Source organism: Pseudonocardia sp. D17 (assembly GCF_036984265.1).
In the GTDB taxonomy this organism is placed as follows: Bacteria; Actinomycetota; Actinomycetes; order Mycobacteriales; family Pseudonocardiaceae; genus Pseudonocardia; species Pseudonocardia benzenivorans.
The window spans coordinates 112825-167698 of record NZ_BPRG01000198.1 but is presented as its reverse complement, the minus strand read 5'-3'; the positions used below and the strand labels follow the sequence as shown (position 1 = coordinate 167698).

At 73.4% G+C, this 54874-nt stretch carries 60 protein-coding genes (2 of these 60 running past the window's edge); 25 read left to right on the top strand and 35 right to left on the bottom strand.

Features of this window, described 5'->3' with window-relative positions; genetic code table 11:
• Positions 1-17, top strand: partial view of a potassium transporter Kup gene (locus PSD17_RS27000; RefSeq protein WP_339125087.1) — the 3' end only. The gene continues 1972 nt to the left of window position 1, outside the view; the window shows 17 of its 1989 coding nt (coding positions 1973-1989); the start codon falls outside the window, past its left edge; its stop codon occupies positions 15-17.
• A 64-nt stretch (positions 18-81) separates the two neighbouring features.
• Here the strand turns inward: PSD17_RS27000 and PSD17_RS26995 are convergent, their stop codons facing one another.
• Complete coding sequence (locus PSD17_RS26995) at positions 82-822, bottom strand: DUF5995 family protein (protein WP_013677884.1); 741 nt, start codon at positions 820-822, stop codon at positions 82-84.
• Positions 823-925: 103 nt separating this feature from the next.
• Entirely contained in the window at positions 926-1522 is a 597-nt protein-coding gene (locus tag PSD17_RS26990) for a carboxymuconolactone decarboxylase family protein (protein ID WP_013677885.1), read from the bottom strand.
• Positions 1523-1716: 194 nt separating this feature from the next.
• On the opposite strand from PSD17_RS26990, the gene PSD17_RS26985 reads away from it, so the two are divergent.
• From PSD17_RS26985 to PSD17_RS26975, 3 genes are all read left to right on the top strand, one after another.
• Positions 1717-2583, top strand: a complete 867-nt coding sequence (locus PSD17_RS26985; RefSeq protein ID WP_339125086.1) for a hypothetical protein — start codon at positions 1717-1719, stop codon at positions 2581-2583.
• A 206-nt stretch (positions 2584-2789) separates the two neighbouring features.
• Positions 2790-4529, top strand: coding sequence for an MFS transporter (locus PSD17_RS26980; RefSeq protein WP_339125085.1), 1740 nt, complete (start codon positions 2790-2792; stop codon positions 4527-4529).
• A 134-nt stretch (positions 4530-4663) separates the two neighbouring features.
• Entirely contained in the window at positions 4664-5758 is a 1095-nt protein-coding gene (locus PSD17_RS26975; RefSeq protein ID WP_013677888.1) for a zinc-dependent alcohol dehydrogenase, read from the top strand.
• Here the strand turns inward: PSD17_RS26975 and PSD17_RS26970 are convergent.
• The 4 genes from PSD17_RS26970 to PSD17_RS26955 all read right to left on the bottom strand — a co-directional run bounded on the left by PSD17_RS26970 (position 5727) and on the right by PSD17_RS26955 (position 8961).
• Positions 5727-6620: a hypothetical protein gene (locus tag PSD17_RS26970; protein ID WP_013677889.1), complete on the bottom strand. Its 894-nt coding sequence runs from the start codon at positions 6618-6620 to the stop codon at positions 5727-5729. The genes PSD17_RS26975 and PSD17_RS26970 overlap by 32 nt on opposite strands.
• Positions 6617-6793, bottom strand: coding sequence for a hypothetical protein (locus tag PSD17_RS26965; RefSeq protein ID WP_013677890.1), 177 nt, complete (start codon positions 6791-6793; stop codon positions 6617-6619). Before PSD17_RS26965 ends, PSD17_RS26970 begins: the two co-directional genes overlap by 4 nt.
• Before the next feature lie 32 nt (positions 6794-6825).
• On the bottom strand, positions 6826-8523 hold the full coding sequence (gene ctaD, locus PSD17_RS26960; protein ID WP_339125084.1) for an aa3-type cytochrome oxidase subunit I: 1698 nt from the start codon (positions 8521-8523) through the stop codon (positions 6826-6828).
• A gap of 156 nt (positions 8524-8679) precedes the next feature.
• Entirely contained in the window at positions 8680-8961 is a 282-nt protein-coding gene (locus tag PSD17_RS26955; protein ID WP_339125083.1) for a DUF3040 domain-containing protein, read from the bottom strand.
• 440 nt (positions 8962-9401) lie between these two features.
• Here PSD17_RS26955 and PSD17_RS26950 point away from each other — a divergent pair, with 440 nt between their 5' ends.
• Positions 9402-9755, top strand: a complete 354-nt coding sequence (locus tag PSD17_RS26950) for a hypothetical protein (protein ID WP_013677893.1) — start codon at positions 9402-9404, stop codon at positions 9753-9755.
• 54 nt (positions 9756-9809) lie between these two features.
• A complete protein-coding gene (locus PSD17_RS26945) occupies positions 9810-10259 on the top strand; it encodes a TraR/DksA family transcriptional regulator (protein ID WP_339125082.1) in 450 nt (149 codons plus the stop codon).
• On the opposite strand, the gene PSD17_RS26940 is transcribed toward PSD17_RS26945, so the two are convergent.
• The gene (locus PSD17_RS26940; RefSeq protein WP_013677895.1) at positions 10215-11444 is read right to left on the bottom strand and encodes a PucR family transcriptional regulator; all 1230 of its coding nucleotides are present in this window, start codon (positions 11442-11444) and stop codon (positions 10215-10217) included. The genes PSD17_RS26945 and PSD17_RS26940 overlap by 45 nt on opposite strands.
• A 132-nt stretch (positions 11445-11576) precedes the next feature.
• A complete protein-coding gene (locus PSD17_RS26935; RefSeq protein WP_339125081.1) occupies positions 11577-12728 on the bottom strand; it encodes a L,D-transpeptidase in 1152 nt (383 codons plus the stop codon).
• 275 nt (positions 12729-13003) lie between these two features.
• On the opposite strand from PSD17_RS26935, the gene PSD17_RS26930 reads away from it, so the two are divergent.
• The gene (locus tag PSD17_RS26930; protein ID WP_013677897.1) at positions 13004-14053 is read left to right on the top strand and encodes an NAD(P)H-dependent flavin oxidoreductase; all 1050 of its coding nucleotides are present in this window, start codon (positions 13004-13006) and stop codon (positions 14051-14053) included.
• 4 nt (positions 14054-14057) lie between these two features.
• Here PSD17_RS26930 and PSD17_RS26925 read toward each other — a convergent pair whose 3' ends face one another.
• Together PSD17_RS26925 and PSD17_RS26920 are read right to left on the bottom strand one after the other, a co-directional pair.
• Positions 14058-14525 carry an SRPBCC family protein gene (locus tag PSD17_RS26925; RefSeq protein WP_013677898.1) on the bottom strand — a complete coding sequence of 156 codons (468 nt, stop codon included), beginning with the start codon at positions 14523-14525 and terminating at the stop codon, positions 14058-14060.
• The gene (locus PSD17_RS26920) at positions 14522-14857 is read right to left on the bottom strand and encodes an ArsR/SmtB family transcription factor (protein ID WP_013677899.1); all 336 of its coding nucleotides are present in this window, start codon (positions 14855-14857) and stop codon (positions 14522-14524) included. The genes PSD17_RS26925 and PSD17_RS26920 overlap by 4 nt, the downstream gene beginning before the upstream one ends.
• Before the next feature lie 18 nt (positions 14858-14875).
• On the opposite strand from PSD17_RS26920, the gene PSD17_RS26915 reads away from it, so the two are divergent.
• Positions 14876-15454 carry a dihydrofolate reductase family protein gene (locus PSD17_RS26915; protein WP_339125080.1) on the top strand — a complete coding sequence of 193 codons (579 nt, stop codon included), beginning with the start codon at positions 14876-14878 and terminating at the stop codon, positions 15452-15454.
• 67 nt (positions 15455-15521) lie between these two features.
• The gene (locus PSD17_RS26910; RefSeq protein ID WP_013677901.1) at positions 15522-15938 is read left to right on the top strand and encodes a hypothetical protein; all 417 of its coding nucleotides are present in this window, start codon (positions 15522-15524) and stop codon (positions 15936-15938) included.
• A 9-nt stretch (positions 15939-15947) separates the two neighbouring features.
• On the opposite strand, the gene PSD17_RS26905 is transcribed toward PSD17_RS26910, so the two are convergent.
• A complete protein-coding gene (locus tag PSD17_RS26905; RefSeq protein ID WP_013677902.1) occupies positions 15948-16178 on the bottom strand; it encodes a hypothetical protein in 231 nt (76 codons plus the stop codon).
• A gap of 112 nt (positions 16179-16290) precedes the next feature.
• Between PSD17_RS26905 and PSD17_RS26900 the strand changes: the two genes are divergently transcribed.
• Positions 16291-16965, top strand: a complete 675-nt coding sequence (locus PSD17_RS26900) for a biliverdin-producing heme oxygenase (RefSeq protein ID WP_013677903.1) — start codon at positions 16291-16293, stop codon at positions 16963-16965.
• Between the two features lie 13 nt (positions 16966-16978).
• Here PSD17_RS26900 and PSD17_RS26895 read toward each other — a convergent pair whose 3' ends face one another.
• Both PSD17_RS26895 and PSD17_RS26890 read right to left on the bottom strand, forming a co-directional pair.
• On the bottom strand, positions 16979-17881 hold the full coding sequence (locus PSD17_RS26895) for an NAD(P)-dependent oxidoreductase (protein WP_013677904.1): 903 nt from the start codon (positions 17879-17881) through the stop codon (positions 16979-16981).
• Between the two features lies 1 nt (position 17882).
• Positions 17883-18365, bottom strand: a complete 483-nt coding sequence (locus tag PSD17_RS26890; RefSeq protein ID WP_339125079.1) for a GNAT family N-acetyltransferase — start codon at positions 18363-18365, stop codon at positions 17883-17885.
• Positions 18366-18448: 83 nt separating this feature from the next.
• Here PSD17_RS26890 and PSD17_RS26885 point away from each other — a divergent pair, with 83 nt between their 5' ends.
• Positions 18449-19312: an SCO6745 family protein gene (locus tag PSD17_RS26885; RefSeq protein WP_013677906.1), complete on the top strand. Its 864-nt coding sequence runs from the start codon at positions 18449-18451 to the stop codon at positions 19310-19312.
• Here the strand turns inward: PSD17_RS26885 and PSD17_RS26880 are convergent.
• Together PSD17_RS26880 and PSD17_RS26875 are read right to left on the bottom strand one after the other, a co-directional pair.
• Complete coding sequence (locus PSD17_RS26880) at positions 19296-19880, bottom strand: TetR/AcrR family transcriptional regulator (RefSeq protein ID WP_041762807.1); 585 nt, start codon at positions 19878-19880, stop codon at positions 19296-19298. The genes PSD17_RS26885 and PSD17_RS26880 overlap by 17 nt on opposite strands.
• 38 nt (positions 19881-19918) lie before the next feature.
• Complete coding sequence (locus tag PSD17_RS26875) at positions 19919-20326, bottom strand: VOC family protein (RefSeq protein WP_013677908.1); 408 nt, start codon at positions 20324-20326, stop codon at positions 19919-19921.
• Positions 20327-20389: 63 nt separating this feature from the next.
• Between PSD17_RS26875 and PSD17_RS26870 the strand changes: the two genes are divergently transcribed.
• Both PSD17_RS26870 and PSD17_RS26865 read left to right on the top strand, forming a co-directional pair.
• Positions 20390-21394: a helix-turn-helix transcriptional regulator gene (locus PSD17_RS26870; protein ID WP_339125078.1), complete on the top strand. Its 1005-nt coding sequence runs from the start codon at positions 20390-20392 to the stop codon at positions 21392-21394.
• A 47-nt stretch (positions 21395-21441) separates the two neighbouring features.
• Positions 21442-21984, top strand: a complete 543-nt coding sequence (locus PSD17_RS26865) for a hypothetical protein (protein ID WP_339125077.1) — start codon at positions 21442-21444, stop codon at positions 21982-21984.
• 6 nt (positions 21985-21990) lie between these two features.
• Here the strand turns inward: PSD17_RS26865 and PSD17_RS26860 are convergent, their stop codons facing one another.
• Complete coding sequence (locus PSD17_RS26860) at positions 21991-23223, bottom strand: metal-dependent hydrolase family protein (RefSeq protein ID WP_013677910.1); 1233 nt, start codon at positions 23221-23223, stop codon at positions 21991-21993.
• Between the two features lie 137 nt (positions 23224-23360).
• Between PSD17_RS26860 and PSD17_RS26855 the strand changes: the two genes are divergently transcribed.
• The 4 genes from PSD17_RS26855 to PSD17_RS26840 all read left to right on the top strand — a co-directional run bounded on the left by PSD17_RS26855 (position 23361) and on the right by PSD17_RS26840 (position 30322).
• Positions 23361-26060 carry an ATP-binding protein gene (locus PSD17_RS26855; RefSeq protein WP_339125076.1) on the top strand — a complete coding sequence of 900 codons (2700 nt, stop codon included), beginning with the start codon at positions 23361-23363 and terminating at the stop codon, positions 26058-26060.
• Positions 26061-26179: 119 nt separating this feature from the next.
• Entirely contained in the window at positions 26180-26371 is a 192-nt protein-coding gene (locus PSD17_RS26850; protein WP_013677912.1) for a hypothetical protein, read from the top strand.
• Entirely contained in the window at positions 26364-27083 is a 720-nt protein-coding gene (locus tag PSD17_RS26845) for a hypothetical protein (protein WP_339125075.1), read from the top strand. Before PSD17_RS26850 ends, PSD17_RS26845 begins: the two co-directional genes overlap by 8 nt.
• Entirely contained in the window at positions 27080-30322 is a 3243-nt protein-coding gene (locus PSD17_RS26840; RefSeq protein ID WP_339125074.1) for a bifunctional cytochrome P450/NADPH--P450 reductase, read from the top strand. The genes PSD17_RS26845 and PSD17_RS26840 overlap by 4 nt, the downstream gene beginning before the upstream one ends.
• Before the next feature lie 101 nt (positions 30323-30423).
• On the opposite strand, the gene PSD17_RS26835 is transcribed toward PSD17_RS26840, so the two are convergent.
• From PSD17_RS26835 to PSD17_RS26810, 6 genes are all read right to left on the bottom strand, one after another.
• Positions 30424-30915, bottom strand: coding sequence for a hypothetical protein (locus PSD17_RS26835; protein WP_339125073.1), 492 nt, complete (start codon positions 30913-30915; stop codon positions 30424-30426).
• A 3-nt stretch (positions 30916-30918) separates the two neighbouring features.
• Complete coding sequence (locus PSD17_RS26830) at positions 30919-32076, bottom strand: aromatic ring-hydroxylating oxygenase subunit alpha (protein WP_339125072.1); 1158 nt, start codon at positions 32074-32076, stop codon at positions 30919-30921.
• A gap of 122 nt (positions 32077-32198) precedes the next feature.
• A complete protein-coding gene (locus PSD17_RS26825) occupies positions 32199-32552 on the bottom strand; it encodes a cupin domain-containing protein (protein WP_103381789.1) in 354 nt (117 codons plus the stop codon).
• A complete protein-coding gene (locus tag PSD17_RS26820; RefSeq protein WP_103381790.1) occupies positions 32549-33232 on the bottom strand; it encodes a DUF2848 family protein in 684 nt (227 codons plus the stop codon). Before PSD17_RS26820 ends, PSD17_RS26825 begins: the two co-directional genes overlap by 4 nt.
• Positions 33229-34167 (bottom strand): ABC transporter substrate-binding protein, encoded by a 939-nt coding sequence (locus PSD17_RS26815; protein ID WP_339125071.1) that lies wholly within the window; start codon positions 34165-34167, stop codon positions 33229-33231. Before PSD17_RS26815 ends, PSD17_RS26820 begins: the two co-directional genes overlap by 4 nt.
• Positions 34167-35651 carry a 4-hydroxyphenylacetate 3-hydroxylase family protein gene (locus PSD17_RS26810; RefSeq protein ID WP_103381791.1) on the bottom strand — a complete coding sequence of 495 codons (1485 nt, stop codon included), beginning with the start codon at positions 35649-35651 and terminating at the stop codon, positions 34167-34169. Before PSD17_RS26810 ends, PSD17_RS26815 begins: the two co-directional genes overlap by 1 nt.
• Positions 35652-35792: 141 nt before the next feature.
• Here PSD17_RS26810 and PSD17_RS26805 point away from each other — a divergent pair, with 141 nt between their 5' ends.
• The gene (locus PSD17_RS26805) at positions 35793-36605 is read left to right on the top strand and encodes a carbon-nitrogen hydrolase family protein (protein WP_339125070.1); all 813 of its coding nucleotides are present in this window, start codon (positions 35793-35795) and stop codon (positions 36603-36605) included.
• 49 nt (positions 36606-36654) lie between these two features.
• On the opposite strand, the gene PSD17_RS26800 is transcribed toward PSD17_RS26805, so the two are convergent.
• The 10 genes from PSD17_RS26800 to PSD17_RS26755 all read right to left on the bottom strand — a co-directional run bounded on the left by PSD17_RS26800 (position 36655) and on the right by PSD17_RS26755 (position 45117).
• A complete protein-coding gene (locus PSD17_RS26800) occupies positions 36655-38223 on the bottom strand; it encodes a UbiD family decarboxylase (protein ID WP_339125069.1) in 1569 nt (522 codons plus the stop codon).
• 12 nt (positions 38224-38235) lie between these two features.
• Positions 38236-39012 (bottom strand): ABC transporter permease, encoded by a 777-nt coding sequence (locus tag PSD17_RS26795; RefSeq protein ID WP_339125068.1) that lies wholly within the window; start codon positions 39010-39012, stop codon positions 38236-38238.
• Positions 39009-39824, bottom strand: coding sequence for an ABC transporter permease (locus PSD17_RS26790; RefSeq protein WP_339125067.1), 816 nt, complete (start codon positions 39822-39824; stop codon positions 39009-39011). The genes PSD17_RS26795 and PSD17_RS26790 overlap by 4 nt, the downstream gene beginning before the upstream one ends.
• Positions 39821-40672 carry an ABC transporter ATP-binding protein gene (locus tag PSD17_RS26785; protein WP_234028041.1) on the bottom strand — a complete coding sequence of 284 codons (852 nt, stop codon included), beginning with the start codon at positions 40670-40672 and terminating at the stop codon, positions 39821-39823. The genes PSD17_RS26790 and PSD17_RS26785 overlap by 4 nt, the downstream gene beginning before the upstream one ends.
• Positions 40669-41376: an isochorismatase family protein gene (locus tag PSD17_RS26780; protein WP_103381796.1), complete on the bottom strand. Its 708-nt coding sequence runs from the start codon at positions 41374-41376 to the stop codon at positions 40669-40671. Before PSD17_RS26780 ends, PSD17_RS26785 begins: the two co-directional genes overlap by 4 nt.
• Positions 41377-41394: 18 nt before the next feature.
• The gene (locus tag PSD17_RS26775; RefSeq protein ID WP_339125066.1) at positions 41395-42132 is read right to left on the bottom strand and encodes an isochorismatase family protein; all 738 of its coding nucleotides are present in this window, start codon (positions 42130-42132) and stop codon (positions 41395-41397) included.
• On the bottom strand, positions 42129-43166 hold the full coding sequence (locus tag PSD17_RS26770) for an ABC transporter substrate-binding protein (protein WP_103381798.1): 1038 nt from the start codon (positions 43164-43166) through the stop codon (positions 42129-42131). The genes PSD17_RS26775 and PSD17_RS26770 overlap by 4 nt, the downstream gene beginning before the upstream one ends.
• 138 nt (positions 43167-43304) lie before the next feature.
• The gene (locus PSD17_RS26765) at positions 43305-43853 is read right to left on the bottom strand and encodes a MarR family winged helix-turn-helix transcriptional regulator (protein WP_103381799.1); all 549 of its coding nucleotides are present in this window, start codon (positions 43851-43853) and stop codon (positions 43305-43307) included.
• 70 nt (positions 43854-43923) lie between these two features.
• Positions 43924-44508, bottom strand: coding sequence for a UbiX family flavin prenyltransferase (locus PSD17_RS26760; protein WP_103381808.1), 585 nt, complete (start codon positions 44506-44508; stop codon positions 43924-43926).
• 42 nt (positions 44509-44550) lie between these two features.
• A complete protein-coding gene (locus PSD17_RS26755; RefSeq protein WP_103381800.1) occupies positions 44551-45117 on the bottom strand; it encodes a flavin reductase family protein in 567 nt (188 codons plus the stop codon).
• Positions 45118-45235: 118 nt separating this feature from the next.
• Here PSD17_RS26755 and PSD17_RS26750 point away from each other — a divergent pair, with 118 nt between their 5' ends.
• The 3 genes from PSD17_RS26750 to PSD17_RS26740 are packed head-to-tail and all read left to right on the top strand — an operon-like array spanning position 45236 to position 48652.
• On the top strand, positions 45236-46447 hold the full coding sequence (locus PSD17_RS26750; RefSeq protein ID WP_339125065.1) for a YbfB/YjiJ family MFS transporter: 1212 nt from the start codon (positions 45236-45238) through the stop codon (positions 46445-46447).
• Between the two features lie 22 nt (positions 46448-46469).
• Positions 46470-47171, top strand: coding sequence for a TetR/AcrR family transcriptional regulator (locus PSD17_RS26745; RefSeq protein WP_339125064.1), 702 nt, complete (start codon positions 46470-46472; stop codon positions 47169-47171).
• Positions 47172-47206: 35 nt separating this feature from the next.
• Entirely contained in the window at positions 47207-48652 is a 1446-nt protein-coding gene (locus PSD17_RS26740; RefSeq protein ID WP_339125063.1) for a glycosyltransferase family 39 protein, read from the top strand.
• Positions 48653-48669: 17 nt separating this feature from the next.
• On the opposite strand, the gene PSD17_RS26735 is transcribed toward PSD17_RS26740, so the two are convergent.
• Positions 48670-49563 (bottom strand): LLM class flavin-dependent oxidoreductase, encoded by an 894-nt coding sequence (locus PSD17_RS26735; RefSeq protein ID WP_013677920.1) that lies wholly within the window; start codon positions 49561-49563, stop codon positions 48670-48672.
• An 83-nt stretch (positions 49564-49646) separates the two neighbouring features.
• The gene (locus PSD17_RS26730; RefSeq protein WP_339125062.1) at positions 49647-51047 is read right to left on the bottom strand and encodes a right-handed parallel beta-helix repeat-containing protein; all 1401 of its coding nucleotides are present in this window, start codon (positions 51045-51047) and stop codon (positions 49647-49649) included.
• Positions 51048-51236: 189 nt separating this feature from the next.
• On the opposite strand from PSD17_RS26730, the gene PSD17_RS26725 reads away from it, so the two are divergent.
• Complete coding sequence (locus PSD17_RS26725) at positions 51237-51761, top strand: hypothetical protein (RefSeq protein ID WP_339125061.1); 525 nt, start codon at positions 51237-51239, stop codon at positions 51759-51761.
• 1 nt (position 51762) lies between these two features.
• On the opposite strand, the gene PSD17_RS26720 is transcribed toward PSD17_RS26725, so the two are convergent.
• Positions 51763-52218, bottom strand: coding sequence for a flavodoxin family protein (locus PSD17_RS26720; protein WP_013677923.1), 456 nt, complete (start codon positions 52216-52218; stop codon positions 51763-51765).
• Between the two features lie 76 nt (positions 52219-52294).
• On the opposite strand from PSD17_RS26720, the gene PSD17_RS26715 reads away from it, so the two are divergent.
• From PSD17_RS26715 to PSD17_RS26705, 3 genes are all read left to right on the top strand, one after another.
• Complete coding sequence (locus tag PSD17_RS26715; protein ID WP_339125060.1) at positions 52295-53572, top strand: cation:proton antiporter; 1278 nt, start codon at positions 52295-52297, stop codon at positions 53570-53572.
• A 140-nt stretch (positions 53573-53712) separates the two neighbouring features.
• A complete protein-coding gene (locus PSD17_RS26710) occupies positions 53713-54429 on the top strand; it encodes a VC0807 family protein (RefSeq protein ID WP_339125059.1) in 717 nt (238 codons plus the stop codon).
• Positions 54426-54874 carry the 5' portion of a cytochrome P450 gene (locus PSD17_RS26705; RefSeq protein ID WP_339125058.1) on the top strand. 769 nt of this gene lie beyond the right edge of the window, so 449 of the gene's 1218 nt are visible here — the first part of the coding sequence; it begins with the start codon at positions 54426-54428; its stop codon lies beyond the right edge, outside the window. The genes PSD17_RS26710 and PSD17_RS26705 overlap by 4 nt, the downstream gene beginning before the upstream one ends.

The window sequence follows — 54874 nt, the reverse complement described above, 5'->3', positions numbered from 1 at the left end:
CGCGCATCGAGCTGTGAGCGCCGACGGTCGCGATGCGACCATCGCCGCTCACGACCCGGCGGGCACGTCGGGGCGGGCCGGTCAGGGCGGGGGCAGCGTGACGCCGAACCCGGCGACGGCGAGCCGCAGCAGGACCTGCCCGGGCGCGAGCAGGTCGGCGATCCGGGCGGCGGCCAGCACCTCCAGCTCGGCGAGCCGCGTGGCGTAGGCGTCGGCGCCGGCCAGCCGGGCCTTCTGCAGCTCGACCGTGTTGTGCCACACCTTCTGCCGGGCCTCGCGCAGGAAGCGGCGCGACGCCCGGCGGTTGAGCGGGGCGAGCGCACGGTCGACGAGCCCGCGGGCCGAGCGCGCCGCGAGCTCGCCGTCCTCGGCCGCGACGCGCGCGGACAGCACGGCGTCGATCCGCTCGTGGTCGCGGCGCCGACGGTCGAGCAGCGCGTCGTCGGTGAAGTCGGCGTCGGTGATCACCACGAGCAGTGCCTGCGGCAGGTCGTAGTTGACGTGCGCGTTGACCCCGAGCAGCACGTGCACCAGCGACGGCAGCGACTCCCGCGCCCCGAACGCCAGCCGCCACGGCCGCGGCACCGGTCCGCCGGTGAGGTCACCGTCGAGCGCGGTGAGGTAGAAACCCGCGAACGCGACGTCCCACTCCTCGACCCACGCCGGGTCCTCGAAGTCGCCGCGGGCCACGGCGTCGCCGACGGCGAGCGTCGTGCGCCGGTAGGTGCCGAGGAAGTCCCGCTGCGCCGCCCGGCCGGGCGGCATCCCGTCGAGCCGCTCCTGCATGGACGCCGCCACCGCCGCGATCGGCCCCTCCGCCATCGCCGCATCCTGCCCGCACGCGCCGCCCGGGGCCAGGGTCGCGCCCGCGCGAGGATGTTCCGACGCCGCCGCCGGCCTGCGCGCAGGCCGGCGGCGGCGTCGCTCAGCGGTGGTCCGCGACGACGGCGTCGGCGCCCCAGGGGGTCACGGCGCCGGAGCGGTCGCGGAAGCGCTCGGGCAGGTCGTCGACGAGATCCCACGTCGCCGACAGCCGACCGAAGCCGACGAAGACGGCGATCTGCACGCCCAGTTCGACGATCTCGGGCTCGGTGAAGTGCTCGCGGAGCAGGTCGAAGACGGCGTCGTCGGCGGCGAGGTGGTCGGTCGCGAACAGGTCGGCGTACCGCAGCGCGGCCTTCTCGGCCGCGGTGAGGTCGGGCGCCTCCTGCGGCTTCTCCAGTGAGCACACCAGGCCCTCGGTGACCCCGTCCTCCGCGCCGCTGGCCGTGCGCAGCGCCATGCAGCTGCGGCACTGGTTGTGGAACGCGATGCGCAGCCGGACCAGCTCGACGAGCCGGGGCGGGAGCGTCGAGGTCGCGGCGAGCGCGCTGCGGAAGGTCAGGAACGCGGACGTGACGTCGGGACGCAGGGCGAGGACCCGCAGCAGCCCGAGGCCCTGCGGGTCGTCGAGGGCCGGGCCGAGCGTCGCCCGCAGGGCGGGGTCGAACTCGTCGGTCGGAACGGCACGGAGTCGGGCCACGGGTCATCTCCTCGCTGAGCGGACGAGAGGAGTCTCACCGGATCCGGGGAGCGTCGTCAAGGTTCTAGCGACGCCCTGATCCGGGGGCGGACCCTACCCGGGTCGGGGGTCGGCACGATCGTTGCGGGCGGTGATCGTCGGCAGGCTTCTCCTCGGATGCGGGAGTTCCCGCGGAGTCGTCGAAGGAGCCCCCCATGAACCGCAACGCCCCCGGTTTCCCACCCCCGCCGCCGTACGGCGCAGCGCCCTCGTCGCCCTACGGCGCAGCGCCCTCGTCGCCCTACGGCGCAGCGCCCTCGTCGCCCTACGGCGCGGCGCCCCCGCCGCCCCACGGTGCGCCGCCGCCCCGGCCGCCGGTCGGTCCCCCGCTCGGCCACCACGGCGGGACCCCCGGCCAGCAGCCGCCGCTCGGACGGGCCGGCCGGCCCGCGCCGACCGCCCCCCTGCCCGCCGGTCCGAGCGGCCGCAGGATCGCGACGGTCGTCGTCCTCGGGCTGGTCCTGGTCGCGGCCGTGGGCGCCGGGATCTACCTGCTGCTCGGCGGGACGGTGCCGTTCGGGTCGGCCGCACCCACGCAGCCCGCCGCCGTCTCGACCGACGCCCCGGCCTCCGCGCCCGGGACCGACACCGGCTCGACGGCCGGCGGCGGCACCGGCGACCCGGACGTGGCCTTCGCCGCGGGCGGCGCCGACGTCACCCCCGACTGCCCGTTCACCGCGGCGCGCGTCAGCGAGCTCGTCGGACAGCCGATGAAGGACGGCGGCAGCTGCCTGTTCGGCGACGGCAACGGCGTCGCCACCCTCACGATCGTGCCGGCGAGCGCGAGCACGACCGAGATGACGATGGACTACATGCGCGACAGCGCGACCCGCATGTACGCGAACGTCGAGGACCTGCCCGGCGGCACGAAGGGCTGGATCGCGACCAAGGACGTCGAGGCCATGGCCATGGCCGTCACCGGCAAGGGCGGCTACACGATCACCATGAGCAGCTTCCAGCGCCTCGGTGGCGACGGCTACGCCCCGGTGCTGCGGGACGTGGTCGCCGCCCTCCCCCGGTGACGTTCGTCGCCGACGCCGGGCCGGAGCCCGGGACGATCCGGACGATCGACCGCACCGCCGGACAGCCGTCCCCGCCGTCCGGCGGCGCGGCGTCACCGATAATTGCCTGACGCTAAGCAACCTGCTGTAGTGGTGGTGGCCGCCGTCGTCGCGCCCCGCGCCCCGGCCGGCCCCCAGCCGCGTCGGACGGAGGTGCGGGCGACCGCATGAGCATCAAGGACGACCTGGACCGCGGCACCGGATCGGATCGTGCGTCGCGCGACGACCGCTACAAGTGGGTCGCCCTCACGAACACGACGGTCGGCGTGCTGCTCGCGACGATCGACGCCTCGATCATGCTCATCGCGATGCCCGACATCTTCCGCGGCATCCAGCTCGACCCGCTGCTCCCCGAGAACAGCTTCTACCTGCTGTGGATGATCCTCGGCTACCTGGTGACGAGCAGCGTGCTCGTCGTCAGCGTCGGGCGGCTCGGCGACCTGTTCGGCCGCGTGAAGATGTACAACCTCGGCTTCGTCGTCTACACGTTCGCGTCGCTGATGCTGACGATCACCTGGATGACCGGGCACGCCGGGGCGATCTGGCTGCTGGTCTGGCGGATCGTGCAGGGGATCGGCGGGGCGTTCCTCGTCGGCAACTCCGGCGCGATCCTCACCGACGCCTTCCCCGCCCACCAGCGCGGACTCGCCCTCGGCATCAACAACGTCGCCGGCATCAGCGGGACGTTCATCGGTCTCGTGCTCGGCGGCCTGCTCGCCCCGGTCAACTGGCGGCTGGTCTTCCTGATCTCGGTGCCGTGCGGGGTGTTCGGCGCCGTCTGGGCCTACCGCAGGCTGCGTGACGTCGGCACCCGGTCGCACGAGCCCGTCGACTGGCTGGGCAACGTCACGTTCGCGGCCGGGCTGATCCTGGTCATGATCGGCATCACCCACGGCATCCAGCCCTACGGCGCCCACACGATGGGCTGGACGAGCCCGCTGGTGCTCGGCTCGCTCGCGGCCGGGGTCGTGCTGCTGCTGGCGTTCGCGGCGATCGAACGACGGGTGCGCTTCCCGATGTTCCGGCTACCGCTGTTCCGCATCCGCGCGTTCACCTTCGGCACGCTCTCGACGTTCCTGTCCGCGCTCGGCCGCGGCGGCCTGATGTTCATGATGATCATCTGGCTGCAGGGCATCTGGCTGCCGCTGCACGGCTACACGTTCGAGGAGACGCCGCTCTGGGCGGGTATCCACATGCTGCCGCTGACAGTGGGCTTCCTCGCCGCGGGCCCGGTCTCGGGCTACCTCTCCGACCGCTTCGGCGCACGCCCGTTCGCCACCGGCGGGATGATCGTCGCCGCCGTGACGTTCGGGCTGCTCGAGCTGCTCCCGATCGACTTCCCGTACTGGCAGTTCGCCGGGATCCTGCTGCTCAACGGGCTCGCGATGGGCTGCTTCGCCTCGCCCAACCGGGCCGCGGTGATGAACAGCCTGCCGGCGGCCGACCGCGGCGCGGGTGGGGGGATGAACTCGACCTTCCAGAACTCCGCGCAGGTCTTCTCGATCGGCATCTTCTTCTCGTTGATGATCGCCGGGTTGGCCGCGACACTGCCCTCGGCACTGACCTCCGGCCTCGAGGCGCACCACGTGCCCGCCGCGGCGGCGACGGCCATCGCGAGCAGCCCGCCGGTGTCGGTGCTCTTCGCGGCGTTCCTGGGCTACAACCCGATGCAGCACCTGCTCGGTGACGCCGTGCTCGCCCAGATGCCGCCCGCCGACGTCGCGGCCGTCACCGGCAACACGTTCTTCCCCGACCTCATCTCGGGGCCGTTCGAGGCGGGCCTGCACATCGCGTTCGGGTTCGCGATCGCCGCGTGCCTGATCGCCGCGGCGGCGAGCGTCTCGCGCGGGACTCGGTACGTCGCCGCCGACCGCTCCACCACGCCGGCCACGGCACCCGAGCACTGACCGTGAGTGGCGATGGTCGCCATGGCGACCATCGCCACTCACAGCCGGGCGCGGCGCGACCACGCGACAGACCGCGGCACGGCCGACAATGCCCTCACGCGGGGTCGGCGTGGACCCCGCCGGAGGGAGACACGATGGCTGCGACCGTCGAGGCGATGGTGCTCACCGAGGCGCGGGAGTTCGCCGCGCGCGAGTTCCCGCGGCCGCGGCCAGGGCCCGACGACGGGCTGCTGCGCGTCGAGCTGGCCGGCATCTGCCACACCGACGTCGACATCGTCACCGGCGGCTACCCGACGCCGCTGCCGCTGATCATGGGCCACGAGATCGTCGGGCGGATCGAGGAGGTCGGCGAGCGTGCGGCCCGGCGCTGGGGCGTCACCGCCGGGGACCGGGTGGTCGTCGAGCCGATGGTGGGCTGTGGTGGCTGCCGCTACTGCACCGAGGGCAACGGCCGGTTCTGCGAGTCGGCGATCGGCTACGGGACGGCCACCGCCTGCGACGCCGAGCCCTTCCTCTGGGGTGCCTACTCCCCGCTGATGTACCTCGCGCCCGGCTCGCTCGTGCACCGCGTCCCCGACGGCACGAGCGCCGAGGTCGGGATGCTCTGCACCGTCGCGATCTCCAACGCCGTGCAGTGGACGTTGGCCCGCGGGGGCGTCGTGCAGGGCGACGACGTCGTGGTGCAGGGCGTCGGGCCGATCGGGCTGTGCTGTGTCGCGGCGGCCCGCGCGGCGGGCGCGCGCACCGTGGTGGCGACCGGCCTGCCGCACGACGTGCTCGGCCGGGCCCTCGCGCCCGAGTTCGGCGCCGACGTGGTCGTCACGGCCGGGGAGCAGGACGTCGTCGCGGCGGTGCGGGACGCCACGCGGGGCGAGCTCGCGCGCGTCGTCGTCGACACGACCGGCAGCCCCGCGGCGCTGCGGACCTCGCTGGACCTGGTGCGCCGCACCGGAACCGTGGTCAGTGGCGGCGTCACCGGCAAGGACGTGCTCACACCGCTGCCGATGGACGTCGTCACGCTCAAGGAGATCCGACTGCAGGGTGTGTTCAGCTTCGACAGCGCCGCCGTGCGGCGGGCGATGGCGTTGGCCGCGACCGGTCTGTTCCCCTTCGAACGGCTCGTCACCCACCGGTTCGACCTGCACGACGCGGCCGAGGCCGTCGCCACCGTCGCCGATCACGCGCTGACCGACCGGCTCAAGGTCGTCCTGGTGCCTCCGGCGGGGTGACGGCGCTGTCGCGCAACAGGTCGCCGAACGTCTCGACGCACGCCGGGGCCGGGCCGGCCGGAACGTGCCCGAGCGACGGCAGCAGCACGACCGTGCGGCCGTCCGGGATCGCCGGCTGCCGCAGCTGACGCTGCACGACCTCGCCGTCGGCGCCCGCGGTCGAGAACACCGGCACGTAGCGGACGCGCTCGCCGGCGTCGACGACGACCAGGTCGGGACGAGCGGAGCCGGTCCGGTGCACACGCTCGACGGCGCCGAAGCGCTGCCGCAGCACCTGCGCGGCCCGCTCGTGGAAGACCGCGGCGCGCACGCCCGCGACGAACCGGCTCCCGTCGTGCAGCAGCGCCGTCCGCTGCACGGGCGGCAGGAGCAGGAACGCCTGCTCGCTCGTCGTCATGATCGTGTCGGCGACGAGCCCCTCCTGGTGGTCGAGCAGCCGATCGTGGACCAGGCGCCCCACGGTGACGTGGGTGGGCACGACGATCCCGTCGACGACCTCCGACAGGACGCCGCTCGCGAGGTCGGCCAGCTTGCGCTCGAGCTCGAAGCGCAGCTCGACGATCGAGGCGGCCGGTGCGGCGCCCGGGTCCTCGAACCCGGTGGGCGCCGCCGCCGCGGCGTGCGCTCCGGCCGCCGCCAGCTCGATGCTGACCCCGCCCGCCGAGACCTCCTGGACCCGGTCGAGCAGCGCGCGCACCTGCGCGGGGCGGACGGTGAGCACCAGGACCGCGATGATCGCGAACACCAGCAGCGTCACGAGCTGGGCGACCGTCAGCAGCCCGGCCAGGTAGAGCACGAACAGCGCCACGAGCACGACGAGCGCGCCCACGCGGCCCGACAACAGCCGCTTCTCCGGGGTCACGTCTGGCTCGTCGCCGGGCCGGACCGGGTCGTTACGGCACCACCCTCGTTCTCCCATCTCTGCAACGCCAGGTCGCGGTCGGCGGCGTCGACCGCCGGAGAGCCGACGACGGTCACTCCGGACGACCGCTGTGTGATCCCCACGCGCGGGTCCCCATCGCGGTCGTCGACCACGGGAGCACCTCCTCCACGGCCCTGCACCCGGCTCACCGGGACCGCGTCCCACGCCTGCGACCCACGTGGGCCTCGCGTCGGAACTGCCCGACCAGGTGCGGGTAGTGCAGCTCGAACGCCGGCCGCTCGGACCGGATGCGGGGCAGCTCGGTGAAGTTGTGCCGCGGCGGCGGGCAGGAGGTGGCCCACTCCAGCGAGTTCCCGAAGCCCCACGGGTCGTCCACGGTCACCACACGCCCGTAACGGTAGGAACGGAACACGTTCCAGATGAACGGCAGCGTCGAGGCGCCCAGGACGAACGCCCCGATCGAGGAGACCGTGTTCAGCGTGGTGAACCCGTCGGTCGGCAGGTAGTCCGCGTAGCGGCGCGGCATGCCCTCGTTGCCCAGCCAGTGCTGCACCAGGAACGTCGTGTGGAACCCGACGAACGTCAGCCAGAAGTGCACCTTCCCGAGGCGTTCGTCGAGCATCCGGCCGGTCATCTTCGGGAACCAGAAGTAGATCCCGGCGTAGGTGGCGAACACGATCGTCCCGAACAGCACGTAGTGGAAGTGCGCCACCACGAAGTAGGTGTCGGTGACGTGGAAGTTCAGCGGCGGCGAGGCCAGCAGCACGCCGCTCATCCCGCCGAACAGGAATGTGGCGGCGAAGCCGACCGCGAAGAGCATCGGCGTCTCGAAGGTGAGCCTCCCCCGCCACATCGTGCCGATCCAGTTGACGAACTTGATCCCCGTCGGCACTGCGATCAGGAAGCTCGTGAGCGAGAAGAAGGCCAGCAGCACCGCGCCGGTGGCGAACATGTGATGCGCCCACACCGCCACGGACAACATCGCGATCGACAAGGTGGCGAAGACCATTCCCTTGTAGCCGAACAGCGGCTTGCGGCTGAACACCGGGAACACCTCCGTCACGATCCCGAAGAACGGCAGCGCGACGATGTAGACCTCGGGATGGCCGAAGAACCAGAACATGTGCTGCCACAGGATCGCCCCGCCGTTGGCCGGGTCGAACACGTGGGCCCCGAGGTGCCGGTCGGCGAGCAGGCCGAACAGGGCGGCGGTGAGCACGGGGAACGCGATGAGGATCAGGATCGCGGTGATGAAGATGTTCCAGGTGAAGATCGGCATCCGGAACATCGTCATGCCGGGCGCGCGCAGGCAGACGATCGTGGTGATGAAGTTGACGCCACCGAGGATCGTGCCCAGGCCGGCCACGATGAGCCCGGTGAGCCACAGGTCCTGGCCTGCTCCCGGGGCGTGCACGGCTTCCGAGAGCGGCGCGTAGGCGGTCCACCCCGTGTCGGGCGCCCCGCCGGGAGTCAGGAAGGACGAGATGACGACGAGGCCGCCGAACAGGAACAGCCAGTAGGACAAGGCGTTCAGCCGCGGGAACGCGACGTCGGGGGCACCGATCTGCAGCGGCACGATGTAGTTGGCGAAGCCGAACAGGATCGGCGTCGCGTACAGCAGCAGCATGATCGTGCCGTGCATCGTGAACAGCTGGTTGTACTGCTCTGGCGAGAGGAACTGCATGCCCGGCCGGGCCAGCTCGGCGCGCATCAGCAGCGCCATCGCACCGCCGGCCAGGAAGAAGCCGAACGACGTGACCAGGTAGAGGATCGCGATGTCCTTGGGGTCCGTCGTCCGCATCATCGTGAGCAGCGTGGATCCCTTGGCCGAGCGGCGCGCCGGGTACGGACGCGTAACGGGTTTCGGTCGGACGTCGGTCACGACGGCCTCGGTTGCGGACGTCCGGACGGCATGGTTCGACCTCGCAGGCCTGATGGCGGTGGGGCCGCCGACGGACCGTCGATGAGCATCTGTTCTCGCCTCCCCGTTCCGGCCCCGGGCGGCGTCCTGCGACGGGCCGGGCTGCGGTCCGTGATCTCAGCGGCGGTCGCGGCCCTCACGGCGGCGCGCGCCCCACCTGGCCAACCAGAGCACGCCGCTCAGCGCGGCGAACGCCAGCGCGCCGACGGGCGACCCGGCCATCACCATGAGCGCGCACAGCACGATCACGACCGCCAATGCGACCGTCGCCGCGCCGCCGAGGTGTTTTCGGCCGAGGTGCTGGGTGTGCGCGCGGAAGGACCGCGAGAACTCCACGTCCTCGGCCATGAGCTGACGCTCGAGATCCTGCAACGTCCGTCGCTCGTGATCGTCGAGCACGACGCACCTCCTCACGGTGGGTCCCACCGGGTCGCGTCCGGTGACTCCACGGTGCATCCCGTTCCGACGGCGGGGACACCCGTGTGACCGGCCAACTTCGACCCGATCGGTTGCCGAGGTACGGCAGTACCGGGACATAGATCGTGGCGTCGCGCCGACGTCCGGACGCCTCCGTCGGCTCGCCTCGATCGTCCGGAGTCGCTGTGCTCCCGGCAGGCGACCGCGGTCCGCCGGGATCGTGGCGGGCAGGCGTGACGGCGAGCCTTGCTGCCGGTCGTCGGCAGTTGGTCGGCGCGAACTTCGCCGGGGACGACCCCTGCCGGGTTCGGTCGCCGACGGCAACGTGGAGGTCGGGGAGCAGCGGCGGCCGGGTCCCGACCGGACACGCACAGCTCGTCCCCCGGGCTGCCCACGGGCCCACGTCGACCAGGAGGCGCATTGTGAAGGTGCACGACCTGTCGGACACGTCCGTCGTGGCGGACGCCCTGGTGTGCCAGGAGGCCGCTCTCCTTCTCCGCGCCGGTGAGGCCAGCCCGGACGGGGAGGACCTGGCCCCGCCCATGGACCGTCTCCTGAGCGCGGTGGGCGCGGAGCTGGAGACCGGGCGGGAGTCGCTCCCGGAGGCCGTGCGCCGCGCCGCGGTGGATCTCGCCGCGCACCTCGTGCGTCGGTCCTCCGTCCCCGTCCCCGGCGGCCCCGCCCGCCACGGTCACGGGTTCGGCGCACGTCCCGGCTCCGGCCGTCGCCGGAGCGCTCCGTTCACCCCCTCCATCCGGCTCGGGCGGATGGGATGACTGAGGAGGTTCGCAGTGGCGCCGCCGCGTCCGCCGGGTGCCGGCGACCGGCCGGTGACGGATGATCGCGATCTGCTCGCCCGGCGCGTTCCCGCCCTGCGCGCCGAACTGGTGCGCCAGCAGGGGTTCCGTCGTGAACAGCTCGCCTCGCTCGCACCGGGCGGGAGCAACCCGGACCGGCTCGCCGGTCGCGGTCCGGACCGCGAGGAGTCGCCGGGGCTGAGCGAGGTCCAGGCGCTCGTCGAGTCCGGCGCGCGACACGCGCTGGGCGACATCGAGCTCGCGCTGGCAAGGATCCGGACCGGCCGCTACGGCCGGTGCCGGGCATGCGGTGCCGCCATCTCCCTCGCCGTGCTCGAAGCGATCCCCCAGACGACGCTGTGCCTGCGCTGCTGCCGGCTGCGTGACCGCATCTCGCGCGCCGGGCGTCATCGCGGACCGCGGTCGTCGGGCCGCCGGTCAGAGCGGCGCGCTGAAGTCGTCGTGTCCCGGCCAGCCGAGTAGCCGCGCGCCGAGTGTCGCGGCGTGCATCGTGAACCGCTGCGCGGGATCGGTGGGGTCACGTCCGGTCAGGGTCCTGACCCGATCGAGGCGGTAGGTCACGGCCCGGACGGACAGGTTGAGGCGGCGCGCGGTCGCCGTGCTGACGCCCCCGGTGGCGAAGTAGGCGTCGAGAGTGGCCAGCAGTGGCTCGGCACCGCCGCGGGTGTGGACCAGCCCACCGAGAACCGACTGGACGAGGTCGGTGATCGCGGGCTGGTCCCGCAGCAGAACGCGGTAGATCAGCAGCTGCTCGGCCTCGATCACCGGGGCGTCCAGGTGCAGGCGCACGGCCATGGCGAGACCCTCGCGCGCTTCCTCGTACGAGCGCGGGACTCCGTACGAGCCCGGGTAGGGCCGCCCCACGCTCACCCGCCACGGGCGGCCACGGGGCGAGCGGCCGAGTTCCGCGTGGATGAAGTCGCCGAGCTTGGCCCGCGGCCTGCCCGACGCGTCGGAGCCACCCGGCGCGATCACGACGATCCAGCCGTCCTTCGTGGCCACCAACACGTCGCGGTCGCCGAAGCGGTCCACCACCGCGTGTTCCAGGGAGCTGATCATCGGGTCGACCTCGCTGATCCGCCCGGTCGGCGCGGCCAGGGCGACCTGGTGGTGAAGGCCCAGGTCCAGGCCGAACGGTTCCGCCTGTTCGACCAGCCGGCCCACGTCCGCGTCGCCACGCAGCAGGTCCTCGATGAACTCGTGGCGCAGCCGCTCCTCCCACCGCACCATTTCCCGGCGGACCTCGTTGTGGCCCTCCGCCAGCCGACCGACCGCGGCGTCGACGACGTGCAGCACCGCGGCAGCGGCGTCCCGGACGGCCCCGCTGCTGCGTGAGCGGATCACCATCGGGAGCTCCGCCCACAGCCGCTTGGCCGCCGAGAGGTAGAGCTGCACGGCGTGTCCCGCCGAGACACCGAGCTCGGCGGCCCGCCGCCCCAGCATCTCCACCGCGTCGAGTTCGGCCGGGTCCGGCTTGCGCCCGGTGGTCGCGGCGTCGGCCAGCAGCGTCAGGTAGTCCCCGAGGAGCTCAACCGGCACGCCGCCCGCCTCCCGGCCGGCGGCCTGCGCCACGTCGGTCAGCCACGAGTCGTCCGCTGCCGCCGCCTCGGCCCTCGTCCGCGGCCGGTGCTCGTCCCGCTCCGTCACGCGCGTCCCTCCGCTCCTCGCCCAGCCACCACTCTGCTGGACGATCGGCGGTGGCGACAGCAGGCCGGGGTCCGACGACGGACAAGCGCGCGCGATCCGGCGACGGCGGCCGGTGCGGGACCGTCCGGCCCACTACTTCGCCGCGCTGCCCGCCTGCCACTGCGACCAGCTGAGCTCCCAGTCGCCGTAGGTGTCGCCGAGGGGCAGCGTGGGACCGCCCGAGTTGGTGATCTCCACGACGTCGCCGATGCCGAAGTGGTCGAAGAACCACTGCGCGTTGGCAGGGCTGAGGTTGACGCAGCCGTGCGAGACGTTGGCGCCGCCCTGCGACCCGACCGACCACGGCGCGGAGTGCACGAACTCGCCGTCGTCGGAGATCCGCTCGTCGAGGTCGACCTGCTCCTTGTAGTAGCCGGGCTGGCCCTGGCAGACGCCGTAGGTGCAGGAGTCCATGATGATCGACGGCTGCTTGTCGGAGATGACGTGCGGGCCGGTGTGCGAGGGGAAGCCCGGCGAGCCGAGGCTGATCGGCATCGTGTTCACGAGCTTGCCGTTCTGGAAGATCTGCATCTGCTCGGTGGCACCGTCGGCCTTGGCGATCCACGAGTCGTGAACGTGGATGGTCTCGGTGCGGTCGGTCTCGCCGTACGTACCGTCGCCGAGGTCGACGCCGAACATGTCGGCCTTCAGCGTGATCGTCGACCCGGCCTGCCAGTAGGTCTTGGGCCGGTAGTGCGCCTCGGTGGCCGACAGCCAGTACCAGCTGCCCTCCTGCGGCGGGCTGGCCGTGACCGACAGCGCCTTCTCGGCGGTGGCCTTGTCGTGGACGGCGTGGTCGAACCGCACGACGATCGGCTGCCCGACCCCGACCGAGGTCTGCGACGGCGGCGGGATGAACGACGGGTAGGCCGTCGTCCTCGGCGCGACCGTGCTGACGGTCTTGTCGTCGTGGTGCCGGGTGCCGTCGGCCGCGACGGTGTCGACCCCGACGGAGTAGGTCGTGCCGTAGGCGAGATCTCCCGTCGAGGCCCACCCGGCACCACCCGGGGCCAGGGTCCCCGCAACCGGCTTGCCGTCGGCCTTGTCGGTCATCGCGACGGCGGCGATGGTGCCGCCGGTCACCGTCAGCTGCAGCGGCGACGACGGGTTGAGCGGCCCGCTGTCGGCGCTCGTCGCCACGACCGGCGCCGCCGCGGCGGCGGGCTGCCCCCCGGCTCCGCCGGTGATTCCCGCGGACAACGCCTGCGCCTGCCGCGGCGCGGCGATGACCAGCCCCGCCAGCACGAGGCATGCGAGTACCGCGACCCCCAACGAGAACGACAACCTCGTGCGAACGCGACCCGTCGGCCCTCTCACGGAGTCCCCACCCTGCCCCTCCGGACCTCCCCGTGCGGAGGCCCACCGGTACAGACTGCCACTGCCGGGTGACAGCGCTGCCGAGAGGCGGATCCGTTGCGGCACAAGACACGCGAAGTGCCAGGAAGCGGACGGAACCGGCGCGGCGCCCAGTCGGGCACGACCTATGCTCATCGCGTCCGCGACGACCTCAGGGAGGGACGATGTCGGCTGTGACGGACCGCGTTGCGGCGTTCTGCGACCGCTACGGGCTGCGACTGCCGGTGCTGGAGGCGCCGATGGCCGGGGCGTGCCCGCCCGCGCTGGCGGCGGCCGTCGCGAACGCGGGCGGGATGGGCGCCGACGGCGTCGTCCTCGACGGTCCCGCGAAGATCGCCGACTGGGTCTCGGAGTTCCGGGCGGCCTCCGACGGCGCCGTCCAGCTCAACATCTGGATCCCCGACGAGCCCGTCGAGGCGCCCGACCGGGTCGCCGCCGCGACGGCCTTCCTCGAGACGTTCGGCACGCCCGGCCCCGACGCACCCGGCCCGGACTTCGCCGACCAGTGCGAGGCGATGCTCGCGGCGGAGCCCACCGTCGTCTCCTCGATCATGGGCCTGTTCGACCCGGAGTACGTGACGCGGCTGCGCGAGCGGGGCATCGCCTGGTTCGCGTGCGCCACCACGCTCGACGACGCCCTGGCCGCCCAGGAGGCGGGAGCCGACGCGATCGTCGCGCAGGGCATGGAGGCCGGCGGGCACCGCGGCACGTTCGACCAGACCGCGGCCGAGGCGACGACCGTCGGGCTGCTGGCCCTCGTCCCGCGGTTCGCCGACGCGCTCGACGTCCCCGTCGTCGCCGCCGGCGGGATCGGGGACGGCCGCGGGGTCGCCGCGGCGCTGGCGCTCGGGGCGAGCGCGGTGCAGGTCGGGACGGCGTTGCTGCGCTCGCCGGAGGCCGGGATCGCTCCCGAGTGGGCGGCGGCGCTCGACGGCGCCGCCCCGGAGGCGACCACGCCGACGCGGGCCTACACCGGCCGGCTGGGCCGGGCGGTCCGCACGTCCTACACCGACGCCTGGGCGGCCGACGACGCGCCCCGCCCGGCGCCGTACCCGCAGCAGCGGCGGCTCGTCGGCCGGTTCCGGCGGGGCGACGCGCCCGGCGTGGACCCGCTGAACTTCTGGGCCGGGCAGTCGGCCGCCCTCGCGCGCGCCGAGCCGGCGGGCGACGTCGTCACCCGGATGTGGGACGAGGCCCGCGCGATCCTGGCCTGATGGCTCACGGCTGGTCGGCCGCGAGGAGGGCGTCCCCCTGGGCGACGGCGGCCGACAGCCCGCGGTCGAAGCCGAGCGACAGCAGCAGGTCCATGTCGTCACCGGCCGCGAACCGCACCAGGATCGTCACGCGCGTGCCGCCCGGGCGGTCCGCGACGGCGATGCGCACGCTCGTGCTCGGCACACCCGGATCGCTCATCGTGAACTCGATCCGGCGCGGCTCGTCGACGTGCTGGACGTCCCACCAGCCCGAACGGTCGCCGCCGGGCGTCGCACAGGTGTAGGAGACGCGCCCGCCGGGCACGAGATCGTGCTCCTGGACGGTCGCGGTCACCTCCGGCGGGAACCACCAGCGTTCGAGCTTGCGCGGGTCGCCCCACAGCCGCCACACCCGGTCGGCGGGGGCGTCGAACTCGGCGGTGATCGTCATCGTCCGGGCGACCGCGTCCTTCTCGACCGACACGACGCTCACGAGTCCTCCTCCAGCAACGCGCCCATCCGTTCGACCCGCGCCCGCCACACGTCCTCCAGCGCGTCGAGGACGGCACCCGCCCGGCGCAGCGCCTCGACGTCGCCGGAGACGAGTTGCTCCCGTCCCTGCCGGCGCTTGGCGACGAGGCCGGCCTCGTGCAGCACGGCCACGTGCTTCTGCACCGCCGCGAAGCTCATCGGGTAGAGCCGCGCGAGTGCCGAGACGGAGTGCTCGCCCTGCAGGGTGCGTACGACGATGTCGCGGCGCGTGCCGTCGGAGAGGGCGTGGAAGAGCCGGTCGACGGCCCGCCGCTCGCCCGAATCTACAACCATGTGGTAGTACGTTACCGCATGAAGCTCACCGTGATGCAGTTCGTCTCGCTCGACGGCGTCTGCCAGGGCCCGGGCGCGCCGGACGAGGACACGACCGACGGGTTCGGCCGCGGCGGCTGGCTCGTCCCGTTCGTCGACGAGCGCTTCCTGGAGATCGTCACCGGGTGGACGTGCCGGGCAGGCGCGTTCCTGTTCGGCCGTCGGACCGACCCCGACGACCCCGTCGCGACGCGGCTCAACGGCCTGCCGAAGTACGTCGCGTCGACGACGTTGCGCGAGGCGGGGTGGGCGCCGTCGACGATCCTCGCCGGTGACGTCGAGGGGCGGGTCGCCGAGCTCAGGGCCCGGCCGGGACCCGAGCTGCAGGTCCACGGCAGCGCCCGGCTCGCGGCGTCGCTGCTGGCGGCGGGCCTGGTCGACGAGCTGCGACTGGCGGTGGCGCCGGTCGTCGTCGGCGCCGGGAGGCGGTTCTTCCGGGACGACGACGCAGCCGCGGCCTATCGCGCCGTGGACCACGAGACGACACCGTCGGGCGTCGCGCTGCTCACCTACGAACCCGCGGGCGCGGCGGCCTACGGGCGCATCGACGTGACCTGACCGGGCGCGGACTCCCGCGATTGTGTAGCGTCGCTCATCATTGAGCGTTCACTCACCGGGAGGTCTCGTGGCCCGCTGGAACCCCGCGCACGTCGCGCTGCGCACGACGGCAGGCGCCTTCATCCTCAACACGGGGATCGGCAAGTGGAAGGGTGACGAGAAGACCGCGGCCGGCGTCCACGGGATGGCGAAGGGGACCTACCCGTTCCTCGACGCCGTCGCCCCGCAGCCGTTCCTCAAGGCGCTGGCCGCCGGTGAGATCACCCTCGGCGCCGCGCTCCTGACCCCGTTCGTCCCTGCCGCCGTCGTCGGCGCCGGGCTCACGGGTTTCGCCGCGAGCCTGCTCGGGCTCTACCTCGGTACCCCCGGGATGCACGACAAGCTGCGTCCGACGCAGCAGGGCAACGCGATCGCGAAGGACGTCTGGCTGCTCGGCATGGGCGCCGCCCTGCTCGCCGACGGCTTGCGCCGCAAGCGGTCCTGACCGGGTCGGTCAGTCGCGCTCGCCGCGCACGGTCAGCATCACGCGCATGACGTGCTCGACCGCGGACGCGAACACGGGGCCGCGCAGCTCGTCGCGGGACGCGAGCGCGTTCGACGCGAACTCCAGCATCGCGTCCGGGCCCGCACGCCGCACGACGAGCGCGGCGACCTCCTCGATGTCGAGGTCCGGGTTGTCGAGGCGCGCCAGCGCGAACTCCACGACAAGCTGATCGTCGGTCACACGTTCCTCCCCCTCCAGTCTCCCGGATCCACTCCCGCAGCGCGAGATCCTCTGGCGTCGCCCAGTTAGGTGCCCCTAATCTGAACGAACCCGACGGGGAGGGACACATCGCATGACGTCCGACAGCGCCGAGCCGGTGACCTTGGCCCGACGGCTCCGTGAAGGCACCGCGGCCGTCCACGACCGCGCGCACGGCTCCCGCTTCATGTCCGCCCTGCTCGGCGGCGAGCTGCCCGTCGAGGACTACGCGGCGTTGGCCGGCCAGCTCTGGCACGTCTACGACGCGCTCGAGAGGGCGGGCGACGCGCTGGCCGACGAGCCGGCCGCGGCACCGTTCCGTCGCGAGGAGCTGCGCCGGGCACCCGCGCTCGCGGCCGACCTGCACCACCTCCTGGGAGCGGGCTGGCCTGCGGAGTGCACGCCGCTGCCCGCGACCCGGACCTACGTCGCCGCGCTGCGGACGATCGCCGCCGACCGCTGGGTGGGCGGCTGGGTCGCCCACCACTACACCCGTTACCTGGGCGACCTCGCGGGCGGCCAGGTGGTGCGCGCCCTGCTGCGCACCAGGTACGGGCTGGTCGACGACGGCGCGCGCTTCTACGCCTTCGACGCCATCCCCAGTGTTCCGGCGTTCCGCAAGCAGTACCGGGCCGCACTCGACGCGACGCCGTTCGACGAGGCCGAGCAGCGCAGGGTCGTCGACGAGGCGGTACGGGCGTTCGACCTCAACATCGCGCTGCTCGACGAGCTCGACCCGCTCACGGGCGACGACCGCATCCCGGCCTGACCCGGTCCCGCGCTCACCCGGCGGGCGCCCCGGCCCTCCGCGCGGACCGGCCGGCGATCGCGTGCACCACGGCGGCCATGTCGTCGCCTCCGTGCCCGGCCGCGACGGTCTCCGCGAACAGCGCGGCCGTCGCGTCGAGCAGCGGTGCCGCGATCCCGGCGCCGCGGGCGGCGTCGCCGACGAGCCGGCAGATGCCCAGCACGTCGGCGGCCGCGGCCTGCGGCGCGAGGTCGTCACGGACGATCTTGGCCGCCTTGATCCGGGAGACGTCGCTGGCCATCGGCCCGGAGTCGAGCACCTGAACGACGGTGTCGAGGTCGAGGTCGTGCCGCCGCGCGAAGTGCAGCGCCTCGGCCAGGCCGGTCACCATCGTGATCAGGAAGAGGTTCACCGCGAGCTTGGTCAGCTGGGCCGCGGGCACCGGCCCGCAGTCGACGACCTCGCGGCACATCGGGGCGAGCAGCGGGCGGACGCGGGCGCGGTCGTCGTCGGCACCGGCCAGCATCGCGACGAGCGCGCCCTGCTCGGCGGGCACCCGGGAACCCGACACCGGCGCCTCGACGTGCCGGCCGCCCGCGGCCCGGACGTCGTCGCCGAGCGCGCGCGAGTACTCCGGCGAGGTCGTGCCCAGCACGACGACGAGGCGGTCGCGGACCATCGTCGCGAACGCCGGTGTGCCGCGGCCGAGCGCGGCGTCGACGGCGTCGCCGTCGGACAGCATCAGCAGCACGACGGGGCAGCGCGCGAACACCTCGGCCGGGTCGGCGGCGACGGTCGCACCGGCGGCGCGAAGCGGCGCCGCCCGCGCCGGCGTGCGGTTCCAGACGACGAGCGGCGTCCCGGCCCGCGCGAGCCGCAGCGCCATCGGCGTGCCCATCAGCCCCAGCCCGACGAAGCCCAGCGGATCGACGGCCACGTCAGGCCACCGCCGTGGTCGGGACCTCGATCGCGTAGGTGAGCTGGCCGACCGACATGCCGGCGAGCCGGGGCCGCCCGAGCCGCTGCGCGCGAAGGAACCCCAACCCGGCGCGGTTCTCCGGCCGGATCGTGGCCTCGACGGTCCAGCCCTGCCAGCGCGGGTCGGCGAGCGTCGTCGCGAACAGGCCGGTGGCCACACCGCGGCGCTGCAGGTCGTCGGCGACGAGCAGCGCCACGTCGACGATGCCGGGCCGGACGACGGCGAGGTTGAGCAGGCCGGCCACGCGCCCGTCGGTCCACGCGGCCAGGGCGACGGCCCCGCCCAGCAGGTAGCGCGGATAGCGGTCGAGCACGTCCTCGGGCGCGAGCCGATGCCGACTGGCGAACCGTTCCCCGAGCGACTCGGGCGAGCAGGACCGCACGAGCGCCGCCACCGCGGCCGGAGTGGCGGGCAGGTGGCACGCCGTCATGACAGTCGTCATAGCGAACGGTTCTACCCTCCAGCGGCCGGGCCCGGCATCATGACAGTCGTCATAGCAGTGGAATTGCGCCGAACGGAGGACGGATGGCCTACGCACGCCGGATGTGGACGCACGTCGAGCCGATCCACGACGTCACGTACTTCGCGCCCGAGGCCCGCGCCGCGGCCGACGCGATCGGGATGCGCGGGTACTGGATGGGCTACGCCGCGCAGCGGGTCGCGCCGCTGGGAGCGGTCGGCCCCGAGATCGCCACTGCCGCGTTCTTCGGCTTCCGCCGCGACCGGCTCGCCCGCGCCCTGCCCGACGCCTGGGCCCACACCGACCCGCGGACGGCGCTGGCCGCCCGGCTCGCGGGCGTCGACGCCGCGCTGCGCCGGCTCTGGGGCGACGACGTCGTGGCCGGTCCCGAGGTCGCCGAGGCCGCCGAGCTGGCGTGGACCGCGGCCATGGCCGCCGACACCGCGGGGCGCGTCCTCGCAGCGGCGAACCAGGCGCTCCCCCGGCCGGACGCGCCCCACCTCGCGCTCTGGCAGGCGACGACGACACTGCGGGAGCATCGCGGCGACGGCCACATCGCGGTGCTGGTGGCCCGCGGGATCGGGCCGCTGGCGTCGCACCTGCTGAAGGTCGCCGCGGGCGAGTCCGACGGCGAGGGCCTGCGCCTGGGCCGGATGTTCGCCCCCGAGGCGTGGCAGGACGGGCTCGCCGGGCTGCGCGCGGCCGGCATCGTCGACACCGACGACACCCTCACCGCCGCGGGCCGCGCACTGCACGAGGAGATCGAGGCGGCCACGGACACCGCGGCCGAGAGCCCGTGGACCGCGCTGGGCGCCGACGCGACCGCCCGCCTCGACGCGCTCCTCACACCCCTCACCGGCCGGATCCTGAGCAGCGGGATGCTCCCCGACCCGAACCCCGTCGGGCTGCCGGTCAGCGGGTCGGTGTAGCGCCGAGCAGCAGGTCGAGCTCGGCCTGCACGGCGTCGAGGGCGCTCTCGTCGCGCCACGCCCGGCCCACCACGACGGCGCCCTCGACCGCGCAGACGACCATCATCGCCAGCCGCGGCGCGCGGTCCTCGTCGATGCCGCCGCGACCCAGTGCCCGGGTCAGCGGGTCGAGCCACTGCCCGAACGCGGCACGGGCGGCATCGGCCAGCCCAGCGTCCTCCCAGACGGCGTCGGCCACCCCGGCGACGATGGGGCAGCCGCCGCGGAAGTCGGTGATCGCGAGGACCTCGCGGAACCGGTCGACGACGCCACGGACGACGGCCGCGGCGTCGGGCGGCGGGTCCTGCTCCAGGCTCGCGCGCAACGGCCGGGCGGCCCGCTCCGCCATCCACGCCATCGCCTCGGCGACGAGCTCGTGCTTGCCGCCGGGGAAGTAGTGCTGCAGGGAACCGCGCGGCGCCCCGGCGTGCGCGACGATCTCGCGCATCCCGGTGGCACCGACGCCGCGTTCGCGGAAGAGGAGCGCGGCGCTGCGCACCGTGCGCTCCCGAGGGCTGCGTTCTGCCATGACGACCGTCATGATAGGTCGCTCGGCAACCTGCCGGGTCAGGCCTCGTGCAGCGCCGCGAAGTGCGGGTTCGTCATGACGCCGAGCACGTTGCCGAACGGGTCGACCACCGACGCCGTGACGAACCCCGATCCGCGCGGCGTGACGGGCTCGTACTCCGTCGCGCCCAGCTCCAGCAGGCGCGCGACGGCCGCCTCCAGGTCGTCGACGTGCCAGAACACGACCGCGCCGCCCGGGGCCGCCGACGCACCGGCCGGCGCCCAGCGCCGGTCGACGAAGCCGAGCTCGTCCTCGTCGTCGCCGATGCGGAACTCGATGTAGGCGGGCGGCTGCGGGGCCGGCGGGAACGCGAAGTAGGGCTCGACGCCGAGCAGCTCGGTGTACCAGGCGCGGGCGGCGGCGAGATCGTCGGTGTAGAAGCTGACGGTGCTGAGTCCTCGGAACATGGGAGCATCGTGCCGAGGTGAAGTGCTCACCGAGTGAGCACTTTTCGGAGGAGAATCCGGCGTGTGCGCGCCGACCGCCTCGTGGCCACCCTGCTGCTCATGCAGGCCCGTGGCCGGGTCACCGCCGCGCAGGTCGCCGCGGAGCTGGAGATCTCGGTCGCGACGGCCCGCCGCGACCTCGAAGCGCTGTCGGCAGCCGGGGTGCCCGTCTACCCGCAGCCCGGACGTGGCGGGGGCTGGTCGCTCGTCGGCGGGGCGCGCACCGACCTGACCGGTCTCACCGCCGGCGAGGCGACGGCGCTGTTCGCGCTGGCCGGGCCGGGTGCGGCCGTGGCGCCGGCGGCCCGGTCGGCGCTGCGCAAGCTCGTCGGGGCGCTGCCCGACACCTTCCGGGCCGACGCCGAGGCCGCCGCGGACGCGGTCGTCGTCGATCCCGCCCGGTGGGGACGCCACGACCGCGACCGGCCCGCGATGGTCGACGCCCTGCAGGACGCGGTGGTGCGGCGGCGTCGGGTGCGGATCGGCTACGCCGACCGCCGGGGGCGCAGGTCCGAGCGCGTCGTCGACCCGTGGGGGCTCGTCGACAAGGACGGCGACTGGTACCTGGTCGCCGGGACGGTGCAGGGGCGCCGCACCTTCCGCGTCGACCGGGTCGCCACCGCCGAGGTCACCACCGAGCCGGCCGAGCGGCCCGCCGACCTCGACCTCGCGCGCGAGTGGGAACAGGTCGTCGGCGAGATGGAACGACGCCGCTCACTGGTCGAGGCCGTCGTGCTCGTGCCCGAGCGGCACGTGACGATCCTGCGCGACCACTTCGGACGCCACCTCACGACGCTCGGCACCGAGGCGGACGGCCGGGTGCGGGTCCGCGTCGGCGCGCCGATGGCCCTGTCGATCGCGGAGAACCTCGCGGGCTGGGGCGCGGGCGTCGAGGTCGTCGAACCCGGGTCGGTACGCGCGGAGCTCGCCCGGATCGGCGCCGAGCTCGTCGCCCGCTACGGCGGGGCCGAAGGTCCCGACCGCGGCCCGGACGCTGACGCCCCGCGTGAACGACACGCCACCGCCTGACGCCGGACGACCGCCCGACGCCAGGCACGTCGACACGGAGGCAGACCGTGGACGCTCGCGTTCCGCACGACCAGGCAGAACCCCGACACAGGCGGCACCGGCGCCGGTGGGCCCGGCTGGCGGCGGTCACGGCCGTCGTCATCGGGTTGTGCGTCGCCGTCCCGGCGGCCGCGTCCGCGGCCACCCCGACGACCCGCACCGACTTCGTCACCGGGGCCGAGTACGCCGCCACCAGCACCCGCGGCAGCTTCGCCGGGCCGGCGATCGGCCAGTTCCCGGGGACGTTCGACGCGAAGGTCGACCACACCCCGCTCGTGGCCGACTCGGCGACGATCACCGGTGGCACGTTCACGGTGAACAGCAGGCCCGGGGTGCGCGGCACCGTCACCGGCGGCAGCATCGAGCCGAGGTCGGCGCCGCCGGGATGCGCCGACCACGAGCTGCGGGTGCGGGGCACCCTCGCGATCACCGCGCCGGCCGCGGGTACCGGCTCCTTCGACGTCGTCGAGACCCACGTCCAGCGCATCGTGCTCGGCCAGTGCCGCATCGTCTTCGCGACGATCGTCGGGACGCTCGTGGTCCGGTACTGACCGCGTTCAGCTCACGACGACACCGCCCTGCAGCACCAGCGCGCGGGCGGCGTCGTCGGCGAGCGCGGTGACGTCGGCGAGCGGGTCACGGCGCAGGACCAGCACGTCGGCAGCCATCCCGGGGGCCAGCGTGCCGACCTCGCCGTCGATCCCGAGCAGCCGGGCGATGTTGACGGTGATCGACTGCAGGGCGGCGCGCGGCGACATGCCGACGAGCTCGACGTAGGTCGCGGGCTCGACGGCGCAGCTGCCCTGCACGAAGTGGGTGAGCCCGGCGTCGCCGCCCGCGACGATCGGCACGCCCGCGGCCGTGGCCTTCGCGATGCTGGCGACGTGGTGCTCGTGCGTGCGCCGGTGCTGGTCGACGATCACCTGCGGGATGCCCATCTCCAGCCCGCGCTCGGCGAAGGCGCGGTACATCGACAGCGTGGGCGAGATCGTCAGGCCGTGCTCCACGATCGCGGCCAGCGCATCGTCCTCCAGGAACAGCGCGTGCTCGATGCTGGCCACCCCGGCCCGTGCGGCGGTGCGCACCGAGTCCGCGGACTCGGCGTGCGCCACGACGGGCACGCCCTGCCGGACGGCCTCGTCGACCAGCGCGTGGAACTCGACGTCGGTCAGGCCGCTGCGCTCGGCGGGGCACAGCGGGTTGAAGCCGGTGCCGCTGACGCCGACCTTGATCCAGTCGACGCCGTCCTTGAGCTGGGTGCGCACGACCGCCGCGGCCTCGTAGGGGCCGACGACCTGCACGGCCAGGCTGTGCGGGTACGGCGCGTGCTCGAACAGGTGCGACGGCTGGAAGTCGCCGAGCCCGCCGGGCGCCGACACGATGCGGCCCGCGGCCAGCACCCGCGGCCCGGGCACGTCGCCGCGGCGGATCGCGTCGCGCACCTCGACGCCGATGTTGGCCCGGCTGCCGACGTCACGGATGGTCGTGAAGCCCTTGCGCAGCAGGAGCGCGGCGTTGTGCACGGCGTCGACGGTCGCCTGCGGGACCGACTTGCGCAGCTCGATGTCGTAGGGATCGGCCACGTCGCGGTAGACGAGATGGCAGTGCGCGTCCATGAGCCCCGGCATGGCGAACCCGCCGTCGAGGTCGACGACGTGGTCGCCGGGCCGGGCCTGCACGTGCGGGCCGCAGTCCTCGATCGTCCCGTCGGAGACGGCGAGCGCACCGGCGACCGGCGTCAGGTCGTCGCCGGTGAGGAAGGTGCCGTTGGTCAGAACGATGCGTTGCATGCAGTCGCCTCCCGTTGAGGGGCGTCGCCGCCCGGGTCGTGCGGATTTCGCGCCCGTATTGTATGCAAACTTTCGGCGTTGATCGACGGGCCGAACGGCGGTTGTCCGACTCCACGCTCGCTCGCCACACTCGGTGCATGCCCTGGACGGAGCCGTTCGTGGGACGCGCGGCCGAGCTCGCCGTGCTCGCGGGCGCACTCGACGCCGCCCGCGACGGCCGGCCGTCGGTCGTGCTCGTCGAGGGTGAGCCGGGCATCGGCAAGACGACACTGCTCCGCCGCTTCGTCGACGACGTCCCGGGGCCCGGCGCCGCCGACGCCGTGACGGTGGTGCGCGCGGCCGCCGACGAGGCCGAGGTCGCGCTGCCGTTCGGGGTCGTCGACCAACTGGTCGCCGATCTCCCGCCCGGGACGTCCCGCAGTGCGCCGTCGCCCTCGGCCGATCCGTTGGCGGTGGGCGCGGAGCTGCTGGCGACGCTGGGCGCGCTCGAGGGCGACGCCCCCGTCCTCCTCGTGGTCGACGACGCGCAGTGGGTCGACGACCCGTCCGCGGGTGCGCTCGCCTTCGCCGTCCGCCGGCTGCGCCGCGACCGGGTGCTCGTCGTGCTCGGCGTGCGCGACCCGGACGGCGGGCCCGGTACGCGCTGGTGGGACCGCGGCTTCGGGCCCGTCGCGCCGCAGCGGGTCGTCCTCGGGGGCCTCGGCGCCGACGAGATCGGCGCGCTCGCCGCCGACTCCGTCGGGCCGTTGACCCCCGCGGCCGCCGAGCGACTGCGCGAACACACCGACGGTCATCCCCTGCACGTCGCCGCGTTGTTGCGCGAGCTGCCGCACGCCACGCTGCTCGACACCTCGACGCCCCTGCCGGCACCCCGTTCGCTCACGACGTTGGTGCTGGTCACCGTCGCCGGGCTCGCCGAAGCCGCCCGCGAGCTGGTGCTGGCCGCCGCGGTGCTCGGCGACCGCTGCCCCCTCGCGCACGCCGTCGCGCTCGCCGCCCCGGCCGACCCCGTCGCCGCGCTCGACGAGGCCGTGCGCGCAGGGCTGCTCGTCGAGATCACCGGCGGCACGCGTCACGACGTCGCGTTCACCCACCAGCTCGTCCGCGCCGCGGTGCACGGCGATCTCCCGCCCGCGCGGCGGCACGAGCTGCACAGCGCGGCCGCGGAGCTGGTCGGCGGGACGGCCGCCACGGCCCACCGTGTGGCCGCCGCGGTCGGCCCGGACGAGAAGCTCGCCACCGAGCTGACCACCCTGGGTCGCGAGGACGTCGACGCCCGACGCTGGCGCGCGGCGGCCGACCACCTGCTCGCCGCCGCCGACCTGAGCGCCACCCCCGACGCGCGCGGGGCACGCCTGATCGCCGGCGTCGACGCGATGCTCGCGGGCGGCGACCTCCGCCGCGCCCTGCGTTCCGAACCCGACGTGCGGGCGCTGCCGCCGGGCCCCGCGCGCAGCCGCGTCGTCGGCAGGCTGGAGGCGGCGACGGGCCGGTTCCGCGACGCGCACGTGTCCCTCGCCGACGCCCTCGACGGCGCGGGCGCCGACGTCGCGGGTCGCGCGGCGGCGGCCGCGCACCTGTCGCTGCTGTCGTTCGTCGAGGGCGACGTGGACGCCGCGGCCGAGCTGTCGCGGCAGGCGTTGGACCGGGTGCCCCCGCCCGAGGACGAGCCGACCGCGCGGTTCGTGCGGATCGTCGCCGAGGTCGTCCGGGGCGGCGACGACGAGGTCGACGCGCTGCTCGCGAAGGGCGGGTCCCCCGAGGTCGCCGGGCTGCGCGGGGTCGTCGCGCTGTGGCGGCAGGACGCGGCCGCCGCCGCGGAGGTGCTCACCGGCGTGGTCCGCGACGGCGCGGCGGACATGTCGATGCAGGGGCGCATCCTGCTGCTCGCCCACCTCGCCGAGGCCCAGTACCGGACGGGGGACTGGAACGGGTCGGCCGCGAACGGCGCGCTCGCCGTCTCGCTCGCCCGCGACGCGGGCGTCCTCGTCGGTGCCGGGCTGACCAACGCGCTGACCAGCTATGTCGCCTCCGGGCGCGGGGAGTGGGAGCTCGCGACGGCCAGGGTCGAGGCCGCGGAGGGCGCGACCCGGACGCTGCCGTGGTGGGGCGGGCAGGCCTACGCAGCGACGGCGCGGGCCGTGCTCGCCCAGGCCCGGGGCGACGCCGCCGGGATGCTGGCCGCGCTCGCCCCGTTGACCGGGGCCGACGACACCGTCGCCCGGCCCGTCGTACGGGCGGTGATCGTGCCGTGGCGCACCCTCCTCGCCGAGGGGCAGCTCGGCACCGGCGACCTCGACGCCGCGGCGGCCACCCTCGACGACCTCGACACCCGCCTCACCGGACCACCCGGCTGGACCGCGCTCGAGGCGGCGCGGCTGCGCGCCGAGCTCGCGGAGCTGCGCTCCGGCCCCGCCGCCGCCCGGGAGCCCTACGAGCACGCGATGGAGCTCGCCGGGCGGATCGCCGCCGAGCCCGTGCGGGCGCGCGTCGAGGCCGGGTTCGGCAGGGCGCTGGTCGCCGCGGGCGAACGACGGCCGGGTGTCGACCTGCTGCGCACGGCCCACGACCGGCTCACCCGCCTCGGCGCGGCACCGTTCGCCGAACGGGCCGACGAGCTGTTGCGCGCCGCGGGCCTGCACCCGCCCGCCGCGGGCGGCGCCCTCGCCCTGACCCCGCAGGAGCTGGCCGTGGCCCGGCTCGTCGCGGAGGGACGCACGAACTCCGAGGTCGGCGCGTCGCTGTTCGTGACCGGCCGCACCGTCGCGTTCCACCTCAGCAACATCTACGCCAAGCTCGGCATCTCCTCGCGCCGCCAGCTGGCCGCGCACCTCTGACGTCTCCGCGCCCGCCGGGCGCCACTGGAAGGTCCGCTGGAAGGTCCTGACAGCCGGGACCGGCGTCACCACCCCGATGCTCGACGGGCACGCCACCTCGACATGCGCGAGGAGGGGCCATGCGCATCCAGCTGGACCTCTTCCGGTCCGGCGACGGCCGTCTCGAAGGCGTCGTCAGCCCGCCCGGAGGGGGACGCGAGCCGTTCACAGGGGTGCTCGACCTGCTCCGGGTGCTCGAGGGGATAGACCTGCCCGACCGTGACCGCGGCCGGGCGGCCGACACGGAAGACCGGGGGGTCGAGGATGACTGACCTGCGCGACGCCGGAACCCGTCCGACCGTCTCGGCCGAGGCGGCGAAGAACGCCCGGCTGACCGGCGTCCTCGGCATCGCCTTCGCCGTGCTGATGGTGCTCGCGCTGCTGTTCGTGAACCGCTCGCCCGGCCTCGGCGTCTCGGACTCGGCCTACGAGAGCTTCTACGGCCAGGGCGGCACGACCGTCCTGATCACCGTCGGCCTCTACCTCGTCCCGTTCGCCGGGATCGCCTTCCTCTGGCACATGACGGCGCTGCGGCTGCTGGTCCGCGAGCTGGCGCCGGACCTCCCGGGCATCCCGTCGACGCTGCAGCTGCTCTCCGGCGGACTGTTCGTCGGGCTGCTGTTCTGCGGCACCGCGGCGGCGGGGGCCGTCGCGCTCGTCAACGACATCGGGACGGGCCCGCTGCCCGGCCCCGACGTCGGCCGCGCGCTCACGAGCATCGGGTACGCGATCGTCTTCGTGTACGCGGTGCGCGCGGCCGGCATGTACGTCATGACCACCACGACGCTGCTCATGAAGGCCGGCGTGCTGCCGCGCTGGCTCGGTGTCCTCAGCTACCTGCTGGCCGCCGCGATGTTGGTGGCCACGACCTTCAATCCCGCCGTCGTCCTCGTCCTGCCCGGCTGGGCGGTGATCGTCGGCGTCGTCGTCCTCGTCCGCGCCGGACGTCCCGGCGCCCCCGCGCTTCCGGAGGCTGCATCATGACCACTACCGAGATCCGCGAGGCGAGCGAGATCCCCGGTCCGCCGCCGAAGCCCGTCATCGGCAACGCGCTCGACATCCCGGGCGACCGCACGATCCAGGCGTTGATGGATCTGACCCGTACCTACGGCCCGATCATGCGGCTCAAGACCCCGGTGGGGGACCGGTACATCGTGTCGGGCCTGGAGATGGTCGACGACCTCTGCGACGACTCCCGGTTCGACAAGCTCGTCGGCACCGCCCAGAAGGAGCTGCGCAAGACCCGGCCGAGCGACGGCCTGTTCACCGCGGACACCGACGACCCGATGTGGTCGCGCGCGCACAACATCCTGCTGCCCAACTTCAGCATGCAGGCCATGCAGGGCTACCTGCCGATGATGATCGACATCGCGCTGCAGCTGATGCAGAAGTGGGAGCGGCTCAACCCGGGCGAGCAGGTCGACGTCACCGCCGACATGACGCGCCTGACGCTGGACACCATCGCGTTGTGCGGCTTCGGGTACCGCTTCAACTCGTTCTACCGCAACACCCAGCACCCGTTCGTCGACGCGATGATGCGGACGCTGACGGAGACCCAGAAGCGGGCCCGGCTGCTCCCGCCGCTGATCCGGCTCCGCCGCAAGGCGCAGCGGCAGCTCATGGCGGACAACAAGTACATGGAGCGGGAGGTCCAGAACATCCTCGACGAGCGGCGCCGCGCCGGGAACGCCGACGAGCACCAGGACCTGCTGAGCTGCATGCTCACGGGCGTCGACAAGAAGACCGGGCTGAAGCTGCCCGACGAGAACATCGTCGGCCAGTGTCTGACGTTCCTGGTCGCGGGCCACGAGACGACGAGCGGGCTGCTGTCGTTCACCATCGCCTACCTGATCAAGCACCCCGACGTCGTCGCGAAGGCCCAGGCGGAGGTCGACCGCGTGCTGGGCACCGACCCGGGCGTCATGCCGAGCTTCCAGCAGGTCCAGGGGCTCACCTACGTCACCCAGATCCTCAACGAGATCCTGCGGCTCTGGCCGACCGCGCCGGGATTCACCCGCTACCCCTACGAGGACGTGGTCCTCGGCGGGTACCGCATCGCCAAGGGCTCGTCGTTGACGGCCCTGACCCCGATGCTGCACCGCCTACCGGAGGTCTGGGGGCCGGACGCCGAGGAGTTCAACCCCGACCACTTCCGGGCCGAGTTCCGCGCGACGTTGCCGCCCAACGCGTTCAAGCCGTTCGGCTCGGGCCAGCGCGCCTGCATCGGACGCCAGTTCGCGATGCAGGAGGCGGTGCTCGTCCTGGGCATGCTGTTGCAGCGCTTCGACTTCGTCGACCACCTGGGCTACGAGCTGAAGATCAAGGAGGCGCTCACCCTCAAGCCCGAGGGCCTGTTCATCCAGCTGCGCCCACGACCCGACCGGACCACCGGCACCGTCGTCGTCGCCCCGAACGCCGCCCAGGCGCCGGCCGCCAAGCCGAAGCTGCGGCTCGCGCCCGTCGGCGACCGGCACGGCACCCCGCTCACCGTGCTGTTCGGCTCGAACCTCGGCACCGCCGAGGGCATCGCGACGCGCATCGCCCAGGACGGCGCCGACCGCGGCTTCGCCGTCACCCTCGGCGCACTCGACGACCACGTCGCGGACCTGCCGAAGGAGGGCGGGCTCGTCGTCGTCTGCGCGTCGTACAACGGGATGCCACCGGACAACGCCGAGCGGTTCTGCGCCTGGATCCGTGACGCGGCGACCCCCGCCGACGTGGCCGCCGGCGCGGCGTACGCGGTGTTCGGCTGCGGCAACATGGACTGGGCGTCGACCTACCAGGCGATCCCCACCATGCTCGACGAGCAGCTGGAGCGGCACGGCGGACGGCGGGTCGTCCCCCGCGGCGAGGGCGACGCGCGCTCGGACTTCGACGGCCAGTACGAGGCGTGGTACGCGACACTGTGGCCGGCGATGACCGAGGCGCTCGGGCTCGAGACCGCAGCCGTCGGCACCGCCGCGGCGGGTCCGCGGCTGACCGTGACGATGACCAACCGGCAGACCACCAACCCGGTCGTCGTCTCCTACCGGGCCCGGCCGTCGACCGTGCGGGTCAACCGCGAGCTCAACCGCGACGGTGCCGACCGGTCGACCCGCCATGTCGAGATCGCGCTGGCGCCGGGCACCGAGTACCAGACCGGCGACCACCTCGGTGTGTTGCCCCGCAACAACGTCGACCTGATCCGCCGGGTGATCGCCCGCTTCAAGCTCGACGCGGGCACCTACGTGACGATCACGCCCACCGGCGGCTCGTGGACCCATCTCCCGCTCGACGAGCCGGCGCCGCTGCTGGGGGTGCTGGGCAGCTGCGTCGAGCTGCAGGACGTCGCCGGACGCTCCGACATCGCGACCCTCGCGGCGTCCGCGACCGACCCGGCCGAGCGCGAGGCACTGCAGGCCCTCACCACGCTCGACGACGAGGGCCGGGCCCGGTACCGCAAGACGATCGCCGAGCCGCGCGTGACGGTGCTCGACCTGCTCGACGCGTACCCCAGCTGCGACCTGTCGTTCGCGCAGTTCCTCGACATGTTGCCGCCGCTGCGGCCCCGGTACTACTCGATCTCGTCGGCGCCCTCGGAGTCCGAGACCTGCCACATCACCGTCGGCGTGCTCGACGTGCCCGCCCGCGGCCGCGACGGCCGGTTCGCGGGCGTGTGCTCGACGCACCTGCGCAGCTGCGAGACGGACTCGACCGTGTTCACCTTCGTCCGCAGACCGACGATCCCGTTCCGGCCGCCGGAGAACCCGCACACGCCGATGATCATGGTCGGGGCGGGCACCGGCATGGCGCCGTTCCGCGGGTTCCTGCAGGAGCGGGCCGGGCTCAGGCGGCGCGGGGTGCCCGTCGGCGAGTCACTGCTGTTCTTCGGCTGCCGCACGCCCGAGCAGGACTTCCTCTACTCCGACGAGCTCCGGGCCTTCGAACGCGACGGCATCGTGCGGCTCTGCATGGCCTTCTCCCGCGTCGCCGACAACCGGCGCTACGTGCAGCAGGCGATCCTCGACGAGCAGGAGGACGTGCGCAGGCTGCTCGACCAGGGTGCGCACGTGTACGTGTGCGGCAACGCGAACACGATGGCGCCGGCGGTCCGCGCCGCGCTGATCGAGGTGCACCAGGGCGGCGACGGCGCGGCCGACACCGACGGTGACGCCTGGCTCGCGGGCCTGCGTGCCGAGCAGCGCTACCTGGAGGACATCTGGGGCGAGAGCGCGGTCGGCTGACCGGGAGGGCGGCGCCGACCCGCCTCTCCGGCCGCAACCTCGTGGTCGTCCGCCCACGGACCCGGCCGCGAGGTTGCGGCCGGGTGTGCCCGGCGGTCGGCTCAGCCGCGCGTCGCCCGTTCCTCGGTCGCGAGGTTGTAGCGGGCCCGGCCCTCCAGCCGGGCGCGGCACTCGGGCGTCGCGTAGATCGAGTCGAGATCGAGCAGCGCGCGCACCGCGCGGTGGCGGCCGGCCAGGTCGTCGGGGCCGTCGATGCGGTCGGCCGCCCAGACCCGGCTGTCGGGGTACTCGGCGCGGGGTCGCGAGAGCCCGGTGAGCAGGACGTCGACGAGGACCGCGGCGTCGGGGTCCTCGTCGAGATAGGGCCGGTCGCGCAACGGGTCCAGCGCGACCAGCGACTCCGGCGGCGCACCCGCTGCCGGCCGCAGCAGCGGTGCCGCAGCGGGCTCGATCGCCGCGACGGCCCGGGCCACCGCGCCCGGGTCCGCCGCCCGGTGCGCCAGCTCCGCCACCCAGAACGCCATGTCCCCGGGCCCACCGGCCAGCCGCAGCGCCGCGGTCCGCGGTCGCCGCGCCCGTGTCGTCGGGTCCATCGGTCACGCCCCGTCCGCGGACCGGAGCGCCTCGCCGATGTCGCGGTAGTAGTCCTGCAGGGCGATCTCGTTGCGCCCGTACACGATCTCGGGCAGCGCGCCGGAGGCGAGGGTGCGCTGGATGTTGGCCATCGTCGCGAAGTCCTCGCCGTAGACGGTGGCCGTGGTCCGGTCCCAGTTGCGCTGCCAGTGCCGGCGGGCGCCCTCGGTCCGCGGCTCCTGCTCCGTCGTGAGCCAGAGCCCGACCTGGCACGAGCCCGGGTCGCCGGGTGTCGGCGTGAACCGCCAGACCTCCAGGTGGTCGAGCTGCCACACGAACACCGTGTTCGGGAACAGCACGTAGACGAGGGTGCAGTGCGGGAACAGCGACCGCTGCTCCCGCGGGCCCGCGGCCATCTCGGGGAACGTGCTGCGCACGACGGTCAGCCGCTGGTGCAGCGGGTAGCTGCGGTAGGCGGACACGTTGGAGATGAACGCCGAGCCGAGCGTCTTGCGGTGCAGGAACGCCAGGTGGAACAGCTCCTGGAAGGTGTTGACCCCGAACTTCCAGTTGAAGGCGAACGACGTCGTCTCACCGGCGTAGAGGTGGCGCGCGTGGGGGGCGTACCCGGCCAGCTCCGCGTCGAGGTCCGGACCGAGCCATGCGGCGACGTCGAGGTCCGCACCCGCCGCCAGCCGCGTCCAGATCAGGCCGTGCCGCTCCTCGGCGGGGAACGCCACCAGCGAGGTGTCGGCCTCGCCGAGGCCGGCGAACCCCACCCGGTCGACGACGCTGCGGCAGCGTCCCTGCCGGTCGTAGGTCCAGGCGTGGTACTCGCACGAGAAGACCCGGCGGTTGCCCGACGGCTCCTGGCAGACCAGGTTCCCGCGGTGCCGGCAGGCGTTGAGCAGGACCCGGGCGACGCCGTCGTCACCCCGCACGACCAGCAGCGGGATCCCCACGATCTCGTCGGCGACGAAGTCGCCGGGCCGGGGTATCGCGGCAGCGGGCGCGACGACCAGCGGGCGGTCGGTGAACAGCCGCCGCTCCGCGGACGTGCGCTCCGGCCCCACCAGGTCGGCCGCGCCGACCCGCCCGACGTCGGGCGCCATCGCCGTCGTTCCGCGGGCGAGGAGGTCGGCGATCTCGTCGATGAGGGCCAGCTCCGACGTGCGGTCCACTGCGCGCCTTCCTGCCGGGGGAGGCGTCGACCGACCGTGGGACGGCCGACGGGCGGTGCCTCACTTCTAGCAACCCGGGCAGTGGCCCGACAAGCCGACGCCGCGCCCGCCGCCGGCCGGCGTCAACCCGTCGTGACGTACCGGACCTCGTAGGTGAGGCAGCCCTGCGGACCCGCGACCCACGGGCCGTGCTCCATGCCGGGCGGGCGGCATGCGAACTGGCCGGCGGAGAAGGTCTCACCGAGCCGCAGGTCGGTCATCTCGCCCTCGATGATGTAGACCTCTTCCCAGAAGTCGTGCACCTGCACCCCGTTCGGGGTCGTGTCGGTCCCGGGCTCGAACCGCAGGATCCGTGTCGCCGTACCGCTCTCCGGGTCCCGGGCGAGGATCCGCTCGGTGAGCTCGGGGACGACGCCGGCACAGGGCGTGTACTCGATCTTCTCGACCGGGGTGAACTCGATCTCGGGCTTGCTCATGCCTGGTCTCCCTTTTCGACGACGACTCGGTAGTCGAGCTCGAGGGCCCGGCCACCGGGGGGCTGCAGGGTCATCTCCCACGACGTCCCCATGACGAACTCCCCGCCGATCACGGGCACGGTCCCGCCGAGCATGACCACGTCGCGTCCGTCCGCCGCCGGGTACATCGCGAGGACGTCGGTCGGGACACGCAGTGCCTTCAGCGACCCGTCCTGGTAGGGACGGCCGTCCACCGTGGACCGGATGGCGACGGAGTCCCAGTCGAGGTCCGCGGGCACGGGCACCACGGTGCGCCCGATCGGCTTGGGGCACGCGGCCTTCGAGTCGGCCACGCTGGTCCGCTCCAGGTCGCGGTCGGTGTGGTCGGAGGCGACCCCGAGGTAGAGACGCCCGCCGACACGCACCAGCAGCGGCTCGACCTCGCCGGACGTACCGGCGCCGCGTACGACGATCTCGTCGGCGACGACGGCGAGTGTCCGGTCGAGCGGGTAGAACGCCGGGACCGTCTCCGGCTCAGGGACGCCGATCGCGGCGAGCTCCTCGATGTGCTCGCGGACGGCGGCCTCGTCGCGCCCCGTGTATCCGGCGACGACCAGGTCGAAGTCGGTCAGCGTCAGTGTGTCGTCCGTGCCCGCGACGGAGAGGACGAGGGGCGCGGGGGCCGTGGGCCGGGGTGTCATCGGATGCTCCCGGTGGATGCGAGGTCGGTGGCGACGACGTGGTCGTACGCGGGTTCGTCGGCGGGATCGGGGAGGAGTCCGGCGAGCCGGCCGAAGTCGCTCAGCCCGGCCACGGCCTCGGGGGTGATCGCCGTGTCGTACCAGGGGGCGTCGCGGCGGACGAGCTCGGCGATCAGCTCGGCCTCGCGCGCCGGGAAGAGCCGCCGGCCCACCTCGGTGGCGCGGCCGGGCTCCTCGGCGAGCAGCACCTGGGCACGGCGGAGCGCGCGCACGACGGCGCCGACCGTCGCGGGGTCTCGGTCGATCAACGCCTGGGTCGTGGAGACCCCGGCGAAGGTGAGGCCCGCACCGATGCCCCCGTCGCGGCGCGCGTCGACGACGACCGTGCCGGTGCCATCGGCGACGGCGACCGCCGCGCCCATGCCGTTGGCCCAGAACGCGTCGACCCTGCCGTCGGCGAGCGCCTCGGCGGCGGCGACCCCGAACGAGACCGTGCCGGCCGCGACGCCGGGCACTGGGCCGATGTGCAGCTCACGTTCGTCGAGGTCCACACCGGACCTGACGAGCAGCTGGCGCAGCCCCTCGTCGACGCCGGGTGCGGCGCCGATGCGGAGGTCACGCAGCTTCGTCAGCTCCCCACGGCCGACTCCGCGCTCCGCGGCCACCACCAGGAACCAGTAGGTGTTGCGGGAGATCGCCGCGACGAGCCTCGCTCCGTCCCAGCGCGGGAACGCGTACAGCGGGGCGTGCGCCGCACCGGCGAGGACGTCCAGGCTCCCGTCCCGCAACGCCACCGCGGCGTCGGTGACCGGGAAGACGAGCTCGACCGTCGCGTCGACGCCCTCGTCGCCGAGCAACCCGAGCTCGACGGCGGCGATCGCGGGGAAGTACGAGGGCGAGACGAGGTCGGGAACGCCGATCCGCAGTGGCGCCATCAGGCGGCCGTCCCGTCGGTGCCGAGGCGGCCGTGCCGGTCGTAGCCGCCCATGACGCGGTCGACCAGCTCGCCCGCCGCGGCGAAGTCGTAGACCTGCGCCATCCGGGTGCGGACCAGGAACGGCGCTCCGGCGTAGAACATCTCGTACTGCTCGTGCCGGCCGGCGAACTCCGACCCGACGAGGTCCCACACGAGCTTGAGCAGCTTGACGCGCTCCTCGCTGGGCCAGCCCGGTGACTGCACGTAGCGCTCGAGGTCGGCGGCGGCCTCCGGGTTGTCGTAGTCGCCCACGCCGGAGGGCAGCTGGATGATCCCGCCGCCGCACAGGTCACGCACCAGCTGCAGGAGCTTCGGATAGAACTCCGACTGCAGGGTCTGCACCGCGAAGTTCGACGCCCGGCCCGGCCAGGCCACGCCGTGCTCGTCGATCTCGCACTCCTGCTCCTGTGCCGCGACGAGCCCGCTGACCATGGCCGCGTGCGCGGCCAGCTGACCGAGGGTGCCCCGGACCGGCGGGAACGTGTCCGAGCCGTTCATCGCGGCGACCCGCTGGGCCAGCCCGGTGAGCAGGTCGAGCTTGACCGAGAACCGGACCTGGGCCTGGTTGTTGCCCAACAGGTGCGCGGGGGTGCGGTTCCAGGAGCCGGCGAGGACCTCGCGGTTGCGGAAGACGAACACCCGCTCCCAGGGCACGAACACGTCGTCGAGGACGATCAGCGCGTCGGTCTCGTCGAACCGGCTGGCCAGTGGGTAGTCGAAGACGCTGGTGGCGGCCTCGGCGTAGCCGCGTCGCGAGTACACCTTGAGGCCCTCGGCACCGAGCGGGACGGCCACCGAGATCGCGTAGTTCTCGTCGCCCTCGCGCAGCGGGACGATGCAGGACAGGATCAGGAAGTCCGAGATCGCGGCACCGGTACCGAGCATCTGCGCCCCTGCGACGACGATGCCGTCCTCGCGCTCCTCCTTGACCCCCGCGTAGAGGTGGGGATCGGCCTGCTGGTGGGCGGGCTTGCTGCGGTCGATCTGCGGCGGCACGATCGCGTAGCTGCAGTACAGGTCGTTGTCGCGGACGTACTCGTAGAACGCCGTGATGTTCTCCGCGTAGCGCTCACCGCCCTCGGCGAACACGTCCGCGCGGCCGGCCCAGCCGGCGAGGAAGCCCGCGACGTGCTCGGGCCCGCGGCCCATCAGGCCCGCCGTCGCCTCGGCGGAGCGTCGCAGCGCGAGCCGGCGCCGATGGAGGTCGTCCTCGCTGCGCGGGATCAGGAACGAGAGGTTGACCGGTGCGCCGGTGCGCGGCGACGGGAAGGTCATGACCTCGCGGTTCGCCGGATCGTCGGCCTGGTCGTAGACGGCCGCGATCGACGTGACGGCGCCCGCGAACGCGGGATGCGCCGCGACGTCGGAGACGTACTCGCCGTCGATGAACACCCGCCGGCCGTCCTTGAGGCCCGAGATGTAGTCCTTGCCAGAGCGGGTCATCGCCCGTCCCTCCTCGTGCACACGAGCAGGTCGCCCCCGCCCGGTTCGGTGTCTCGCCCAAATAGGCAACCAAAATAGATGAGTTGAGTCAAGTGTTTAGATAATGTACTGCGTGGTAAAGCATCGACCCCGGGAGACTCCATGACCTCGCCGCCCACCCGCGTCGCCGCCGCCCAGTTCGCCCCGAGCCGGGACACGGACGCCAACCTCGACCGCATCGCGCGGTTCGCGAAGCAGGCCTCGACCGCCGGTGCGCACGTGCTGGTGCTGCCCGAGTACAGCTCCTGGTTCGCGCCGGTACTCGGCGAGGCCTTCCTGGCGGGCGCGCAGCCGCTCGACGGCTCGTTCGTCCGGTCCCTCACCGCGCTCGCGGCCGAGCACGACCTGCTGCTCGTCGCAGGCATGGTCGAGGCCGCGACCGGCCCGGACGATCCCCGCGTCTCCAACACCCTGGTCGCGACCGACGGCCACGGCGTCCGGGCCGTCTACCGCAAGATCCACCTCTACGACGCCTTCGGCTCGCGGGAGTCCGACTGGATGCGGCCCGGCGGGATCGAGGCACCCGAGACCCTCGCCCTCGGCGATCTCACCCTCGGCCTGCAGACCTGCTACGACCTGCGGTTCCCCGAGGTCAGCCGCTACCTCGTCGACGCCGGGGCCGACCTGTTGGCCGTGCCCGCCGAATGGGTCGCCGGGCCGAACAAGCTCGACCACTGGACGACGCTGTGCCGGGCGCGGGCGATCGAGAACACGTGCTTCGTCGTCGCCGCCGACCACGTCCCGCCGGTCGGCGTCGGCGCCAGCATGATCGTCGACCCGCTCGGCGGCGTCCTCGCACATGCGGGCGAGGAGGAAGGGATGATCGTCGCCGACGTCGACCCCGCGGTCCTCACCGCCGTCCGCACGACCAACCCGGCGCTGCGGCTGCGCCGCTTCACCGTCGCGCCGGGGTGACCGCGCCGGGGCCGTGGGCGTGCGCCGCCCCGGCCCGGCGAGCCGCCCCTCACCGGCCGTGGAGCTTCGCACCGGTCTCCAGGTAGCGGCCGAGCACGGCCAGGGCGGCCTCCTCCCGGTTCTCCTCCGTCCAGTCCCCCAGCTCGTAACCCGAGACGGGGACGGTGAGGTCGAGCGGGCCGAGGCCGAGCCGATTCCAGCGCTCGAGCGCGGCAGCCATGTAGGGCTCCGCGGGCAACGACGTCGGAGGGTACGGGTGCGACCGGGTGGCGTCGATCAGCATCGCGGACCCGCTCGCCACCGGCGGCGCGCCGGGCGCCAGCGGCATCGACGGGTCCAGCCTCGGGAGTTTGTCGCCGAGGATCTTGACGTCGCGGGCCGGCTGCGTGCGGAAGCTCAGCGCCCACACCACGGACCCGAGGTCGGACGGGTGGACGTCGTCGTCGACCGCGACGATGTACTTGCCCATCGACGGCTCGTAGCCCGACGCGGCGTACAACGCCTGCCACGCCTGCCCCGGCGACGGGTCCTTCATCCTGATGACGAAGAACATGTTGCACGTCGCCATCTCGTAGAACGTCACGTCGACGACCGACGAGATGTTGCAGGACTGCTGCAGGAAGCGCCGGTACACGTTCTCGAAACCAATCTTGCGCATCAGCGTGGACTCGCTCGGCGGGAACTCGCTGATGAACGCCTGCACGACCGGCTTCTCGCGGTGGGTGATCGCCGTCAGCTCGAGCACCGGCGACGACGTGCGCGGGCCCATGTACCCGCTGGCCTCCCCGAACGGTCCCTCCGGCTCGAGGTGGGTGGGGTCGATCCGACCCTCGAGGATGATCTCGGCGGTCGCCGGGACCTCCAGGTCCACCGTCTCGCAGCGCACCACCTCCAGCGGCCGGCCCATCAAGCCGCCCGCCACCCCGTACTCGCTGACCCCGAACGGCACCTTCTGCACGCTCGCGAGGCCGACGGCCGGCACCGCGCCGAGCACCACGGCCACCTCGAGCGGCACACCGAGGGCGCGCGCCTTGCGCAGGTGGATCGCGATGTGCTGGCTCGGGGTGTCCATCTGCAGGCCGACCCGTCCCGGTCCCTTGATCATCCCTCGGTACGTCCCGACGTTGTACTCGCCGGTCTCGGGATCCTTCGTGACCCAGTACGGGGAGGTCAGGAACGGCGCGTTGTCGAAGCCGGGCGTCGAGATCGGGTGCGGGAACGCGTCGACCCCACCCGTCGACTCGATGTCGTCACCGAGGACGATGCGCTCCTTGCAGGGGCCGGTGTCGACGAGCTTGGGCTCGATCGGCTCGCCGAGGGCGCGCTGCCAGACCGCGCCGAGCTGGTCCAGCTCGGCGCCGAGCGCATGGGCGTAGACGCGCCGCGACGCCGCGAACGTCGCGATCGCCACGCCACCGTCGAAGTGCCGTCCGCGGCCGTCGGTCACGTTCTCGAACAGGAACGACCGGCGCGCGTCCTCGGGCAGGCCACGGAACTGCAGCCGGACCAGCGGCACCAGCTCGGTGTCCTTGTTCACCGGCTCGGTGACGCGCACGAGCAGGCCCGCCGCGTCGAGCGAGTCGAGGTAGCCGCGGAAGTCGTCGTACGGGTAGGTCATGTGTCCCTCCGGTCAGGCGGCGTAGCGGCGGGTCGCGCGGGCCAGCGCCGCGGCCACGATGTTGACGGCGAGCCCGATCAGGCACGTCACCGCGACGAGCCCGAAGACCGTGGCGGCCTGGAACTGTGACTGGGCGAGGCCGATCTGCTTGCCGAGCCCGTCGACCTGCGTGATCATCTCCACGACGATCGTGATGATCAACGCGAGCGGGGCCGAGATCTGCAGGCCGAGCACCATGCTCGAGCTCAGCGACGGCAGCACGACCTTGCGGAAGGTGTCGAGCCGGCTCAGGTGCAGGACCCGGGCCGTCTCCAGCCGGGCGACGTCGAGCTGGCGGGCCGCGGCCCGGGTGGCAAGCAGCACCGGCCACAGCGACGTCACGACCACGACGGCGATCGTCATCGACCGGGTGTAGCCGATCACGAGGACCGCCACCGGGACCAGCGCACCGGCGGGAATCGTCCGGACGAACTCGAAGGTCGGGCCCAGCACGCGGTCTGCGCCCGGCGCCCTGCCCACCGCGACCCCGATCGCCGCGCCGAGCAGCGTGGCGATGACCAGCGCGATCACGAACGTCACGAGCGTCGTCAGCAGCGGCGACCAGAGTGTGCCGGCGCCGTCGAGCTCGCCGAGCGCGGCGAACCAGCGGCTCGGGGGCGGGAAGTACGGGTCGTCGGCCGGGGCGAGCAGTTGCCACAGCACGAGCACGGCGACCAGTGGCGCCAGCCCGCGCAACGGCGGGATCCCGGCCGCGCTCCTCCTCCGCGGGACGCGGGTCGCCGTACTCACAGCGACCCCGCGAACCGTGGTGCGAACATCCGGACCGCGCCCGTGAACAGCGCGTTCAACGCCCACCCGACGATGCCGATGGTGAACAGGTAGGCGAAGACCTGCCCCGGCTGGAAGCCGCGTTGGGCGAATACGATTCCGAACCCGAGCCCGGCCGGGTTGCCCAGCATCTCGGCGATCACCGCGAGTGCGACGGCGAGCGCCAGCGCGAGGCGCACCCCGACCAGAAGGCGCGGGACCGCGGCGGGCAGCACGACGCAGCGCCACGTCCGCAGCCGGCCGAGGTTCAACGTGCGGGCGCTGTCGAGGAGGCCGGGCCCGACACCGCGCACACCCTCGATCGTCGCGATCAGCACCGGCCACAGGCAGACGTACATGATCAGGACGAGCTCCATCTGCTCGGAGAACCCGAACACGAGGATCGCGACGGGCACGAACGCGATCGACGGCAGCGACCGCAGCACCTCCACGCTCGCCATCGACCAGCGCCACGCGACGCCCGACAGGCCCAGCCAGACGCCGAGCACGACGCCGACGACGGTCGAGACGACCCAGCCGATCAGTGTGACCGCGACGGTGTGCCCGATCTGCGCGGCCAGGTCGCCCCGGGCGACGAGCTCGCCGAAGGAACGGATGATCTCCGTGGTCGGCGCGAGGTTGTCGAAGGCGCGCAGGACCGTCCGGACCAGGACCTCCCAGAGGACCGCGAGCGTGACGACCAGGGCCAGCCCCGGGAGGTTGACCCGCCGACGCCGTGGCGGCGCGTCCGGGGCGACGCCCGGCGCGACGGGCACCTGGACGCCGGCGCTCACGGCGCTCCCCCGCTCCGCTCACCGCGGACCGCGGCGTACAGCTCGTGGCGCAGCCGCAGGTACTCGGCGGACTCCTTCGTCGCCACCTGCTCGCGGTCGGGGCCGATCGGGCTGCGCAGGTCGTGCCCCACGGCGGAGGGCCTGCCCTCCAACACGATCAGCCGGGTCCCCAGGTAGACGGCCTCTTCGATGTCGTGGGTGATGAACACGACCGTCATCGCGGTGCGGGCGTGGATACGCAGCAGCTCGTCCTGCAGCCCCTCGCGGGTCATGGCGTCGAGGGCACCGAACGGCTCGTCCATGAAGAGCACCCGCGGCCGCACGACCAGCGCCCGGGCGATCTGCACGCGCTGCTGCATACCGCCGGACAGCTCGGCCGGGTAGGCGGCGTGCCGGTCGGCCAGGCCGACGAGCCGCAGAGCCGCCATCGCCCGCTCCCGACGGGTGCCGCGGTCGCGCACGGAGCCCTCGAGCGGGAGCTCCACGTTGGACAGCGCGGTGCGCCACGGCAGCAGCGACGACGCGTAGTTCTGAAACACCATGACCCCGGCGTCCGGGGGGCCGTCCACGGGCCGGCCGTCGACCTCGAGTACTGAGCCGGGGGTGGGCGGCACGAGGCCGCCGAGCGCACGCAGCACCGTCGTCTTGCCGACGCCGGAGGCGCCGAGGACACAGACGAACTCGCCCGGTTCGACCCGCAGGTCGAGGCCCTCCACGATCCGCTTCGGGCCGTCGTCGGTCGGAACGTCGATCGAGAGCCCGCGGCACTCGACGGACACCCCGCCCGGCGCGGCGTCGTCCGCGACCGCCGGGGCGCTGCCCGCGGCGACCCGGCCCGCCGCGCTCACGACTGCTCCTTCTGCACCTGATGCAGGTACCGGCAGGCGTCGTCGAGGGTGACGACGGACGCGTACTTCTGGTTCATCTCGTAGAGGTTCACGGCGTGCGAGGTCGGTGCCCGGTCGAACACGCAGTCCTCGACGACCCAGACGCGGTAGCCATGGGAGAACCCGTCCACGACCGACGCCCGCACGCACCCGCTCGTCGACGTCCCGCAGACCAGCAGCGTGTCGACGCCGTGGCGTTGCAGGAACGACGTCATCGGCGTGCCGAAGAACGCCGAGGCCTTGGTCTTCTCCAGGACGTACTCGGACTCGAGCGGCGCGATCCGCGAGACGATGGGCGCGCCGTAGACGCTCGCGACCTCCTCTGGCCGCGTGCCCTTGACGGAGTCGCCCGAGTGGAACTTGTCGACCACGCTGCCCTTCGTGTAGACGACGGGCACGCCGGTCGCTCGGGCGGTGTCCAGGAGCGTGCCGATCGCCTCGATCGCGCCCTCACCGGCGGGCCCGCAGCTGGTCCGGTACTCGCCGATGGCGTCGAGGATGTCCTCGCCGGGCCGTCCGGCGAACGACTCGACGACGTCGATGACCATGACCGCGGGGCGCCGTCCCGGCTCGAGCAGACCGCCGAACCGCGCGGCCTCGTAGATCCGTCGCTCGTTCTCCGGGAAGACGGTCCGCCAGTCCGGGACCGCCGTGGGGCTCGCCATGCGCGTCTCCTTCCGATGTCAGGCGCGGGTCCGGAGCGCGGCGAGGTGAGCGACCACCTCGGCCGTGCCGACGACGTCGCCGTACTTCATGTCGATGTCGAGCAGGGCTGCCCAGTGCGGGGTGTCGACACGGTCGAAGGACGCCTCCCGGGCGACCGCGACCCGGTAGTTGTGGGAGAAGCCGTCGACGGCGGTGGCGTAGACGCAGCCGCTGGAGGTGCCGCCGCAGATGATCAGCGAGTCGACGCCGCGGGCGACCAGGTACCCGGGCAGCCCGGTCCCGACGAACAGACTCGGCTTGTCCTTCGCGAAGACGATCTCGCCGGGCCCGGGTGCGATCTCGTCGAGGATCTCGTTGTCACGGCCCTCCCCCGGCGATCCACCGTCCTCGACGCCGCGGGTGTTCTTCGCTCCCCACAGCCCAGGCTCGTAGGCGGGGTCGACCGGGTCGCGCATGGCGCTGTACACGACCGGGATCCCGGCCGCGCGGGCCGCCGCGAGCAGCTCGCGGATGTACTCCAGGGCCGCCCACGCGCGGTCGCCGCAGGAACGCCGGTTGACCGCGATGGCGTCGCGGATCGGCAGCGGCTCCGCACCGCAGAAGCTGTAGGTCGCGTCGACGACCAGCAGCGCGGGGCGGGTGCCGAAACCCAGCCGGTTGCCGTAGCCAGCCAGGGCAAGCGTCTCGAGCTCCTCGCGGGGGAAGTGCGCCTCCCACTTGGCGACGACGTCCGCCGGCGCGGTCGGGGCGCTCATCCGGCCCAGCTCGGCAGGACGTCGGCCGAGGTCACGGAGCCCTTGAAGTTTCCGAACTCCTTCAGCAGGCCGATCCAGGTGTCGGTGTCGGCGCCCTGCACCGCCTTGAGGTCCGCAGCGGTCGTCTGGAACTTGAAGTCCGGGAGCCGGGTCTTCGAGAGCACGGCCTCGGAGGTGTTGGTGTAGGACCCCAGCAGCTTCAGCGACTCGGCCTGGTTCTTCGTGATCCAGTCGGCCGCCTGGGCGAGCGCGGTGTTGAACTTGAGCACCGTGTCCTGGTTGGCGTCGGCCCAGTCCTTCGAGGCCAGGAAGATGCCAAGGAAGGCCTCGTCGCCGAGGGAACGGAAGGGCGAGCCCAGGGAGACCCCGCCGTTGGCCACGGTCATGCCGGCGAACGGCTCGATCTCCTCGATGCCGTCGACCCGACCGGCCTTGAGCGTGTCGGGCAGCTGCGGGACCGTGCCGACGACCCAGTTGGTGTCCTGACCCAGTGGGGCCCCGGCCTCCTTGGCCGCGTTGAGCACCGCGTAGTGGATGTTGCCCGTGAGGGTCAGGGCGCCCAGGTTCTTGCCCTTGAGGTCGGCGTAGTCGGTGATGCCGCTGCCGGCGGAGGCGACGAAGTCGGTCTGCGGGTTGTCCTTCGAGTCGACGGCACCGCCGGTGATGTTGGCGAGCTTGATGCCCTGGGCGGCCGCCGTCAGCAGCGCCGGCTGCGTCCCCATGGCGACGTCGAACTGCCGCCCGAGCGTGGCGAGCTGGTCGGAGATCGTGACGTTCGAGACCTGATAGGTGACGTCGAGGCCCTGCGCCGTGAAGAAGCCCTGCTTGTCGGCGACCACCACCGGCAGCGCGGTGCCCGTCGGGGCGATCGCGACGCGGACCGTGTTCGAGCCGGCGGAACCCGACGCCCCGCCGCCACAGGCCGCCAGGGTCAGGGCCGCGACGGCACCGACGACGGCGAGGACGGTGCGGCGCGTGCGGCGGGCCCGCGACGGCGAGCCGTCACGGGGCCCGGAGGGACCTCGGTGATGCATGCGTACCTCTCCTCATCCCGGGCGGGTGTGTCCCACGCCTCATGGTCGAGTGAAGACGCTAACTTCAGTAGCTAACTCAGGTCAAGTAATTCACGTCCAATTAACGAGGCGCGACCCACGACCGCCTCGTCGGGAGCGTCAGACCGCGTCCGGAGCCTCGCGCTCGGCGCGCAGCGCGTCGGCGATCGGGGAGTCGGCGTCGATCCCCACGTAGAAGGCGAAGATCGACAGCGCGGCGATCCGCTGCTCGTCGCGCAACGAGTGCTGGAAGAAGGCCACGTGGCGGTGGACCTCCTCGTCGATCTCGCGCAGCATCCGCACGCCGGCGTCGGTCGCCTCGACGAACGTGACGCGCCTGTCCTGCTCGGAGGGGGTTCGGACGACGTACCCCTCGCCCTCGAGCGCACGCACCAGCCGGGAGGCGAACGCAGCGGGCACGTCGAGGCGTTCGCCGAGACCGCTGATCGTCAGCTGCACACCCTCGCGGACCCCGTAGATCTGCAGCAGCGCCTGGTGCTGCAACGGGTCGAACCCCCGCTTCTTCGCCTCCTCGTTGATGATCCGCGTGACGCGGCGCATCACGTAGCGCGCCTCTGCGATGTTGAAGGCATAGGCCCGGAAGTCGGCGTCCCGCTGCGTGGCCCCGACGTCCGACCACGTCGCGTAGGCCGCCACCCCGTCGTCCATCACTCACCACTTCCGCAGGATCGGCCGGCCCGCGGGGCACCGGGGCCGGGCGACGTCACCGGTGACCCGCTCACCGTCGCCCCGTGGCGACCGGCGGGCCGGCCCAACGCCGGACCAGGTCGTGCTCGATGTCGAAGAGGTCGAGGACACGCCCGACGAGGTGGTCCACCACGTCGCCCAGGCTCGTCGGTCGGTAGTAGGTGCCGATCACCGGCGGGAGGACGATCGCGCCGAGCTCGGTGGCCGCGACCATGTTGCGCAGATGGCCGAGATGGAGCGGACTCTCGCGAGGAACGAGGACGAGGCGGCGGCGCTCCTTGAGCGTCACGTCCGCCGCCCGGGCCACCAGGTCCGGCGCCGCGGAGTGGGCGACGTAGGAGAGCGCGTTCATCGAGCACGGCACGATGACCATTCCGAGACCGCCGAACGAGCCACTGGCGATCGGTGCCGCCATGTCCTCGGGGCGATGCACGACATCCGCCAGGGCTTCCACCTCGCCAAGCGGCCACGCCGGCTCCTCGACCGCCAATGTCCGCCGCGCGCCGCGCGACACCACCAGATGCGTCTCCACCTCGGCGGCCTGCAGGGCCTGCAACATCCGGATCGCGAGGATCGGCGCCGACGCCCCGGTCATACCGACGACCAGTCGCCGCACGTCGCCCACGGTCACCTCGGTCTCACATGATGGCGGCACGCGTCACGCGGCCACCCAGTCTTCGCTGCCATCCCAGGCAATGGGCAGCGGTAGCGGTCGCCGGTACTGTACTTCAGTACGCAAATGCGCGTAGCGCCCGCTGAAGTAGAGGAGAGGGTCGCCCTCTGCCAGGCCGACCCCCGTCACGCGACCGACCAGGATCGCGTGGGTACCCGCCGCGGTGTCGCTGTCGACCTCGCAGTCGAGGAATGCCAACGCGTTGCGCAGTGCCGGTGACGTCCATTCCCCGACGGGGACGAGCCACTCGTCCCGCAGCCGCTTGTCGGCCCCCGGCCGGGCGCAGTGGTCGGAGATCGCCCTGGCGGCCGCGCTCATGACGTTCACGCCGAAACGCCCGGTCCGTACGACGTGCCGATACGTGCGCGTCTCCCGGTTCACACAGATCAGCACGAGAAGCGGCTCGTCCGACACCGACGAGAATGCCGTCGCGGTCATGCCCAGCGGCTCACCCGCCTCGTCCCGCATCGAGATCACGTTGACACTCGACGCGAACCGCCCGAGCGCCGAGCGGAATCCCGCGCGATCCACCTCGACAGACCGCAGCTTCATGCGCCCTCCTTGATCGTCCGACAGTATGTTATCTCAAGTACTAGACTTGAGACAACTACTTCCCCGGGTTCACGGTCGAGGCCTTAGCGTCGAGGGAACGTCGACGGACAGGAGACCGATGACCACGCGGGCCGCGGCGGCGTCGGGCACGGCGACGCCGTGGCGCACGGTCGTCGCCGGTGCCTGCGCACTCGCGGCGGCGATGGGCATCGGGCGGTTCGGCTTCACCCCGATCCTGCCGATGATGCAGGCCCAGGCCGGGCTCGGCGCGCAGGCCGCTGCCACGGTCGCGACCGCGAACTACGTCGGGTACCTCGTCGGCGCGGTGCTCGGGACGGTCGTGCCCCAGACGGTGCGGTCCCGCGGCATCTACCGGATCTCGCTCGTGCTGCTGGTCGTGTCCGTGGCGCTCATGGCCGCGACGCGCAACGCCGTGGTGTGGGAGCTGCTGCGGGGTGTCGCGGGGGCGGCGAGCGCGATCGTCTTCGTCGCGATGTTCACGACGGTCGTCGCCGACCTGCGCGGCCGACCCGACCATCTCGTCGGCTGGACGATGGGCGGCGTCGGCGGCGGCATCGCGCTGACCGGGCTCCTCGTGGCGGTGCTGCGTCCGATCGCGGACTGGACCGTCGCGTGGTGGGCGTCGGCGGCGCTGGCGGCCGTGCTCTCCGCGGTCGCGTGGGTGCTGCCCGTCGGCCGGGACCCCACACCGCCCGCGGCACCCGAGCGTGGCGGGCGCGTCCGGGCCCGGCCGTGGTTCGTGGCGCTGTCCGTCGCCTACACGCTGGAGGGCGTCGGCTACATCATCGCGGGCACGTTCCTCGTCGCCGCGGTGCAGCAGAACGGCTCCCCCGCGATCGGGGCGTCGGCGTGGATCGTCGTGGGGCTCGCGGCCCTCCCCTCGTGCGCGCTGTGGTCGATGCTGCTCCGCCGATGGTCGCGACCGACGTTGCTGATCGTGGCGCTCGCCGTGCAGGCCGTCGGGATCGCGCTGCCCGCGCTGTTCGACGGGGCGGTCGCCGCGCTCGTCTCGGCAGTGCTCTTCGGGGCGACCTTCCTCGCCGTCGTCACCGTCGCCCTGCCCATCGGGACACACCTCGGCGTCCCGCGGGCGGTCGCGGGGCTGACGGTCGGCTACAGCGCCGGGCAGATCGCCGGCCCGCTCGTCGCCGCCCCGCTGCTGCACGGGGGCTACCGGCCGGCGCTGCTGCTGGGCGCGATCGTCGTCGGGGTCGCGGCGCTGGCCGCGGCGGCCCTGCGCATCCGCTACCCGCACCCGTGCGCGACCGCGTCCGGCCGGCTCTCCCCCCGGGACCTGAAGACTGACTGACTCAGTCAGTAATCTCGTGGGCATGCGTGGGCGGGTGGCGCCGCGGCCGCTGGACGAGGTGGCGGACGTGGCAGGCCGGGTGTTCGTGGAGAAGGGCTACCGGGGCGCGGGAATCTCCGACGTCGCCGGCCGGCTCGGGCTGAGCCACGGCGCGCTCTACACCTACGTGCGCAGCAAGGAGGCGCTGCTGCACCTGGTACTGCTGAGGGCCGTCGAGCCCGGTTCGCTCGACGAGCTCCCGCTCCCCGTCGCGGGCGCGGATCCCGAACGGATCGTCGCGCTCGCCCGGACCTGGGCCGACACGCACGCGACGCTGCCGGTCCTCGCCGCCGCCTGTCGCCGCCGCACGATGCCGGTGGCCGACGAGCTCGTCGCCGTCGTCGACGAGCTGTACGGCTTCGTCGAACGCAACCGCCTGCTGCTCGCCCTCGTCGAACGCTGCGCCGCCGACCTGCCGGAGCTCGCCACCCTGCACTTCGTCGAGCGGCGGCGCGAGCTCGTCGGCCGGCTGGCGACGTACCTGCGGCGGCGGATCCGTTCCGGGCACCTGCGCCCTGTTCCGGACGTCGACGCGGCCGCGCGCTTCGTCGTCGAGACGGTGGCGTGGTTCGCCTGGCACCGGCTCGAGGACCCGGACTCCGCGATGCTGGGCGACGACGCGGCCCGCACCACCGTGCGCGACCTCGTGCCGGCGGCGTTCCTGCTCCCCGGCGGCGCGGCGTGAGCACGGACGCGGCCGTTCGTACCGGACCGGCGCGCGTGGCCTGGCGGCCGGTGCTGCTCGTCGCCACGGTCGCGGCCGCCGTGCACCTGGCCGTCGCGACCCGCTACGGCTGGCACCGGGACGAGTTCTACTACGTCGTCGCGGGCCGCCATCCCGACTGGGGCTACGTCGACCAGCCGCCGCTGACACCGCTGGTCGCCCGGCTCGCCGCCGATCTCCCCGACCAGCTGCTCGCGCTGCGCGTGCTCGCGATCGGCTGCCAGGTCGGGTGCGTCGCGCTGACGGCGGTGCTGACCGCGCAGCTGGGCGGGCGGGCCCGGGCGCAGGCCCTCGCCGCCGCGGCGGTCGCCGCGTGTCCCCTGTTCGTCGGTTCCGCGCTGCTGTTCGGCACGACCGTCGTCGACCAGGTCGTGTGGTGCGCGACGTTCGTGCTGGTCGTCCGGGCCGTCCGGCGGACGACGGTCGGCGCGTGGCTCGCCGCGGGGCTCGTCGCCGGGGTCGGACTGGAGAACAAGGACACGGTCCTCGTACTGCTCGCGGGCGTCGCGGTCGGGCTCGCGGTGTTCCGGCGCGACGTGCTGCGCGGCCCCGGGCCGTGGGTGGCGGGCCTGCTCGCCGCGGCGCTCGCGGCACCGAACGTCGTCTGGAACGCGACGCACGGCTGGCCGCAGCAGCGGATGGCGGCGCTGCTGTCGGCGCAGCAGGGCGGGACGCTCGGTGCGCTGGCGCAGCTGCCGGTCCTGCTCCTGCTGTTCGCCGGGCCGCCGCTGATCGCGCTGTGGGTCCTCGGTGTGCGCCGGCTCGCGTCGGCAGCGGCGCGGGAAGACCGCTGGCTGCTGGGCGCGGTGGTCGTCGTTGTGGTCGCGTTCGTCGCGACGGGCGGCAAGTTCTACTACGCCGGCCCGGTCCTCACCCCGCTGTTCGCGGCGGGCGCCGTCAGTGTGGAGGCATCGGACGGGCGGCGCGGGCGAGTCGGCTGGCCGGTCGCCGTCGCCGTCTCCGGGGTGCTGGCGGTGCTCGTCTGGCTGCCGACGCTGCCCGTCACGACGGCGAACGACCTGCGCGCCGTCAGCCCGTTCGTGCTGGAGACCTACGGCTGGCCGCAGTTCGTCGACCAGGTCCGCGACGCCGAGGCGCGCATGCCACCCGGCACGCCGATCCTGGCGGCCAACTACGGCGAGGCCGGGGCGCTGCAGCTGCTCGGGCCGGCGTCAGGCCTGCACGCGACCGTCGTCAGCGGGCAGAACTCCTACGCCGACTGGGCGCCGCACACGGGCACGCCCGACGAGGTGCTCTGCGTCGGGACGTGGGCGCCCGGCGAGCTCGGCGCCTACTGGGCCGACGTCCGCGAGATCGCGCCGATCACCTACTCCCGCCACGTCGACGGGGAGGAGACCGACCTGCACGCCGCGATCTACGACTGCCGGGCACCGCGCGGGACGTGGGCGCAGCTGTGGCCGCGGCTGAGCCACCTCGGCTGAGCGGCCGTGCCGCGGGCTCAGACCAGCTGCGGGACGATCTCGCCCATGATCCGGTCGAACAGGCGCCTCGCCTGGTCGGCGGTGCCGCGGATGCCCGGGACGATCAGCTCGTCGAGCCCGGCCTCCCGCCAGCGACCGATCACGTCGACGATCTCGGCCACCGAGCCGGACACCACGGCGCTGCCCGGGCCGAGGCCCTCACCGTCGATGTCGATGATCGCCTGGGTGCTGCGGCGGATCGTCCGGGGGTCGCGACCGACGCGTGCGCAGTGCTCGTCGAGCACGGCCGACTTGTGCGCGAACAGCTCCGGGGTCGACCAGCAGTTCCACTCGTCGGCGTAGCGGGCGACGACGCCGAGCATGCGCCGCTCGCCGCTCGCCCCGATGAGCAGCGGGGTCCGGGGCGCGTCGGCGGCGACGACGCGCGGCGCGTCGGACACCGTGTAGTACTCGCCGTCGACGGTCGTGCTGTCGTCGCGCAGCAGGCCGGTGAGCACGTCGAGCCCCTCGACGAAGCGGTCGATCCGCTCCCTGGGCGGGCCGAGCGGCAGGCCGTAGGCGGCGTGCTCGTTGAGCTGCCAGCCCGTGCCGACGCCCAGCACCAGGCGACCGCCGCTCAGCCCGTCGACGGTCGCGGCGATGTTGGCGAGCACGGCGGGATGGCGGTAGGTCATCGACGCGACGAGGCTGCCCAGCCGGACCCGCGGCACGGTCGTGGCGAGGCCCGCGAGCAGGCCGAAGACCTCGAGGTTCCGGCTCCCGGAGCGTTCCTCGGTGCCGGTGTTGTTCATGAAGTGGTCGGCGAGCCAGATGCCGTCGTACCCGGCCGCCTCCACCTCACGTCCGACGGTGACCACCTCGTCGGGCGACCACGACGTACCCAGCCACGCACCGATCGCCAGCGTCGACACTCGATCTCCTCGTTCGGTCGGGAGCTACGACCGCCATCCTGGGTCGGACGTCGCCGATGCCGCAGGGCGATGTGTCGCGGGCCTCAGCCCGCAGGCGTCTGGTAGGCGCCGATGTCCGGTTTGTCGCCCTGTCGCGCGACGCCGTTGATGTCCGCGGCGGGTGCCCCCTCCGGCGAGCCCGCGCCGATGCCGGGCGAGTCGGGCGCCAGCGCGAGGTTGCCGCCCGCCTCGTCGACGAACACCGGTGCGCCGACGACGTTGTCGCTGCCGGGACCCGGCGCGGAGAACAGGTTGTGGTCGACCGTGAAGTCGTCGGTGGAGCCCTTGATGTCGCGGCCGGCGTTGTCGCCGAAGACGTTGTTGCGCAGCACGTTCGTGCCCGACAGCTGAGTGTCGCCGACGACCAGGCCCGCCGTCTGGTTGCCCGCCAGCGTGTTGTTGATGATCGAGATGTTCTGGAACGTCCCGTTCGACTCGGTGAAGAAGGCGATGCCGCCCCCGGTGTTGCCGGTCGCGACGTTGTTCTCGACGGTGATGTTCGCGATGCGCCGGCTGTCGGAGTAGTCCTCGACGCCGAGCATGATCCCGCTCTTGCCGGGGCCGGTGGCACCGGAGACCTTGTTGTCGGACACCACGATGTCGTGCGCGGAGTCGATGTAGATGTTCGGCCCGCGGTTGCCGGTGGCCGTGTTGCCGTGGATGCGGCCGTTGCTCGACTCGTACTTCGCGTCGATGCCCTCTTCGCCGTTCCCGGTGACCGTGCAGCCGACGATCTCGAAGCCCTGCACGTTGTCCATGCTGATGGCCTCCATCTCGGCGTCGGTGCCGATGGAGTTGTTGCCGTGGACGTTGCTGTACTGGACGGTGATGTTCGTGCCCGTCAGGAACACGACGCCGCCATGCCGGGAGTCGGCCACCTCGACGTGGTCGAGCACGATGTTCGAGGTCTTCTCGGCGTAGATGCCGAAGTGGTTCGCGTCCTGCACGACGATGCCGGCCAGTTTGATGAACGAGCGGCCCGAGAGGTCGACGCGACCCTTGTCCGACGCGTCGTCGCTGTCGATCAGGACCTGCCCGCCGGGCGCGGCCTGGTAGGTGATCCACTCGCCGTCGGTGCCGCTCCTCGGGACGGTGAAGCCGGCGTAGGAGCCCGGCTGGATGAGGATCGTGTCGCCGGGCTGGGCCTGGGCGGCCGCGTCGGCGATGGTGCGGTACTGCTTCGAACCGTCGGCGGCGACGTCGAGGGTCTTCCCGGTGCCCGCCGGGGCCGGCCCGACGCCGGAGGGGATCGCGACAGGCGCCTGCGACGAGGACGGCGCGCCCTTCGGCGACAGGGCCCACCACAGTCCGACGGCGACGAGCACGACGACGACACCCACCGCCGCGAACAACCGCCACCGCGGCCGGGGCGCCTTGGGCGGCGAGGGCGGGATGGGCTGGGTGTCCTCGACGCGCGGCGGGGTCGGCGGCGGGGAGGAGGTCATTCTCGGGCCCTCGTCGTCATACCTCCATCTTGCGTCCCGCGGGTTAGCGGACGGCAAAAAGGTGCACGACGTGCGGCCGAACGGCCCGCAACAGCGCTCAGCGCGCACCGTCGCGACAGCGCATCCCCCACCCGAGTGGCTCCGAACCGTCCACCCCCGCGCCTGGCGCCACTCGTCCGGAGACCACTGGTGACGTCCGTGCTGCGCCGCACGTCGTCGCGGCTGCTGGTGGGCGGGCTCGCGGCGGCGCCGGTCTCCGCGCAGGCCGCGCCTGCCGTCGCGTCGGTGGTCCTCGTCGTGCGCGGTCAGGGTGCCTTCGACACCCCGTTCGAGTCGACGCGCACCGCGGCGGGCGTCGACGGGCTGTTCGTCACCGTCCCGGCCGAGATCGCCCGCACGCTCCCGACGCTCGAACGGGGCCGGCAGGGTGCGCCGGAGCTGCTGGCCGTCCAGTCGTCGGCGGTCGCGTCCGTGTTCGCCCACCCGACCGGCGACGAGGTGCTGCCGATCGGCGGCTTCACCGGCACCGGCCCGTCGCCGACGCTGCAGCAGCAGCGCGCCGACGTCGCGGCGGGCGAGTTCCACCTGGTGCTGGCGTTCCCGAGCGCCGACCCGCGCATCCGGTGGGTGGCCCGCAGCTGCCGCGCGCTCACCGGAGCGACGCCGCCGTTCCAGGACTTCTTCTGCGTGCCGGCCGACGCCGCGAGGCCGTGACTCAGCCGGGGGCGACCGTCGCCGCGACGGTCGCCCCGAGCTCGTAGCAGGCGTCGAGGGCGGCCCGGTCCGGAGCGCCCGTCACCTCGACCGTCGCCGCCGCCCGCGTCCAGCCCAGGCTCGTCGCGATGGTGTCGACGGCCCCGACCGCACCCTCCACGCCCAGGTTGCCGTGTACGTAGAGGCCGTAGGGCAGGCCGCGCGTGTCGTCGGCCACCACGTAGTAGACGGTGTCGAAGAAGTGCTTGAGCGCGCCGGACATGTAGCCGATGTTGGCCGGGGTGCCGAGCACGACGCCGTCGGCCGCCAGCAGGTCCGACGCGGTGGCACCCAGCGCGGCCCGCCGGACGACCTCGACACCCTCGATCTCCGGGTCGCCCGCCCCGCGCACGACGGCGTCGAGCAGCTCGGCCGTCGCGGGCGAGGGCGTGTGATGGACGATCAGCAGCCGCGCCATGGCGCGGATGCTGCCAGCAGGCCCGTCACGGGTGCGAGACTCCCCGGCGGGACTGACACCGGCTGCAGGGGGACCGATGCTCGCGCTCGTCGTGATCATGCTGATCCTGCTCGTGTGGGCGCTGGTCGCCGGGCGCCTCGCCCGGTTCAGCGTGACGATGCCGCTGGCCATGCTCGTCGGCGGCATCGTGCTCACCGCCGGCTCCGACCCCGTGTTCATCTTCGAAGTCGACTTCCAGCCCGCCGAGCACGTCGTCGAGGCGATCCTGGCGATCCTGCTGTTCGTCGACGCCACCGAGGTCCCCGGCGGCGTGCTCGGCCGCGAGCCCCGGCGGACGCTGCGGCTCCTGCTGATCGCGCTGCCGCTCTCGCTGCTGCTGACCTGGCTCGCGGGACTCGCGCTGTTCGGTAGCTCCGGCGGGCTGTGGCTGATCGCCGTGCTGGCGACGATCGTCACCCCCGTCGACCTCGCGCCCGCCGCGGCGTTCCTGCGCGACAAGCGGGTGCCGGAGCGGATCCGGGCGCTGATCAACGTCGAGAGCGGGCTCAACGACGGCATCGTCGCCCCGATCTTCCTGTTCACGCTGGCCGCCGCGACCGCCGCGGGCGGGGAGTCGCTCGCGGAGACGGCCGTCGAGGCCGTCCCCTCGCTCGCCATCGCGGTCGTCGCCGGCGGCGCCGTCGGCTGGGTCGCCGCGCAGCTGCTGCGCCGCGCGCTCGACGCCCGCTGGACCCAGGGATCGGCGCTGCGGATCGGGGTGCTCGCGCTGCCGCTGCTCGCCTACGGCACCGCGATGGAGTTGGGCGGCAACGGGTTCGTCGCCGCATTCGTCGCCGGGGTGCTGTTCGAGCCCGCCGCGCGCCGGCTGCCGGCCGGCACCCTGCACCTCGTCGAGGACGTCGGCGAGCTGCTCTCCCTCGCGCTGTGGTTCATCTTCGGCGCGATCGTCAACCAGACGCTGGCCCGCGGCGCGATCACGTGGCAGGTCGTCGTCTTCGCGCTGCTCGCGCTGACGGTGCTGCGCGTCGCGCCGGTGGTGGTGTCGCTCACCGGGACGGACATCGCCCGGCGCGACCGGGTCGTGATCGGCTGGGTCGGGCCGCGCGGCGTCGCGACGCTGGTGTTCGGCATGCTCGCGTTCGTCGAGCTGCACGGTCCACAGGCCGAGCTGGTGTTGGCGGTCACCGTCGTGACGATCGTCGCGAGCGTCGCCGTGCACGGGCTGTCGACGGGCTGGGTCGCCCGCCGCTACCCGCCCGTCGCCCCCGCGGCGCCGGGCGGCACGTCCGCCGCCCCGTCCGCCGACGCGCTGCCGACCGAGACCTCCACCCCCGAGGACGGGACCGGCACCTGACCGGCGCCCTCCCCCGCGCGGTCTCCACCCGCGGGTTGACCTCCGCGGACCCACCTCGGGGTTGACGACCCGGCGGGCCTGCGTGCCTAGCGTTCCGGAGGTCCGGTCGGCGCCCCGCCGACCCTGCCCCGGAGGCAACGATGACCTCACCGACGTCCTCGCCCACGGCCACGACGACCCGGCACCCGGGTGGCCCCACCGAGCCCGACCGGACCGGCGCGGTCCGGCGCGCGCTCCGCTCGCCCACGATCCTGCTGGGGGTGCTCGGGCCGCTGGTCTCCTACGAGGTGCTGACGACCATGGGCGTCGCGCCGCTGCCCGCGTTGGCCTACGGCACCGCGTTCCCGTTCGCGGGCATCGTGATCGAGTTCGTCCGGCGGCGCCGCCTCGACGTGGTCAACGCCATGTCGCTCGCGGCGATCGTCGTCGGCCTCGCGGGCGGGCTGGTCTTCGACAGCGCCCGGTTCCTCCTGATCAAGGACTCGATCATCACCGCGACGGTCGGGCTGGCGTTCCTCGGCTCGGTCGCGGTCGGCCGGCCGCTGCTGCTGCTCGTGACGCGACGGCTGCGCGGGCCGGCCGTCGACGTCCTGTGGGCCGCCGACCACGGCTTCCGCCGGTACCTCCGGACGCTCACCCTGGTGTGGGGCGCCGCGTGCGTCCTGGAGGCGACGCTGCGGATCGGGCTGGCGTGGGTGCTCGACCCCGGGACGCAGATGGTCGTCGGCACGGCGCTGTCGCTGGCCGTCTTCGGCGCCACCGCAGCCTGGACCCTGCGCCGCCGCACCGCCCGGCTCGGCGCCGGCCCCGCCGCCCTGCCCGCCACCACCGCCACCACCACTGGAGGCACCCGATGACCGACCTCGCCACCGCCGCGACCACCGAGCTGCCCAGGCTGCCCTTTCCCCGCGAGAGCGTCATCGACGTCGCCCCGCTCTACGCGCAGCTGCGCGCCGCCGCGCCGATCACCCCCGTCCGGACGACGGCCGGCGACCCCGCGTGGCTGGTCACCGGCTACGCGGAGGCCCGCGTGTTGTTCGCCGACCCCCGGCTGGGCCGCGCGCACCCCGATCCGGAACGGGCCGCGCGGATCTCCGGGTCGGCCGTGCTGGGGGGCTCGATCGGGGACGCCGCCGACGAGCACGAACAGCACGCCCGGATGCGGGCGTTGCTCGCGCCCGCGTTCTCGGCCCGCCGGATGCAGGCCCTCACCGCAGGAGTCGAACAGCTCGTCACGACGTTGCTCGACGACCTCGCCGCGCACGGCTCCCCCGCCGATCTGCACGCCCTGCTGTCACTGCC

What these genes read in the sequence shown, in the direction of transcription:
- PSD17_RS26800 (WP_339125069.1), bottom strand. Translation starts at nt 38,223, where the DNA reads ATGACCTACCCGTACGACGACTTCCGCGGCTACCTCGACTCGCTCGAC.
- PSD17_RS26805 (WP_339125070.1), top strand. Translation starts at nt 35,793, where the DNA reads ATGACCTCGCCGCCCACCCGCGTCGCCGCCGCCCAGTTCGCCCCGAGC.
- PSD17_RS26850 (WP_013677912.1), top strand. Translation starts at nt 26,180, where the DNA reads ATGCGCATCCAGCTGGACCTCTTCCGGTCCGGCGACGGCCGTCTCGAA.
- PSD17_RS26750 (WP_339125065.1), top strand. Translation starts at nt 45,236, where the DNA reads ATGACCACGCGGGCCGCGGCGGCGTCGGGCACGGCGACGCCGTGGCGC.
- PSD17_RS26720 (WP_013677923.1), bottom strand. Translation starts at nt 52,218, where the DNA reads ATGGCGCGGCTGCTGATCGTCCATCACACGCCCTCGCCCGCGACGGCC.
- PSD17_RS26875 (WP_013677908.1), bottom strand. Translation starts at nt 20,326, where the DNA reads ATGTTCCGAGGACTCAGCACCGTCAGCTTCTACACCGACGATCTCGCC.
- PSD17_RS26855 (WP_339125076.1), top strand. Translation starts at nt 23,361, where the DNA reads ATGCCCTGGACGGAGCCGTTCGTGGGACGCGCGGCCGAGCTCGCCGTG.
- PSD17_RS26715 (WP_339125060.1), top strand. Translation starts at nt 52,295, where the DNA reads ATGCTCGCGCTCGTCGTGATCATGCTGATCCTGCTCGTGTGGGCGCTG.
- PSD17_RS26840 (WP_339125074.1), top strand. Translation starts at nt 27,080, where the DNA reads ATGACCACTACCGAGATCCGCGAGGCGAGCGAGATCCCCGGTCCGCCG.
- PSD17_RS26730 (WP_339125062.1), bottom strand. Translation starts at nt 51,047, where the DNA reads ATGACCTCCTCCCCGCCGCCGACCCCGCCGCGCGTCGAGGACACCCAG.
- PSD17_RS26780 (WP_103381796.1), bottom strand. Translation starts at nt 41,376, where the DNA reads ATGGCGAGCCCCACGGCGGTCCCGGACTGGCGGACCGTCTTCCCGGAG.
- PSD17_RS26810 (WP_103381791.1), bottom strand. Translation starts at nt 35,651, where the DNA reads ATGACCCGCTCTGGCAAGGACTACATCTCGGGCCTCAAGGACGGCCGG.
- PSD17_RS26820 (WP_103381790.1), bottom strand. Translation starts at nt 33,232, where the DNA reads ATGACACCCCGGCCCACGGCCCCCGCGCCCCTCGTCCTCTCCGTCGCG.
- PSD17_RS26815 (WP_339125071.1), bottom strand. Translation starts at nt 34,167, where the DNA reads ATGGCGCCACTGCGGATCGGCGTTCCCGACCTCGTCTCGCCCTCGTAC.
- PSD17_RS26765 (WP_103381799.1), bottom strand. Translation starts at nt 43,853, where the DNA reads ATGGACGACGGGGTGGCGGCCTACGCGACGTGGTCGGACGTCGGGGCC.
- PSD17_RS26885 (WP_013677906.1), top strand. Translation starts at nt 18,449, where the DNA reads ATGGCCTACGCACGCCGGATGTGGACGCACGTCGAGCCGATCCACGAC.
- PSD17_RS26985 (WP_339125086.1), top strand. Translation starts at nt 1,717, where the DNA reads ATGAACCGCAACGCCCCCGGTTTCCCACCCCCGCCGCCGTACGGCGCA.
- PSD17_RS26920 (WP_013677899.1), bottom strand. Translation starts at nt 14,857, where the DNA reads ATGGTTGTAGATTCGGGCGAGCGGCGGGCCGTCGACCGGCTCTTCCAC.
- PSD17_RS26755 (WP_103381800.1), bottom strand. Translation starts at nt 45,117, where the DNA reads ATGAAGCTGCGGTCTGTCGAGGTGGATCGCGCGGGATTCCGCTCGGCG.
- PSD17_RS26890 (WP_339125079.1), bottom strand. Translation starts at nt 18,365, where the DNA reads ATGACGACTGTCATGACGGCGTGCCACCTGCCCGCCACTCCGGCCGCG.
- PSD17_RS26745 (WP_339125064.1), top strand. Translation starts at nt 46,470, where the DNA reads ATGCGTGGGCGGGTGGCGCCGCGGCCGCTGGACGAGGTGGCGGACGTG.
- PSD17_RS26845 (WP_339125075.1), top strand. Translation starts at nt 26,364, where the DNA reads ATGACTGACCTGCGCGACGCCGGAACCCGTCCGACCGTCTCGGCCGAG.
- PSD17_RS26835 (WP_339125073.1), bottom strand. Translation starts at nt 30,915, where the DNA reads ATGGACCCGACGACACGGGCGCGGCGACCGCGGACCGCGGCGCTGCGG.
- PSD17_RS26775 (WP_339125066.1), bottom strand. Translation starts at nt 42,132, where the DNA reads ATGAGCGCCCCGACCGCGCCGGCGGACGTCGTCGCCAAGTGGGAGGCG.
- PSD17_RS26770 (WP_103381798.1), bottom strand. Translation starts at nt 43,166, where the DNA reads ATGCATCACCGAGGTCCCTCCGGGCCCCGTGACGGCTCGCCGTCGCGG.
- PSD17_RS26880 (WP_041762807.1), bottom strand. Translation starts at nt 19,880, where the DNA reads ATGGCAGAACGCAGCCCTCGGGAGCGCACGGTGCGCAGCGCCGCGCTC.
- PSD17_RS26995 (WP_013677884.1), bottom strand. Translation starts at nt 822, where the DNA reads ATGGCGGAGGGGCCGATCGCGGCGGTGGCGGCGTCCATGCAGGAGCGG.
- PSD17_RS26900 (WP_013677903.1), top strand. Translation starts at nt 16,291, where the DNA reads ATGACGTCCGACAGCGCCGAGCCGGTGACCTTGGCCCGACGGCTCCGT.
- PSD17_RS26980 (WP_339125085.1), top strand. Translation starts at nt 2,790, where the DNA reads ATGAGCATCAAGGACGACCTGGACCGCGGCACCGGATCGGATCGTGCG.
- PSD17_RS26710 (WP_339125059.1), top strand. Translation starts at nt 53,713, where the DNA reads ATGACCTCACCGACGTCCTCGCCCACGGCCACGACGACCCGGCACCCG.
- PSD17_RS26860 (WP_013677910.1), bottom strand. Translation starts at nt 23,223, where the DNA reads ATGCAACGCATCGTTCTGACCAACGGCACCTTCCTCACCGGCGACGAC.
- PSD17_RS26825 (WP_103381789.1), bottom strand. Translation starts at nt 32,552, where the DNA reads ATGAGCAAGCCCGAGATCGAGTTCACCCCGGTCGAGAAGATCGAGTAC.
- PSD17_RS26975 (WP_013677888.1), top strand. Translation starts at nt 4,664, where the DNA reads ATGGCTGCGACCGTCGAGGCGATGGTGCTCACCGAGGCGCGGGAGTTC.
- PSD17_RS26915 (WP_339125080.1), top strand. Translation starts at nt 14,876, where the DNA reads ATGAAGCTCACCGTGATGCAGTTCGTCTCGCTCGACGGCGTCTGCCAG.
- PSD17_RS26930 (WP_013677897.1), top strand. Translation starts at nt 13,004, where the DNA reads ATGTCGGCTGTGACGGACCGCGTTGCGGCGTTCTGCGACCGCTACGGG.